General features: G+C 70.1%; 41 protein-coding genes and 1 pseudogene (2 of these 42 cut by a window edge). 33 read left to right on the forward strand and 9 right to left on the reverse strand.

Features of this window, described 5'->3' with window-relative positions:
• The 31 genes and pseudogenes from OG386_RS35045 to OG386_RS35195 form a co-directional block, all read left to right on the forward strand.
• Positions 1 to 337, forward strand: partial view of a monodechloroaminopyrrolnitrin synthase PrnB family protein gene (locus tag OG386_RS35045; protein WP_328791379.1) — the 3' end only. The gene continues 749 nt to the left of window position 1, outside the view; only the last 337 of its 1086 coding nucleotides appear in the window; the start codon falls outside the window, past its left edge; its stop codon occupies positions 335 to 337.
• Between the two features lie 34 nt (positions 338 to 371).
• A complete protein-coding gene (locus tag OG386_RS35050; protein ID WP_328791380.1) occupies positions 372 to 1658 on the forward strand; it encodes an FAD-dependent monooxygenase in 1287 nt (428 codons plus the stop codon).
• A complete protein-coding gene (locus OG386_RS35055) occupies positions 1655 to 2524 on the forward strand; it encodes a class I SAM-dependent methyltransferase (protein WP_328791381.1) in 870 nt (289 codons plus the stop codon). Before OG386_RS35050 ends, OG386_RS35055 begins: the two co-directional genes overlap by 4 nt.
• A gap of 181 nt (positions 2525 to 2705) precedes the next feature.
• The gene (locus OG386_RS35060; RefSeq protein WP_328791382.1) at positions 2706 to 4076 is read left to right on the forward strand and encodes an MFS transporter; all 1371 of its coding nucleotides are present in this window, start codon (positions 2706 to 2708) and stop codon (positions 4074 to 4076) included.
• A gap of 433 nt (positions 4077 to 4509) precedes the next feature.
• Positions 4510 to 5037, forward strand: coding sequence for a flavin reductase family protein (locus tag OG386_RS35065; RefSeq protein ID WP_328791383.1), 528 nt, complete (start codon positions 4510 to 4512; stop codon positions 5035 to 5037).
• A 566-nt stretch (positions 5038 to 5603) separates the two neighbouring features.
• The gene (locus OG386_RS35070) at positions 5604 to 6974 is read left to right on the forward strand and encodes a salicylate synthase (RefSeq protein ID WP_328791384.1); all 1371 of its coding nucleotides are present in this window, start codon (positions 5604 to 5606) and stop codon (positions 6972 to 6974) included.
• Positions 6971 to 8245: a 3-deoxy-7-phosphoheptulonate synthase gene (locus OG386_RS35075; RefSeq protein ID WP_328791385.1), complete on the forward strand. Its 1275-nt coding sequence runs from the start codon at positions 6971 to 6973 to the stop codon at positions 8243 to 8245. The genes OG386_RS35070 and OG386_RS35075 overlap by 4 nt, the downstream gene beginning before the upstream one ends.
• Before the next feature lie 492 nt (positions 8246 to 8737).
• Positions 8738 to 9256 (forward strand): flavin reductase family protein, encoded by a 519-nt coding sequence (locus tag OG386_RS35080; RefSeq protein ID WP_328791386.1) that lies wholly within the window; start codon positions 8738 to 8740, stop codon positions 9254 to 9256.
• Between the two features lie 231 nt (positions 9257 to 9487).
• A complete protein-coding gene (locus tag OG386_RS35085) occupies positions 9488 to 11104 on the forward strand; it encodes an NAD(P)/FAD-dependent oxidoreductase (protein ID WP_328791387.1) in 1617 nt (538 codons plus the stop codon).
• Between the two features lie 102 nt (positions 11105 to 11206).
• Positions 11207 to 18901: a non-ribosomal peptide synthetase gene (locus OG386_RS35090; protein ID WP_328791388.1), complete on the forward strand. Its 7695-nt coding sequence runs from the start codon at positions 11207 to 11209 to the stop codon at positions 18899 to 18901.
• Positions 18898 to 23040 (forward strand): non-ribosomal peptide synthetase, encoded by a 4143-nt coding sequence (locus tag OG386_RS35095; protein ID WP_328791389.1) that lies wholly within the window; start codon positions 18898 to 18900, stop codon positions 23038 to 23040. The genes OG386_RS35090 and OG386_RS35095 overlap by 4 nt, the downstream gene beginning before the upstream one ends.
• A complete protein-coding gene (locus tag OG386_RS35100; RefSeq protein WP_328791390.1) occupies positions 23037 to 24167 on the forward strand; it encodes a saccharopine dehydrogenase NADP-binding domain-containing protein in 1131 nt (376 codons plus the stop codon). Before OG386_RS35095 ends, OG386_RS35100 begins: the two co-directional genes overlap by 4 nt.
• The gene (locus OG386_RS35105) at positions 24164 to 24964 is read left to right on the forward strand and encodes a thioesterase II family protein (RefSeq protein ID WP_328791391.1); all 801 of its coding nucleotides are present in this window, start codon (positions 24164 to 24166) and stop codon (positions 24962 to 24964) included. The genes OG386_RS35100 and OG386_RS35105 overlap by 4 nt, the downstream gene beginning before the upstream one ends.
• Before the next feature lie 12 nt (positions 24965 to 24976).
• A complete protein-coding gene (locus tag OG386_RS35110) occupies positions 24977 to 26632 on the forward strand; it encodes a (2,3-dihydroxybenzoyl)adenylate synthase (RefSeq protein ID WP_328791392.1) in 1656 nt (551 codons plus the stop codon).
• The gene (locus OG386_RS35115) at positions 26629 to 27402 is read left to right on the forward strand and encodes an SDR family NAD(P)-dependent oxidoreductase (RefSeq protein ID WP_328791393.1); all 774 of its coding nucleotides are present in this window, start codon (positions 26629 to 26631) and stop codon (positions 27400 to 27402) included. Before OG386_RS35110 ends, OG386_RS35115 begins: the two co-directional genes overlap by 4 nt.
• A 171-nt stretch (positions 27403 to 27573) precedes the next feature.
• Positions 27574 to 29391, forward strand: coding sequence for an ABC transporter ATP-binding protein (locus OG386_RS35120; protein ID WP_328791394.1), 1818 nt, complete (start codon positions 27574 to 27576; stop codon positions 29389 to 29391).
• Positions 29388 to 31127 carry an ABC transporter ATP-binding protein gene (locus OG386_RS35125; RefSeq protein WP_328791395.1) on the forward strand — a complete coding sequence of 580 codons (1740 nt, stop codon included), beginning with the start codon at positions 29388 to 29390 and terminating at the stop codon, positions 31125 to 31127. The genes OG386_RS35120 and OG386_RS35125 overlap by 4 nt, the downstream gene beginning before the upstream one ends.
• Before the next feature lie 122 nt (positions 31128 to 31249).
• The gene (locus tag OG386_RS35130) at positions 31250 to 33421 is read left to right on the forward strand and encodes an aminotransferase class III-fold pyridoxal phosphate-dependent enzyme (RefSeq protein ID WP_328791396.1); all 2172 of its coding nucleotides are present in this window, start codon (positions 31250 to 31252) and stop codon (positions 33419 to 33421) included.
• Positions 33422 to 33454: 33 nt separating this feature from the next.
• Positions 33455 to 34066 carry a class I SAM-dependent methyltransferase gene (locus OG386_RS35135; protein ID WP_328791397.1) on the forward strand — a complete coding sequence of 204 codons (612 nt, stop codon included), beginning with the start codon at positions 33455 to 33457 and terminating at the stop codon, positions 34064 to 34066.
• A gap of 199 nt (positions 34067 to 34265) precedes the next feature.
• Positions 34266 to 34910 carry a ScbR family autoregulator-binding transcription factor gene (locus tag OG386_RS35140; RefSeq protein WP_328791398.1) on the forward strand — a complete coding sequence of 215 codons (645 nt, stop codon included), beginning with the start codon at positions 34266 to 34268 and terminating at the stop codon, positions 34908 to 34910.
• A 127-nt stretch (positions 34911 to 35037) separates the two neighbouring features.
• On the forward strand, positions 35038 to 35301 hold the full coding sequence (locus tag OG386_RS35145) for a hypothetical protein (RefSeq protein WP_328791400.1): 264 nt from the start codon (positions 35038 to 35040) through the stop codon (positions 35299 to 35301).
• Positions 35288 to 36631: a cytochrome ubiquinol oxidase subunit I gene (locus OG386_RS35150; protein WP_328791401.1), complete on the forward strand. Its 1344-nt coding sequence runs from the start codon at positions 35288 to 35290 to the stop codon at positions 36629 to 36631. Before OG386_RS35145 ends, OG386_RS35150 begins: the two co-directional genes overlap by 14 nt.
• A gap of 29 nt (positions 36632 to 36660) precedes the next feature.
• Positions 36661 to 37644 (forward strand): cytochrome d ubiquinol oxidase subunit II, encoded by a 984-nt coding sequence (locus OG386_RS35155; protein ID WP_328791402.1) that lies wholly within the window; start codon positions 36661 to 36663, stop codon positions 37642 to 37644.
• A 293-nt stretch (positions 37645 to 37937) separates the two neighbouring features.
• Positions 37938 to 38171: pseudogene (locus OG386_RS35160) on the forward strand (site-specific DNA-methyltransferase); the annotation flags it as partial.
• A gap of 223 nt (positions 38172 to 38394) precedes the next feature.
• On the forward strand, positions 38395 to 39243 hold the full coding sequence (locus OG386_RS35165; RefSeq protein ID WP_328791403.1) for a HipA family kinase: 849 nt from the start codon (positions 38395 to 38397) through the stop codon (positions 39241 to 39243).
• Complete coding sequence (locus tag OG386_RS35170; protein ID WP_327386549.1) at positions 39240 to 39623, forward strand: DUF3037 domain-containing protein; 384 nt, start codon at positions 39240 to 39242, stop codon at positions 39621 to 39623. Before OG386_RS35165 ends, OG386_RS35170 begins: the two co-directional genes overlap by 4 nt.
• Before the next feature lie 175 nt (positions 39624 to 39798).
• Positions 39799 to 40560, forward strand: coding sequence for a 3-oxoacyl-ACP reductase FabG (gene fabG / locus OG386_RS35175; protein WP_328791404.1), 762 nt, complete (start codon positions 39799 to 39801; stop codon positions 40558 to 40560).
• A gap of 27 nt (positions 40561 to 40587) precedes the next feature.
• Positions 40588 to 41349 carry an SDR family oxidoreductase gene (locus OG386_RS35180; RefSeq protein ID WP_328791405.1) on the forward strand — a complete coding sequence of 254 codons (762 nt, stop codon included), beginning with the start codon at positions 40588 to 40590 and terminating at the stop codon, positions 41347 to 41349.
• A gap of 152 nt (positions 41350 to 41501) precedes the next feature.
• Positions 41502 to 43085 carry an ABC transporter substrate-binding protein gene (locus OG386_RS35185; RefSeq protein ID WP_328791406.1) on the forward strand — a complete coding sequence of 528 codons (1584 nt, stop codon included), beginning with the start codon at positions 41502 to 41504 and terminating at the stop codon, positions 43083 to 43085.
• Between the two features lie 124 nt (positions 43086 to 43209).
• Complete coding sequence (locus OG386_RS35190) at positions 43210 to 43878, forward strand: uracil-DNA glycosylase (RefSeq protein WP_328793480.1); 669 nt, start codon at positions 43210 to 43212, stop codon at positions 43876 to 43878.
• A gap of 50 nt (positions 43879 to 43928) precedes the next feature.
• Entirely contained in the window at positions 43929 to 44558 is a 630-nt protein-coding gene (locus tag OG386_RS35195) for a hypothetical protein (RefSeq protein WP_328791407.1), read from the forward strand.
• Between the two features lie 26 nt (positions 44559 to 44584).
• Here OG386_RS35195 and OG386_RS35200 read toward each other — a convergent pair whose 3' ends face one another.
• Positions 44585 to 44956: a hypothetical protein gene (locus OG386_RS35200; RefSeq protein WP_328791408.1), complete on the reverse strand. Its 372-nt coding sequence runs from the start codon at positions 44954 to 44956 to the stop codon at positions 44585 to 44587.
• Between the two features lie 307 nt (positions 44957 to 45263).
• Positions 45264 to 45788, reverse strand: a complete 525-nt coding sequence (locus tag OG386_RS35205; protein ID WP_328791409.1) for a DinB family protein — start codon at positions 45786 to 45788, stop codon at positions 45264 to 45266.
• Positions 45789 to 45872: 84 nt separating this feature from the next.
• Here OG386_RS35205 and OG386_RS35210 point away from each other — a divergent pair, with 84 nt between their 5' ends.
• A complete protein-coding gene (locus OG386_RS35210; protein WP_328791410.1) occupies positions 45873 to 46778 on the forward strand; it encodes a Gfo/Idh/MocA family protein in 906 nt (301 codons plus the stop codon).
• Here OG386_RS35210 and lnt read toward each other — a convergent pair.
• The 3 genes from lnt to OG386_RS35225 form a co-directional block, all read right to left on the reverse strand.
• A complete protein-coding gene (lnt, locus tag OG386_RS35215) occupies positions 46702 to 48291 on the reverse strand; it encodes an apolipoprotein N-acyltransferase (protein WP_328791411.1) in 1590 nt (529 codons plus the stop codon). The genes OG386_RS35210 and lnt overlap by 77 nt on opposite strands.
• A 67-nt stretch (positions 48292 to 48358) precedes the next feature.
• On the reverse strand, positions 48359 to 48826 hold the full coding sequence (locus OG386_RS35220) for a nuclear transport factor 2 family protein (protein WP_328791412.1): 468 nt from the start codon (positions 48824 to 48826) through the stop codon (positions 48359 to 48361).
• 70 nt (positions 48827 to 48896) lie between these two features.
• The gene (locus OG386_RS35225; RefSeq protein WP_181382610.1) at positions 48897 to 49073 is read right to left on the reverse strand and encodes a hypothetical protein; all 177 of its coding nucleotides are present in this window, start codon (positions 49071 to 49073) and stop codon (positions 48897 to 48899) included.
• Positions 49074 to 49780: 707 nt separating this feature from the next.
• On the opposite strand from OG386_RS35225, the gene OG386_RS35230 reads away from it, so the two are divergent.
• Positions 49781 to 50191 (forward strand): hypothetical protein, encoded by a 411-nt coding sequence (locus tag OG386_RS35230; RefSeq protein ID WP_328791413.1) that lies wholly within the window; start codon positions 49781 to 49783, stop codon positions 50189 to 50191.
• Positions 50192 to 50288: 97 nt separating this feature from the next.
• On the opposite strand, the gene OG386_RS35235 is transcribed toward OG386_RS35230, so the two are convergent.
• From OG386_RS35235 to OG386_RS35250, 4 genes are all read right to left on the reverse strand, one after another.
• A complete protein-coding gene (locus OG386_RS35235; protein ID WP_328791414.1) occupies positions 50289 to 50768 on the reverse strand; it encodes a hypothetical protein in 480 nt (159 codons plus the stop codon).
• Between the two features lie 103 nt (positions 50769 to 50871).
• Positions 50872 to 54564 (reverse strand): hypothetical protein, encoded by a 3693-nt coding sequence (locus OG386_RS35240; protein ID WP_328791415.1) that lies wholly within the window; start codon positions 54562 to 54564, stop codon positions 50872 to 50874.
• A 44-nt stretch (positions 54565 to 54608) separates the two neighbouring features.
• Positions 54609 to 56900: a hypothetical protein gene (locus OG386_RS35245; RefSeq protein WP_328791416.1), complete on the reverse strand. Its 2292-nt coding sequence runs from the start codon at positions 56898 to 56900 to the stop codon at positions 54609 to 54611.
• A gap of 54 nt (positions 56901 to 56954) precedes the next feature.
• Positions 56955 to 57671, reverse strand: partial view of a hypothetical protein gene (locus tag OG386_RS35250; protein WP_328791417.1) — the 3' portion only. The gene runs 183 nt beyond the window's last position; 717 of the gene's 900 nt are visible here — the last part of the coding sequence; its start codon lies beyond the right edge, outside the window; its stop codon occupies positions 56955 to 56957.

The raw sequence follows: 57671 nt of genomic DNA on the forward strand, positions 1-57671 counted from the left end.
CGAACTCGTCTCGCACACGCTTCCCGGCTGGCGGGAACGGTACGCGGAATGGAGGGCGAAGCCATCCCTGGCCACTCGCTTCGCCGCCGCCCTCGATGAACCCCGCACGCCGGACGAGTCGCTGCACGTGCAGGCCGGTACGCGGGCGCTGGGGGAGGCGCTCAGGGCGTTGGTCTCGTTCCGCGGCAAGCACCTGGTGATGGCACGGCGCGGCTATCACGAGGACGTGCGGCTCTACGAACTGGGCAGCGGCGGGGGAAGCACGGAACTGCTCGACGGGATCCTCACCCTTACCCGGCGGACCCGCGCCGGCATCGGCCCGGCCGCCGCGTCGTGACGTCACGGTCGCCTCTGCGGAGGGGGAGCGAGCGATGAGGATCGTCCTGGTCGGGGCCGGCATCGGCGGACTGGCGACCGCGATGAGTCTGCATGCCGCGGGGTTCGAGGACGTCACCGTCTTCGAGGCCGCTCCCCGCCTCGGTGCGCAGGGGTTCGGTCTGAACATCCTGCCCAATGCCGTGCGCGAGCTGGCTGAGCTCGGCCTCCTGGACGAGCTACGGCAACATGGCCTCCAGGCCCGTGAGTTGCTGATGTGTACCCCGCGGGGTGACCTGGTGTGGCGGGAGGACCGAGGGCTGTCGGCGGGCTACGGATGGCCACAGATCTCGATGTCCCGCGCCCGGCTCGTGGAGGTTCTGGCGGCGGAGGTACGACGACGCCTGGGCGGCGGGGCGATAGTCACCGGCGCCCGGCTCGTCGGCCTCGACGGAGCGCGCGGTGCCTTCGTGCACGAGGACGGCGCGCGGCGGACGGTGGAGGCGGACGTGCTCGTCGGGGCGGACGGCATCCACTCGGCGGTGCGCGCGGCCTTCTACCCCGCCGAGGGCCCTCCCCGGACGAACGGCATGACCCTGCTCCGGGGGACCACCTGGGGCAGCGGGTTCCTGTCCGGAGCGTCGATGACCGTCCTGGGCGACGACAGGAGACGGTTCGTCCTGTACCCGATGGACCGCGGTGCGGGGGACAGGAGCCTGATCAACTGGGTCGCCGCCGTCCCGGAACCCACCGTCGGCGCGGGGTGTCCCCCGCCCCGGGAAAGCGTCTCGGGGATGCGGGAGTTCCTCCTGCGGGAGTTCGGCGGTTGGCGCCCGCCGGACCTGGACCTGGTCCGCGTGATCCGGGACACCGAGCGGATACACCGGTACCCGATGATCGACAGGGACCCCGTCCCGCGGTGGACGTTCGGCCGTGTGACGCTCCTGGGCGACGCCGCCCACGCGATGTACCCCGCCGGGTCCAACGGCGCCACGCAGGCGATCGTCGACGCACGGGTGCTGGCGTGGCACCTCGCCTCGCACTCCGACGCGGGCGACGCCCTGCGGGCGTACGAGGACGAGCGCCTGCCCCAGATGACCGAACTACAACGGATCAATCGGTCCATGGGGCCGGAGAGGGTGCTCACGTTGGCGCATCAGAGAGCCCCGCGGGGATTCGAGAGGATCGGGGACGTCTTCGGCGAGGAGGAACTCGCGGAGATCTCCCGCAGCTATGCGGTGACGGGGAGGTTCGACCGGGACCGGGTCAACTCGCGGCCCACGCTCTCCGTCCACCGACTTCGGCAGCACGCTGCGCTGCAGGACCACGGGAGTGCGGGATGACCGGCACGGGCCGGCTCGGCGACAGTGCCGAAGCCGTCAAGGAGACCAGCTTCATCACCGCCGTCATCAGGGCCATGGAGAACGACCGCCCCGACGCGTACTTGTCGGACCGTCACGCCGCGCTGCTGAGCACGCCGAGGTCGAGGCGGATGGCGGAGGAGGCGCTGGCCGCCGGCGGCACGATCGGCTCCGTGATCGTGCGGGGCCGGTTCGGCGACATCGCGCTCGAGCAGGCCGTCGCCGACGGCATCACGCAGGTGGTGTGCCTGGCGGCGGGCAGCGACACGCGGGCCTGGCGCCTCGGCCTTCCTGCCCGTACCCGGTTCTTCGAGATCGACCTGCCGGGTCAACTGGCCGCGAAGGAGGCGTTGCTGGCTCCGCTCGAGGACCAGCTCAGCTGCCTTCGAGTGGCGTTGGACGAGGACCTCCGCGGCGAGACGTGGCCGCGGCGGCTGAAGGAGGCGGGGTACGCGCCCGACAGACCCGCGGTGTGGATCGTCGAGGGACTCGTGCCGTACCTGGGAGTCGAGCACTTCACCCGGCTCCTCACCCGTATCGGGACGCTTTCGAGCAGCGGTTCTGTGCTGCTCGTCGACGCACCGCACACCGCCTACTTCGAGGACGCGTCCAACGAGGGGTTCCTCGCGTTCATGGAGTCCCGCGGGTCCGCGTTCCGGCCCGGACCGGACGACTTCGGTGGCCTCCTGGCCCGTCACGGCTGGTGGGCCGAGCCGTACACCTTGAGCCAGCTCACCGCCGGTGCCTGCGCGTGGCTGCCGGCTCCACCGGAGCGGCTCTGCCCGCCCCACGACCACCACTGGGTGGTCCGCGCACATCGCGCCGATCGTCGTTCTTGGCTCGATTAGTGCACTTCTCAGGCTATTTGATCGACAGTACACTGCCCAGATGTCATTTTCTGAATGTGTTCGAAAACTCCCCCCATTACGCGTGATGACCAAGGACTGATGCGCTGTGACCAATACGGATTCGTTAAAGGAAACGCCGGCCACTGATGGGGGTGGCCGGCCGGGGCTCACACTTGCCGCGGTGAGTGTCGTGCAGTTCATGGTGTCTCTCGACCTCTCGGTCGTGAACGTCGGACTCCCGCAGATCAGGGAGAGCCTCGGCTTCAGCGAGGTGGGCCTGACCTGGGTGATCCACGCCTATGCCCTCACCTTCGGCGGGCTGCTCCTCCTGGGCGGCAAGATCGCCGACCTGTTCGGCCGTAAGCGGCTCGTGCTGATCGGCCTCGCCCTGTTCGGCCTCGCCTCCCTCGCCGGTGGTTTCGCGACGGAACCGGGGCATCTGGTGGCCGCCCGCGCCGCGCAGGGCATCGGGGCCGCCGCGCTGGCCCCGGCCGCGCTGGCGCTGCTGACCGGGACCTTCCCGTCCGGCCCGGAACGCGTGAAGGCGTTCGGTGTTTGGAGCGCGGTGAACGCCGCGGGCGCGGCCTTCGGCGTCCTCATCGGCGGTCTGCTCACCGAGTACGCCGGCTGGGAGTGGGTGATGTTCATCAACGTACCGATGGTCGTCATCGCACTGGCCCTGACCTGGCGCGGCATCGTCGCCGACGGGCCCAGCGGAGACCGCGGCCGCCCGGACGTCCTGGGCGCCCTGCTCGCCACCGCCGGCATGAGCCTGCTCGTCTTCGGCGTCGTCCGCACCGACCAGTACCCGTGGACCTCGTCGACGACCCTCATGACGCTGGCCGCGGCCGTCGTCCTGCTGGCCGCCTTCCTCTACGTCGAGAAGAGCACCTCGCGCGACCCGCTGATCAGGCTGGGTCTGTTCACCCACCGCTCGGTCGTCGGCGCCAACCTCTTCATCCTCCTGCTCGGCGGCGCCATGTCGTCGGCCTTCTACTTCATCTCCCTCTACCTCCAGGGCGTGCTGGGGAGCGGCCCCGCCCTGAGCGGCGTTCAGTTCCTGCCCTTCGCGCTCGGCGTCGTCGCCGGGTCGGTTCTCGCCATCAAGCTGGGCGGCCGTCTCGCCCCCCGGATGGTGCTGGCCATCGGCGGCATGCTGACGGGCATCGGATTCGCCTGGTTCAGCCTGTTCACCGCCGACGGTTCGTTCGTCGCCGACGTCCTGGGCCCGTCGATCCTCGCCAGCATCGGCATCGGGCTCTGTCTCGGCCCCATCGCCTCCCTCGCCACCGGCGGCGTCCCGGCCCACGAGGCGGGCGCCGCCTCCGCTCTGCTCAACAGCGCACGCCAGATCGGCGCCGCACTCGGCTTGGCGGCCCTGGGTACCGCCGCCAACGCGCGCACCGGGGACTCCGGCACGCTGGAAGCCCTCACGGACGGCTACGCGCTCGGCATGACCATCGGCGCCGTGATCGTGGTGGTCGGCGTCCTCGTCGCACTCGTGGTGCTGCCCCGCACCGTCCCCGACACCGACGGAGCCGGGCAGCACTGAACGCCGCGGTCGGCCGGCGGCCCCCACGCACATCCCACGTCGTCACCGGCCGGGCCGCCGGCCGGCGACGACGGATGCCCGAGCCTCGGCGCCGCCCCGCGCGGGTTCGTCCTGCCGCAGCCCGGGGCGGCCGACCTGCGAAGTTCTGCGCGAAATAGAGCAGTCGTACGGAGAATTCCATAAGAACGCTCTTCCGAGGCATATGTAAGATACATTCAGGATATGGCTCCATTAAGCCCCGATAGAGATTCTCGGCACGATGGCAGTTCGAGCGAAGAGCCGAGACGATATCCGCCGCTGCAGCTCAGGAGATTGCCATGAATGACGTGAGTTTCCGGTGTCGAGTCACCCGCCGCAGGGGAACGGCCGACCGGATCGCGGCACCGTGGCCCGTGCCACGTACCCGTCCGACGAGCAGCGCGTGGAGATTCGCATGATCCGAGCAGCGCGTACCCGAGCGGGAAACCGGATGCGCCCGGCCGGCGCCGACGGCCTGAAGTACCTGGCGGCACGCATGCGCACGGGCGTGGCCATCGCCACCGCCTTCGACATCGAGGCCCGGCCCTGGGGCGCGAGGTGCACCTTCCTGGCGACGGTGGCCGAAGAACCGCCCACCGTCATGGTGACCCTGCTCAGCGAAAGCCCCACGGCCCACGCGGCGCTCACCGCCGGCGAGTTCGCCCTCAACGTCCTTTCCCGGGGAGCCCGGACGGCCGCCGAGCTGTTCGACTCCGAGGCGCCCGACACCTTCGACCGCATCGACTGGACCGTTCCGCGCGGAGCCACCGGGCCCCACCTGCGCGCCGACGCGCAGGTGGTGGCCAACTGCTCGATCATGGGCCACTCCTGCCACGGCGACGAGGTGACGCTCTTCGCCGACGTGAGCCACGTCTTCCTCAAGCACCTCATGTGCCGCGAGCTGTTGGCCGCCGCACTGGCGGGCGCCGGCCTGACCGTCTGATCCGTGCCCCGAGTGCCGTACCGCACGCGGGGCACGGCCGTGCGCCGGGGACGCCTCCGGTTCCACGGGACCGGAAGCGGAGATCCGCGGGCCCGGACGCGAACACCATCCCGGCAGAACTGACCCTGCTCGGCGAGATGGTGTGTATTGTCAGTCAAACCGCGCTGTTTCGTTCCGCGCGCTGATGTACGCGGTGGCCCGTCCCCCACCGCGGCCCGCGCCGAGCAGGCGCGGATGGTTTCGTGACCCGTGTCACCGGTTTCCCTCCCGGGCCACCGGTCCACACCCCGTCAACCGAGCGGCATTCACCCGACCTCCGGGCAGCCTTCGTGCTCCCCTGCTCCGGGCCGGGCGTCCCGCCCGGCCCGCTCGCCGTCCACGGCCGCGGACCGAGCCGGAAGCGGTCGCCGGCCTCGGGCACCCCGAGGAACCGCCGGTCCCGGAGTCGGGCGCACTCGCGGCTGCTCGGAATCCGGTGCCTCCCGCCCGCGGTTCCGCCAGTCGGCCTGCGGTGAACTCCCGCTTCGCATTTGCCTTCTGACCTGTCGAGGAAAAGGACGTTCGCGATGAACCAGTTCCCCAGGCACTACTTCGAGACGCGGCTGAGGCTGGTCTCGGACCCCCTGACCGCCGTCGCCCGCCTGGCCTCGTCCGGCCTGCACGCGGACTACGTGGTGTACGAGAACAGCGGTACGTGGTCCTACGCGGGCGGCTCCTTCGCCGAGATCACCCTGGACCGCACCGGCGCACGGCTGCGCCAACAGGAAGAAGTGTTGCTGCCGTGGGACGGCTGTCCGCTGAAACAGGTGCAGGACCTTCTCGATGCCGTACGGATCAAGGACTGGCGCGCCTACGGCTGGGCGGCGTTCGAGCTGTCGTACGCCAAGGACGGAGACGCGCGGCACATCGGTGACCAGCGCCTTCTCCACCTCGTCATACCCCACACCGAAATCAGGATCGAGGACGGCGAGGCCCATCTGCGCTCCGCGGACCAGGCCACGCTCACGGCCGCGCTGGACGCCCTGATGAAGGAGGGCGACGAACTGCGGACCGAACCGACCCCGGTGGACGTGCGGCGGGCCGGAGCGGACGCCTACCGCCGGTCGGTGGGTGCCGCGGTCGAGGCGATACGCGACCAGCACCTCCAGAAGGTGATCTTCTCCCGGGTGGTGCCGGTCGACTTCGAGGTCGACTTCGTCGGGACGTACCTGGCGGGCCGGCGCGGCAACAACCCCGCACGTTCCTTCCTCCTCCGCCTCGGCGGCATCGAGGCGACCGGCTTCAGCCCGGAGATCGTCGCCCAGGTCGGCCCCGACGGACGCGTCGTCAGCCAACCCCTCGCCGGAACGCGGGCGTTGACCGGCGACCCGGCCGAGAACGAGCGCCTGCGCGAGGAGCTCCTCGCTGACCCCAAGGAGATATACGAGCACGCGATATCCGTGAAGGTCGCGTACGACGAACTGCTCGACGTGTGCGCCCCCGGCAGCGTCGACGTGGAAGAGTTCATGGTCGTGAAGGAGCGCGGCACCGTGCAGCACCTGGCCTCCCGGGTGAGCGGACAGCTCGACGCCGGCCGGGGCGCCTGGGACGCCTTCAGCGCGGTCTTTCCCGCCGTCACCGCATCGGGGGTGCCCAAGCAGGCCGCGTACGACAGCATCCGCCGCAACGAGTCCGACGTGCGGGGGCTCTACAGCGGGGCCGTCCTGACCTTGGACCAGAACGGGGCCATGGACGCCGCCCTGGTGCTGCGCAGCGTCTACCGGCAGGACGGACGCACCTGGCTGCGTGCGGGCGCGGGCATCGTGGGGAACTCCCGTCCCGAGCGGGAACTGGAGGAGACCTGCGAGAAGATGGGCAGCATCGGGCGCTTCCTGGTACCGGCCGGCGAGCCCGTGGGCGCTGCCGCCGCGGCGATGGCGGGAGAGGCGCACGCATGACGGCGACGTCCTCCCGTCCGAGGAAGACGCATGCCCCGGACGGCGGCGCCCTGCTGCTGGCCGGGGACGAGGGCGCCCCCCTTTCCCCGGACGAGATACGACGCTGGCGCGCACTGCCCGCCGAACAGCAGCCCGACTGGACTGCAAGCCCCCACCTCGCTCCGGTGCGTGACACCCTCGCGACCAGGCCGGCGCTGGTCACCCGGCAGGAAGTGGACACGCTGCGCGCCCTGTTGGCCGAAGTCGCACGAGGCCGCTATCTGGTGGTGCAGGCCGGAGACTGCGCGGAAGACCCGGCGGAGTGCGCCGCCGGACCGGTCTTGCGCAAGGCGGACCTGCTCGACGAGCTCGCCGAGGCGATGCACGCGCGCTCCCGCGCGCCCGTCCTGCGCGTCGGCCGCATCGCCGGCCAGTTCGCCAAGCCCCGCTCCCGGCCCATGGAACGCGTAGACGGGCGACTGCCCGTCTACCGCGGCCACCTGGTCAACGCTCCCGAGCCCGACGTGCTCGCCCGCCGCCCGGAGCCGTCGCGCATGGTGACGTGCTACGACGCCGCGGCCATGGCCATGGCCGCACTGCGGCTCCGCGGCGGCGGGGTCGCAGGGGCGCCGGAAGCACGTACCTGGACCAGCCACGAGGCGCTCGTCCTGGACTACGAACTCCCCCTGGTGCGCCGCGGCATCGACGGCGGGCTGCTGCTCACCTCGACGCACTGGCCGTGGATCGGCGAGCGCACCCGGCAGCCCGACGGAGCGCACGTGCGGCTGCTGGCGTCCGTGGACAACCCCGTCTCCTGCAAGGTCGGTCCGTCCTGCACCGCGGACGACCTGGTGCGCCTGTGCGCCGCGCTGGACCCGGACCGGATACCCGGCAGACTGACGCTGATCGCGCGGATGGGCGCCGGGTCCGTGGCCGAACGGCTGCCGGCACTGGTGTCCGCCGTACGGGCCGCGGGACACCCGGTCAGCTGGTTGTCGGACCCGATGCACGGGAACACCGTGACCGGACCGGGAGGGCTGAAGACCCGCCGCGTCGACGAGATCGTACGTGAGGTCGTCCGCTTCCAGGACGCCGTCGTCGCGGCGAAGGGAGTCGCGGGAGGACTGCATCTGGAGGCTACGCCGCATCCCATTGCCGAGTGCGTGTCGGAGGCGTCCGGGCTGGCGGAGCTGGGGCGCCCGGACGGGACGTACACGACGCTGTGCGACCCACGACTCAATCGCCGGCAGGCACTCGACGTGGTCTCCGCGTGGCGCGGACGGCGAAGCTGACGCGTCGCCGGGCACAGGGGGAGGGGGCTCCACCGTCCGAGGCCCTCACGGCGAGGGCCTCGGCACCCTTTCCGGCCGGCACGTCGAGTGCTGACTTCCGATGAGCCGGACGCATGTGAATTCCTCACCCGCCCGTGCGTTCTTCACGGCGCTTTCTGCCTCCCTCACCAGTTGGCTCCGAGTGGTCATCGAATTGATGACAGCCCTGAGGCGGCATGGCAATGTTCGGTGCGAGCCATCCTGTGGCGGGACGGCCACAGGGCGGCAGAACGAATCTCACCGAGTGCATGTCGTCGAATTCTCCCTTCCGATTCTGGAAAGGGTGAGAGAAGCCGGCCGAGAAGGATCGGGCGGCTGGTCGACCTGCGCGAAGACCATACGACAAGGGGGCGGCTTCAGCCGGGGAATTCCGCCTCGCAGGACCAGATGGTGCGCACATCCCGTCGAGGAAGGCGTCGGACGCCCTCCCTACCCCGAGAGGCCATGTGACTGATGCAGGCGGACACTCAGAAGCTGAACCAGCCCGGACCCGTCGACACGGCGATGCTCCGCCGTGTCTGCGGTCACTTCGTGACCGGCGTCACGGTGATCACCAGTGGAAGCGGTGCGCAGGCGGCCGGGACCACGGTCAACTCCTTCACGTCGGTCTCCCTCGACCCGGCACTGGTGTTGATCTGCCTGCACAACGACTCCCGGCTGCGTCCGATCGTCGAGGGGACCGGCGCGTACGTGGTCAACTTCCTCTCGGCGCAGCAGGAAGTGCTCGCGCGGAAGTTCGCCGCCAAGGCGACGGCGTCGCTGCGGGACGTGGCGCACCACCCCTCCGCGACGGGGACACCCGTCCTCGACGACGCGCTGGGGTTCCTCTCCTGCCGCGTGGTCAGCGCGACCGAGGTCGGGGACCACACCATCTTCGTCAGTGAGGTGGTGGACATGGGACTGCCGACGCGGTTCGAGCAACCGCTGGTCTTCTTCCGCGGAGCGCTGCGCGCGCTCCAGGAAGCGCTCTGATGCCCGTCGTGTCGACCCCCTGCCGACCCGCCCGCGGGTGAAGGGCCACTGACGGGCGCGCACCGATGCCCCGGCATCCGATCGGCGTTCGCCGTCGGTCCGCACGAACCCCGCAACGTCCACCTGCCGCACGGCCGTGCCCGGCTCCCCGTGCCGCGGGACGCGTTCGGGCGGGAACTCTCCGAAGCCCCTACCAGGACACCGGCCACGTACTGCTCCGAAAGGCGAACTGTGAACACGACGGACAACGGACAGCGGGACGCGACGCGCTACGACGTCGCCATCCTCGGTGCGGGCATGGCGGGTGGGACGCTTGCCGCGGTGCTGGCGAGGCACGGTGTCAAGGTGCTGGTCATCGACGCGGGCACGCACCCGCGCTTCGCGGTGGGCGAATCGACCATCCCGTACACCTCGACCATGATCAAGGTCATCGCTGACCGCTACCAGGTGCCCGAGATCGGTTCGCTCGCCAGCTTCCGCGGCATCCAGACGAAGATCTCCCCCCTGAGCGGCCGCAAGCAGAACTTCGGTTTCGTGTACCACCAGGAGGGCAAGCCCCAGGACCCCGACCAGGTGAACCAGTTGAAGATCCCCAGCTGGCACAGCACCGAGAGCCACCTCTTCCGTCAGGACACCGACGCCTACCTGTTCAACGTCGCCGTCTCCTACGGGGCCGACGCGAGCCTGGGCACCCGTATCCAGGACATCGAGACCGGACCCGACGGAGTCGTGCTGCGATCGGACCGCGGGGAGGATTTCCACGCCGAGTACCTGGTGGACGGCAGCGGGTTCCGCTCGCCGGTGGCCGACGCGTTCGGCCTGCGCGAGGAGCCCACGCGGGCGCGCCACCACTCCCGCAGCCTGTTCACCCACATGGTGGGCGTGAAGCCGTTCGACGACTGCGAGGGAGCGAAGGGGCACGACCAGCCCAGCCCGTGGCACGCCGGCACCCTGCACCACGTCTTCGACGGCGGCTGGCTGTGGGTGATCCCCTTCGACAACCACGAGGGCGCCGTCAGCACGCTGTGCAGCGTCGGTCTGACGCTGGACGAGAGGGCCTTCCCGAAGGACCACCGCTCCCCGCAGGAGGAGTTCGACGCCTTCCTGGCGCGGTACCCGCAGATCGCCGAACAGTTCGACGGCGCCCGGGCGGTGCGCCCGTGGGTCAGCACCGGACGGTTGCAGTACTCCGCGACGCGGACGGTCGGTGAGCGGTACTGCCTGACCGCACACGCGGCGGGGTTCATCGACGCGCTCTACTCGCGAGGCCTGAACAACACCTTCGAGGTCGTCAACGCCCTGGCGTGGCGGCTGATCGAGGCGTCCCGCGACGGCGACTGGTCGACCGAGCGGTTCACCTACATCGACGCGCTTCAGCAGGGCCTGTTCGACGTCCACGACGACCTGGTCTACAGCTCCTTCGTCGGATTCCGCGACTACGCCCTGTGGAACGCGGTCTGCCAGGTGTGGAAGTCGATCAGCTTCCTGCCGTCGCTGGCCCTGGAGCGTGCCCACCGCCTGCTCCTGGAGACCAAGGACGACGGGCCCCTGAGGGATCTGGAGAAGTCCGATCCGCCGGGGCTGCCCGCACCTGTCGGCCAGGGCCTCGCCCGCCTGCTCACCTTCACGAGGGAGCTCTGCCAGCGCGTCGAGGACGGTGAGGTGACGCCCGCGGACGCCGCCGAGCAGATCCTCGCCCGAGTACGGGACACGGAAGTCATCCCGACGCCCCTCGACCTGAGCAACCCCGACAACCGCTTCTTCGACGCCACGCCCGACGTCATGGAGCAGGTCGTGGCGTGGGGCAGGGCGGAGGCGCCCGAGCACATCAGGCGCCTCTTCCGGTAGGACCGGTCCGCCGGACCGCCCCCCGCTCCGGGGCCGTCCGGCGGCCCGCAATGTTTTCGTGGCAGTTATTGGTACCCGATTTCCCACATACTGGAGAACGCCATGGCAGACGCGAGTCCTTCCGGTTTCAGCGGCGCGAATCAGCGAATTCCGGCAAGCAAGGACGAGTTGATTTCGCTCGTTGCTGACCTGCTGGAGGAGAACCCCGAAGACCTCGATGAGCATGAGAACCTGATCGAATACGGAATCGATTCGATCGGCGTCATGCGCGTGGTCAGTCTGTGGAACCGCGAAGGGCTCGACATAACCGTCGGCGAACTGTTCGCCCATCCCACGATCGCGGAGTGGTGGGACCTCCTGAGCGAGTGCACCGCCATCGGTCCCGCCCACGACACAGCGGTGGACGTCGACATCGACGCACCGTTCGAGCTGAGCCCGGTCCAGCACGCCTACTGGGTGGGGCGCACCGACGGCCAGGTGCTCGGCGGCGTGGGCTGCCACATCTATCTCGAGGTCGACGGGGCCGGCGTGGACGCGGACGGTCTGGAGCGGGCGGTGTCCGCGCTGACGGAACGCCATCCGATGCTGAGGGCACGCTTCCTTGACGACGGTACCCAACAGATCATGCCGAGGGCGGCATGGACCGGGCTGCTCCGGCACGACCTGCGCGACCTCGACGAGGCCGCGACGGAGCGCGAGCTGACGCGGATCCGCGCCCGACTGTCGCACCGCAGGCTGGCCGTGGAGCGGGGCGAAGTGTTCGACGTCCGGCTGTCGCTGCTGCCCGGCGGACGAACGCGCCTGCACATCGAGCTGGACCTGCTGGTTGCCGACGTCCTCAGCTTCAACGTCTTCCTCGACGACCTCGCCGCGTGTTACACCGGCGGCGCCGCGGCACTGAAGCCCCTGACCTACAGCTTCCCGCAGTACCGCGCGGACCTGGGGCGCTCCCGCAGCGCGGCGTACGTCCGCGACCGCGCGTACTGGCTGTCGCGCCTGCCCGACCTGCCCTCCGCGCCGCGGCTGCCGCTCGCCCAGGACCCGGCACTGATCGAGCGGCCGGTCTTCCGGCGCCTGGAGCACCGGCTGGAGCCCGAGGACTTCGAGCGCCTGGTGCAACTGGCCCGGCGCAACCAGGTCACCCCTGCCATGGTGCTGGCCACGGCGTACGCCGAGATCCTCGGGCGGTGGAGCGGTCAGTCGCGGTTGCTGCTGAACCTGCCGCTGTTCGACCGGGTCGCCCTGCACGACGATGTCGCCGGCATGATCGCCGACTTCACCAATCTGGTGCTGCTCGACGTCGATCTGACCGGTGGTTCCTTCCTCGACCGCGTCCGCGCGGTGCAGCAGCGGTTCCAGACCGACATCTCCCACAGCGCCTACTCCGCCGTCGAGGTTCTCCGCGACATCTCGCGCCACACGGACCTGGAGGTACAGACCGCCCCGGTCGTGTTCGCCAGCAACGCCGGCGGCGGAGAGCTGCTCAGCGGGCGCTTCCGCCAGTCCTTCGGTGAACTCGGGTACTCGATCACGCAGACCCCGCAGGTGTGGCTCGACCACCAGCTCATGGACATGGCGAGCGGTGTCTATCTGAACTGGGATTTCGTGGACGGGCTGTTCCCCGAGGGCGTGGTGGAGGGAATGTTCGAGGCGTACTGCGGGGTGTTGGACTGGCTGGTCGAGGGTGACTGGTCCGGTCCGGCTCCGGTGGGTCTGCCGGTGGGGCAGCGGGCGGTGCGTGCTCGGGTGGGGGAGACGGGTGCACCGGAGAGCGGTCGCCTGCTGCACGAGGGGTTCTTCGAGCGGGCTGGTGCGGAGCCCGGTCGGGCTGCTCTGGTGTGGGGTGAGGACGGCGAGCTGTCGTACGGGGAGCTTGCCGGTCGGGCGTTGCGGGTGGCCGGTGGTTTGGTCGCCGGTGGGGTGTTACCGGGTGATGCCGTCGCGGTGACGGTGGGGAAGGGCCCGGAGCAGGTCGCCGCGATCTTGGGCGTGTTGGCGGCCGGTGGTGTGTACGTGCCGGTGGGCGTGGACCAGCCCGCGGTGCGTCGCGCGTTGATGCTCGAGGCCGCGGGCGTTCGTCACGCGGTGGTGGACGGGGCGGCGGGGGAGTGGCCGTCGGGCGTGAGGGTGTGGGAGTACGGGGAGTTGGTGCGGTCTGCCGGACTGTCGGCGCCGGTGACCCGCCAGGTGTCGGAGGCGGCGTATGTGATCTTCACGTCGGGTTCGACGGGCCGGCCCAAGGGCGTGGAGGTGTCGCACCGCGCGGCGGTGAACACGGTCGAGGACATCAACGAGCGTTTCGACGTGGGTGCCGAGGACCGGGTTCTGGCGGTGTCGGCGGCTGACTTCGATCTGTCGGTGTACGACATGTTCGGGTTGCTGGCGGTGGGCGGTGCGCTGGTGCTGATCGAGGAGGGCGATCGGCGTGAGGCGCAGCGCTGGGTGGAGTCGTGCCGTCGTCACGGGGTGACGGTGTGGAACAGCGTGCCGGCGTTGTTCGACATGTACGTGTCGGTGGCGGAGGCGCGGGGGCTGGACGACCGGTTGCGGTTGGTCCTGGTCTCGGGTGACTGGGTCGGTCTGGATCTGCCGGGTCGTTTCCGGGCGCGATGTCCCGAGGGCCGGTTCGTCGCGATGGGCGGTGCGACGGAGGCGGCCATCTGGTCGAACGCGCTCGAGGTCGAGCGGGTGCCGCAGGAGTGGCGTTCGATTCCGTACGGGTTCGCGCTGCGCAATCAGCGGTACCGGGTGGTGGACCCGGTGGGTCGGGACTGCCCGGACTGGGTGCCCGGTGAGTTGTGGATCGGTGGGGTGGGTGTCGCCGAGGGGTATCGCGGTGATGCGGCGAAGACGGCGGAGAAGTTCCTGGTCCGGGACGGTGAGCGGTGGTACCGGACGGGTGACCTGGGGCGGTTCTGGTCGGACGGCACGCTGGAGTTCCTGGGACGGGCCGATCACCAGGTGAAGGTCCGGGGCTTCCGGATCGAGCTCGGTGAGATCGAGGCGGTGCTGGAGGCCCATCCGCACATCGGCCGTGCCGTCGTCGCCGCTGTCGGTACGGGTACGCAGCAGAAGATCGTCGCTGCCGTCGTCACCCACCCCGAGGGCGAGGCGGTGGACGTCGAGGCGGTGCGCGAATGGACCGGTGACAGGTTGCCCGGTCACATGGTGCCGGAGCGGCTGGTCGTCACCGCGGACCTCCCGTTGACCGCGAACGGCAAGGTGGACCGCGCGAGGGTCGTTGCCGAACTCGCCGCACTGGCCGAGCAGGGGGTCGCCGCGGTCGCCGCGGAACCTCCCCGTGGACCGATGGAGGAAACGGTCGCCCGGCTCTGGACCGAGCTGCTGTCCCTGGAACAGGTGCACCGTACGGACGACTTCTTCCACTGTGGCGGTGACAGCCTCATCGGAACCCGGATGATCGCCGGCCTGATGTCCGAGGGCATCGCCGGCGCGGAACTGCGACTGCTGTTCACCCACCCCGTGCTCGCCGACTTCGCCGCACTTCTCCGGTCCGAGGAATCCGGCGCGGCCGTCGTGCGGTTCGACGCCGACGAGGCGGCCAGGTACGAGCCCTTCCCGGCCACCGACGTCCAGCGCGCGTACTGGTTCGGCCGCCGCCCGGAATTCACCCTGGGCGGCGTCGGATGCCACTTCTACACCGAGTTCGACGGCACCGACGTCGACCTCGACCGGCTGGAGCGCGCCTGGAACACCCTCATCGAACGGCACGAGATCCTCCGAGCCGTCTTCGACGACCAGGGCATGCAGCGGATCCAGCCGTCCGTGCCCCGGTTCACCATTGCCGTCCAGGACGCGGCGACCGATGGTGACGAGGAGCTCGACCAGCTGCGCAGCACCATGTCGCACCGCGTCTTCGACCCCACCGTCTGGCCCCTGTTCGACGTGCGCGCGGTGCGGTACGGGCAGCGGACCCGCTTGGGCGTGGGTCTGGACAACCTGATCCTCGACGCGCTGAGCGTGCTGATCCTCATGACGGAGCTGGAACAGCTCTACCAAGACCCGCAGGCGACGCTGCGTCCGGTCGGGGTGTCGTTCCGCGACTACCAGCTGAACGCGCAATTCCCCGAGGCCGAGGTCGACGCGGCCCGGGAGTACTGGCTGTCCCGTCTGGACGACCTGCCGCCCGCCCCGCAGCTGCCGCTGGCCACCGACCCGATGCACATCGAGCGGCCCCGGTTCGCGCGCAACGACAAGTGGCTGGAATCCGAACGGTGGGCACGCATCACCGAGCGGGCCCGGCAGTACGGGCTGACCCCGTCAGCGCTGCTGTTGACCTGCTACGCGGAGGTCCTCGGTGCCTGGAGCACCCGCCCCGACATGACGTTCGTGCTGACCACCTTCCAGCGCCGCGAGGTCCACCCCGACATCAACAACATCCTCGGCGACTTCACCTCGCTGCTTCTGGTCTCCTACCGCCCCGAGCCCGGCTCCGGACTGCTTGACAGGGCCCGCGCGCTGCAGGAGCAGATGTGGCAGGACCTCGACCACCAGGCCGTCCCGGCCACCTGGGTGCTACGGGAAATGGCCCGTCGGGCCGGTACGGCGGAGGTGAGCATGCCGCTGGTCTTCACCAGCGCGCTGGGCATCGTCGAGGGGCTGCCCGACCTGGGTCCCGACAAGCACGCGGAGGTCTGCTGGGGCATCTCCCAGACCCCGCAGGTGTGGCTCGACCACCAGGTCCGTGAACACCCCGACGGTGTCTATCTGAACTGGGACTTCGTGGAAGGGCTGTTCCCCGAGGCCGTGGTGGAGGGGATGTTCGAGGCGTATTGCGGAGTGCTGGAGTGGTTGGTCGAGGGCGACTGGTCGCAGGCCGCTCCGGTGGGGCTGCCGGCCGGACAGCGATCCGTGCGTGCGCGGGTGGGTGAGACCGGGGCTCCGGAGAGCGGCCGTCTGCTGCACCAGGGGTTCTTCGAGCGTGCGTCCACGGAGCCCGGCCGGGCCGCTCTGGTGTGGGGCGAGGACGGCGAACTGTCGTACGGCGAGCTCGCCGAACGGGCGCTGCGGATCGCAGGCGGCCTGACGGCGCACGGTGTCGAGCCCGGTGACGCGGTCGCGGTGACGGTACCGAAGGGACCGGGCCAGGTCGCCGCGATCTTGGGTGTGCTGGCCGCGGGCGGCGTGTACGTGCCGGTCGGCGTGGACCAGCCGGCGGCCCGCCGGTCGCTGATGCTCGAGGCCGCCGACGCGCGGTTCGCGGTCGTCGACGGGGCCGGCGGCTCCTGGCCGTCCGGTGTGCAGGTCCTGGAACTGGGGGAGTTGAGCTCCACGTCGAACGGCCTGTCGGCGCCGGTGGCCCGCCGGGCGTCGGACACGGCATATGTGATCTTCACGTCGGGTTCGACGGGCCGGCCCAAGGGCGTCGAGGTTTCGCACCGGGCGGCGGTCAACACCGTCGAGGACATCAACGAGCGCTTCGACGTCGGAGCCGACGACCGGGTACTGGCCGTGTCCGCCGCCGATTTCGACCTGTCGGTCTACGACATGTTCGGACTCCTGGCCGTGGGCGGCGCGCTGGTACTCATCGAGGAAGGCGACCGGCGTGAGGCCCAGCGCTGGGTCGAGCTGTGCCGTCGCCATGAGGTGACGATCTGGAACAGCGTCCCGGCCCTCTTCGACATGTACGTCTCCGTCGCCGAGGCACGCGCGCTCGACGACCGGCTGAGGCTGGTCCTGGTCTCCGGCGACTGGGTCGGGCTCGACCTGCCCGGCCGCTTCAAGGAACGCCGTCCCGACGGCCGGTTCATCGCCATGGGCGGTGCCACGGAAGCAGCGATCTGGTCCAACGCGATCGAGGTCGATCGCGTCCCCGAGGACTGGCGATCGATCCCCTACGGATTCGCCTTGCGGAACCAGCGCTACCGCGTCGTCGACCAGGCCGGCCGGGACTGCCCCGACTGGGTCCCCGGCGAGCTGTGGATCGGCGGTGCGGGCGTCGCCGAGGGATACCGCGGCGATCCGGCCAAGACCGCGGAGAAGTTCGTCCAGCGGGACGGAGAACGCTGGTACCGCACCGGCGACCTCGGCCGGTTCTGGTCCGACGGCACCCTGGAGTTCCTCGGCCGCGCCGACCACCAGGTCAAGGTCCGCGGCTTCCGGATCGAGCTGGGTGAGATCGAGTCGGTGCTTGAGGCCCATCCGCACATCGGCCGCGCCGTCGTCATGACCACCGGCACCGGCAACCAGCAGAAACTCGTCGCCGCCGTCGTGCCCGACGCCACCGGGGCAACCGGCACGCCCGACGTCCTGACCGCCGCGACACCCACGGTGGAGATCACCACGGGAACCGCCGCCGATTCCGCGGAAGTGGAGGCGGCCCTGATCGAGTCCTGGATGGCGGGCGTGATCAGCGCGGGAATCAGCCACAGCCCGGCGGCCCTCGGCGAGGTGGCCCGCACCCTCGGCACCGCCGACGACATGCGGGGCGCACTGCGGCTCTGGCTGGACTGGCTCGTCATGCGGGAGGTACTGACGGGCGAGCGCGACGCGTACGCAGCCGGTGAGCGCTGGCAGACCGCCCTCGATCCGCGGACGTGGCAGGCCAACCTGGAACGGGCCACCGGCGCCGCGCGCACCATCGCCGACCGCCTCGCCGACATGACCGGGACGCTCACCGGCATCCTGCGCGGCGAACGCGATCCACTGGTCCTGGTCGAGGACCCGGTGATGTCACCGGAGGCGACGGTCACCCACCGGCCGGACACCGAGAGCGCGCTGCGCGGTGCGGCGGACGCCATCGGCGCCCTCGCGGCCGAACTCGGCCGCCCCGTACGGGTCGCCGAACTGGGTGCCCGCTCGGGCGCCGCCGCCCGGCGACTGCTGGAGACGGTCGCAACCGGAGCCATCGAGCTGACCCTGTTCGACGCGGCACCGCGGCTGCTGGAGTCGGCCGCGGAACGTCTCGCGGACCTGCCGCACCACACGGCCTTCCGCGCGGTGCGCGACGGCGTCCTGCCGTCCGAGGCGCGGCACGCCTTCGACCTCGTACTGGCGAACAACTCGCTGCACCGGTACGCCGACCCGGTCGCGGGCGCGGCCGAGGCACGCCAGCTGCTCGTTCCCGGCGGCATCCTGATCGGCCTGGAACACGCGGAGCTGGCGCCCATCGGTCTGTTGACCGCCGGTCTCATCGAGCACGGGTTCTCGCCCGGCCCGGGAGAACGCGTTCGCGCCGCAGGACGGGCGGGCTCCACCGGGCCGCTGCTCGACAAGTCGGATTGGGCGGACGTCCTCCACGAGGGCGGGCTCCGCGACGTCACCATCACCGAGCGGGACGACACCTCGCTCATGCTGCTGGTGGCGCGCACCGCCGCGGACCTGCCGGTCGTCAGGGAACCCGAGGTCCTGGCGCTCGTCCGGGAGCAACTGCCGGCGCACATGGTGCCCGAACGGCTGTTGATGCTCCCGGCGCTGCCGCTCAGCGCCAACGGCAAGATCGACCGCACGCGCCTCGGGGCGCTGTTCGCCGAACAGCCCGATCAGGGCGACGGGGGTGAGGCGCCGCGGACCCCGATGGAGGAGACGGTGGCGCAGATGTGGTCGGAGCTGTTGCACGTGCCCGAGATCGGCAGGGCGCACAACTTCTTCGCCCTCGGCGGTGACAGCCTCACCGCCACGGGCTTCGCCGAGGCCATTCGTGCCCGGTTCGGCGTGGAACTGATGCTCCGGCAGATGTTCCAGGACCCGACCGTGGCAGCAGTCGCCGCGTCGATCGACGCGAGCCTGGAGACGGTCGGAGCGGCCGACGGTTCGATGGAGGACGGTGTCCTGTGAGTACTCAAGACCTGATCGCCGAGTTGTCCGCCGCGGGGGTGCAACTGTGGGAGGACGCCGGCCAGTTGCGCTACCGGGCGCCGAAGGGTGCTCTGACGCCCGACCGCATCGAGCGGATGCGTGCCGCGAAGGAGGAACTGCTCGACCAGCTGCGCGGCGACCGATTGCCCACCATCGTCCCGGATCCCGAGAACCGCTACGAGCCGTTCCCGCTGACCGACGTGCAGGCGGCGTACCTGGTCGGTCGCCAGCAGGGATACGCGTACGGCGGTGTCGCCTGCCACCTCTACATGGAGGTCGAGCACCCCTCCCTGGACTCCGCCCGGGTGGAGCAGGGCTGGAACCGCCTGATCGAGCACCACGACATGCTGCGGCTGGTGGTCCACCAGGAGGGCTACCAGCAGGTGCTGCCCACGGTGCCGTACTACCGGATCCCCGTCGCAGACCTGCGCGGCGAGAGCGTCGACGCAGTCGAGGCGCGGCTGCGCGAGGAGCGCCACGAACTCGGCCACAAGATGCATTCGACCGGTGAATGGCCGCTGTTCGAGGTGCGCGTCACCCAGACGCCCGACCGGGCGATCCTGCACCTGTCACTCGACTTCCTGATGGCGGACTGGACGAGCATCCAGCGCCTCTTGCGCCAGCTGGACCGGCTGCAGGCTGACCCCCAGTACGCGTTGCCGCCGTGCGACATCACGTACCGGGACTACGTGCTCGCCGAGCGGGCGCTGCTCGAATCCCCGCGCTACCAGCGGGACCGCGACTACTGGCTGGAGCGCATCGACGACCTTCCGCCCGCACCGGAACTGCCCACCACGACCGGGCTCGACGCCGCGCCGACCTTCCACCGGCACGTCGGCAGCCTGGACGCCGCGAACTGGGCCGCGTTCAGGGAGCGCGCCGGTGCCGCCGGGCTGACCGCGTCGGGCGCCGTCATGGCCGCGTTCGCGGACGTCGTCGGACGGTTCAGCAGACGTCCCGAGTGCACCTTGAACCTGACCCTGCACAACCGTCTGCCGCTGCACCCTCAGGTGGAGGAGCTCTTCGGCGACTTCACCGCAGTCACCCTGTTGGCCGTCCGGCCCGGGGACGGCGAGTCGTTCGCGGTGCGCGCACGGCGTCTCGGGCAGCAGCTGTTCGACGACATGGACCACCGGCTCTACTCGGGCATCGAGACCATCCGTGAGCTGGTCCGGCGGCGCAGCCGGGACGAGGCCGTCATGCCGGTCGTGTTCACCAGCGCGATCGGCGGTTCCGAGCACGAACAGCAGGCCGCCGGCGAGGTCGGCTTCAGCATCACCCAGACGCCCCAGGTCTGGATCGATTGCCAGGTCATGGAGCGCAACGGCGCGCTGCTGCTGAACTGGAACGTCCGCGACGAGGTCTTCCCGGCCGGCCTGGTGGAGGCGATGTTCGAAGCCTTCACGGGGTTGCTCGAGCGGTTGGCCACCGGGCCGGCGGCCTGGGCCGACACCGAGCCCGTCCCGCTGCCCGCGGCACAGGCCGCACGGCGAGCCGAAGTGAACGCGACGGCCGGCGAGCTGCCCTCGGTCCTGCTGCACGAGCCGGTGTTCGCCACCGCGCGGCAGCACCCGGACAGGACGGCCGTCATCGACGCAGAGGGCGCGCACACCTACCGCGCCCTCTGCGGCCGCGCGACCGCCGTCGAGGCGGCGTTGCGCACGGCGGGCGCCGCGCCGGGCGACATCGTGGCCGTCGCCCTGGACAAGGGACTCGACCAGATCGCGGCGGTGCTCGGCATCCTCGCGGCCGGCGGTGCGTACCTGCCGATCGACATGGGGCAGCCCATCGCGCGGCGCGACGTCATCCTCCGGGACTCCCGGGCACGGTTCCTCGTCGGTGCCCGCGCCGACGACACCGTGCCGGAACAGGTGCGGGGCATCGCGCTCGACACCTTGCCCGCCGACGCCGGTCTCCCGGACACCACCGAGCGCCGGGTCGGGCCCGGCGACGTGGCCTACGTCATCTACACGTCGGGTTCGACGGGCGTGCCCAAGGGCGTGGTGATCACCCACCAGGCCGCGGCGAACACGGTCGCGGACATGAACGAGCGCTTCGGGATCGCGCCCGCCGACCGTGTGCTCGGGCTGGCGAACCTGAGCTTCGACCTGTCGGTGTACGACATCTTCGGACCGCTCGGCATCGGTGGGGTACTGGTGCTGCCCGCACCGGACCGCCGCGGCGATCCCGGGCACTGGGCCGAGCTGGTCGAACGCCACGAAGTGACCGTGTGGAACTCGGTTCCCGCACAACTGCAGATGCTCGGGCACTACCTGGACGCGCAACCCGGTCCCGGAACCGGCACGCTGCGCCTGGCCCTGCTGTCCGGCGACTGGATCCCGGTGAACCTCCCCGACGAGATCCGGGCCCGGATCCCGGGCCTGCGCTTGATCTCACTGGGCGGCGCCACCGAGGCGTCGATCTGGTCGATCCACTACCCGATCGGTGACGTCGACCCCGACGCGCCGAGCATCCCGTACGGCTACCCGCTGCGCAATCAGACGTTCCACGTCCTCGACCAAGGGCTCAGGGACTGCCCCGACTGGGTGGCGGGCGAGCTGTACATCGGCGGGGACGGGCTGGCCCTGGGCTATCTCAACGATCCGGGGCGCACCGCCGAACGCTTCCTCACCCACCCGGCGACCGGCCGCAGGCTGTACCGGACCGGTGACCTCGGCCGCTATCTGCCCACCGGAGCGATCGAGTTCCTCGGCCGCGAGGACCACCAGGTCAAGATCCGGGGACACCGGGTGGAGCTCGCCGAAGTGGAAGCGGCTCTGCTCGGCCATCCGGCGGTGCGTGCCGCGGTGGTCCTCGTGGACGGCGACGAGGCGCTGCGGCGCCGACTCGTCGCGTTCGTCGAGTACGACACCACGGCCCCGGCCACCGGTGAACCGCGGATCGAGGAGCACCTTCGCGAGCTGCTGCCGGAGTACATGTGCCCGGCGGTGATCCGCACACTGCCCGGCCTGCCGGTCACCGAGAACGGCAAGATCGACCGGCGTGCGCTGACCGCCGAACTGGCCGAGATCCCCGGTAGTGCGCCGGCCGCCGGAAGCGAAGCGCCCCGCGAAGGGCTGGAGACCGTCCTCGCCGAACTGTGGGCCGAGATCCTCCAGGTCGAGCGTGTGGGGCGCGACGACGACTTCTACGTGCTCGGCGGCAACTCGCTGCTGTCGACGCAGCTCGTCGCGCAGCTGCGGGCGCGCGTGCCGCAGGCGGCGGGCATGTTCTTCGACACCCTGGTGCGCCAGCTGTTGCCCGCGCCGACCGTGGCCGCGATGGCCGAGTTCCTCGAATCCCAGGTCGAGGCACCGCCGGAGACGGGGGCCGACAGGACCGTTTCCCCGCTCCGACGGATGGGCACCGGCGAAACCGAGCCCGCCGTGCTGCTGGTGCACGACGCCACCGGCGAGCTCGACCGGTACGGCGAGCTGTCCGGCCTGCTCGATCCCGGGCGCAAGGTCTACGGGCTGTCCGCGGGTCACTCCGACGGCTATGCGCGGACCTCTGACGAGGTGCTGATCCGGCGCAGGGCCACCGGATACGCGCGGCTGGTGCGCGCGGAGAGCCCCGCCGCCGTCACGGTGGTCGGAGCCGGTGCCGCGGCGGTCCTCGCGCTGGAGGTCGCCCGGACCCTGCGCGACCTGGGGACCGAGGTCGACGAGGTGGTGCTGGTCGACGGCTACCGGGTCGACGAGCAGGTGACGGACGAGGTGTGGCTCGAAAGCCTGCTCGCTGTCGAACTCGGTCTCGGAACGGCGGAGTTCGGTCACACCCCGGGCGAACCGGTGCCGGACGACCACCCGCTGCGGTCGCGCCGGCCGTCCGAGCGGCTGGAGGCGATGGGCCTCGCGGCCGGGCTGCGTACGCGGACCCCCATCGGCACACGGCTCGAACTGTTCCGCAAGACGGTGCGGGCGCTGCACGGGCACGCTCCGCTGCCGTACTCGGGACCGGTCCGGCTGATCGACACCGGCGCCGTGCCGCATCCGCTGGGCAAGGCACTGGCTGCGGAGCTGACCGATGCCGGCTGCGTCGATCTCCGGACGGTACAGCAGCAGCCGCGGTCGCCGATGGCGGCCCTGGCCGCCCTGCTGGAAGGGCGGGACCGGTGAGCCGGGCGCCCAGGATCGGGCTGCTCGGCGGAGCCGGTGCCGTCGGCCGGGAGGTCGCGGCGAGACTCCGGGAACGCGGCGCCGGCGAGGTGCTCATCGGAGGCCGCGACGTGGCGGCGGCCGAGGCCGTGGTCGCAGGAGTGCTGCGGGGTGAAGGACGTGCCGTCGAGGCCGATGCCCACGACCCGGTGTCGCTGCGCGACTTCTGCGCCGCTTCCGATGTGGTGGTCAACTGCGCCGGCCCGTCCCGTTTGCTCATGGACCGCGTCGCGGTGGCGGCGATCCGGGCCGGCGCGCGGTACGTCGACGTCGGTGGCGACGACCCCGTGTACGCGCGGATGACCCGCTCGTCCGTGGTGGGCACCGGCAGCGTGCTGCTCTCCGCGGGAATGATCCCCGGTCTGACCGGCCTGCTCCCGCGCTACCTCGCGGGTCACGGGTTCACGCAGGTGGACCGCCTCACCGTGTACCACGCCGTGCGGGACCGGATCGGCCGGGCCGGCGCCTACGACTTCGCCGCGGGCATCGCCGCGGGCGGTGACGAGTCGTTCGCGGCCTGGCGTTCCGGGGCACCGCGCTCGGGGGCGCTACGGCGCGCGGCCGACCGCGCCCTGCCCGGATTCACCGAACCGGTGACGGTCCACCCCTACCTGTCGCCGGAGGCACGCCGGACCGCGCTGCGGCTCGGCCTCCGAGACGGCGACTGGTACAGCGTGCTGTTCGACGGGCAGACCTCGGCCGTGCTCGGCGGGCTGCCCGGACTCACCGGGGACGGCCTCGCGGCGGCGGCGGAACGGCTCTGCCGCGCGGCGGAGTTCGACCTGCTGGGCCGTACCCCGCGGGTCGTCCTGCTCTGCCAGCTCGACGGGCGCGGAAACGGCGGGGCGATGACCCGCTCGCTGGTGCTGCGGGCCGGCGGAGCCGCGGAACTCGTCGCGGCCGCGGCGGCGGTGGCCGTGGACGAAGTGGTACGCGGCCACGTCCCGGCGGGCGTCCACTTCGCCGCCGACGTGCTGGACGCGTCGCGCGCCGGCGAGGCTCTGGCCGGAGATCCGGGCGTCGTCCAACTGAGCGTCCACGACGTGCCGCTCGAACAACTGGTTCCGCAGGACGAGGGAGCGATATGAACAGCACGGATCTGACGACACGGCAGGGCGCGGCGGTTCGCTACGAGGACTGCTACCGCGTCTACCGTCCGCGACCGGCGGCGCGGCTGCGGCTGGTGTGCTTCCCGCACGCCGGAGGCGGCGCAAGCTTCTACCAGCGGTGGCTGCGGCACTTCCCGGACTGGGTCGAACTCGTCATCGCCCGGTACCCGGACCGGGAGGACCGCCTCGGCGAGGCCCTGCCGGACACCCTCGAACTGCTGGCGGACCAGTTCGCCACGGCACTGACGCCGGCCGTCGACCGTCCCACGGCCGTCTTCGGGCACAGCATGGGCGCCGCGGTCGCCTACGAGGTCACCCGGCGGCTGGAGCGGCGCGGCAAGAACCCCACCCGGCTGATCCTGTCCGCGCATCCCGCCCCCCACCGGCAACGGCCCAACGCGGTGCACCGGATGGACGACGAGGGACTGATCGCGGACGTGGTCGGCCTGAACGCAGCCTCGGCCGCCCGCTTCGAGGACCCGGCCATCCGCCAGCTGGTGCTGCCCACCATCCGGGCCGACTACCGGCTCATCGAGAGGTACCGCCCGGCTTCGCCCGGCCGGATCCGCACCCCCATCGCGGCGGTGATCAACCTCGACGACCACGAGGTGGACGCGGACGAGGCCCGTGGCTGGAGCGAATGCACGACGGGGGACTTCGAGCTGCGGCAGATGCCCGGCGGTCACTTCTACCTGGTCGAGCAGGACCTCGAGTTCGTGCGGTGGCTGGTGACGGCGCTGCGCGTCGACCCGCCCAGCTGGCCCTCCACCCCCTGAAGAGGATCGACGATGAACGCACTGGTGAGTGAAGCCCCGCGGCAGCGCGAGTTCACGCCGTGGCCCGAGGACCTGGCCGCGCGGTACCGCGCCGAGGGGCTGTGGAGCGGCATCTCCCTCGGCCGCGTGCTGCGCGACTCCGCGGCCCGCCACGGCGCCCGTACGGCGCTGGTCGACGGCCCGAACAGCTGGACCTACGCCGAGCTGGACGCCGAGGTCGACCGCCTTGCGGCGGGCCTGTACGAGGAGGGGGTGGCCGCCTCGGGCGAGCGCGTGCTCGTCCAACTCCCCAACACCGCCGCGTTCGTGCTCGTGTGTTTCGCTCTGTTCAGGATCGGCGCGGTGCCGGTCCTGGCCCAGCCGGCACACCGCGAGCACGAGATCACGCAGCTGTGCCGGCAGAGCGGGGCCGTGGCGATGGTCATCGCGGACCAGCGGTCGGGGTTCGACTACCGGGTGATGGCCGAGCGGGTCCGGGTGGAGTGTCCGACGCTGCGCACGATCGTCGTCGACGGCGATCCGGGGCGCCACCGCGCGCTGTCCGGTCTGTTCGCCGATCCGGTGCCCCTGCCGGAACCCGATCCGGGGTCCCCCGCGGTGCTGCAGCTGTCGGGCGGTACGACCGCGGTCCCGAAGCTGATCCCGCGTACCCACGACGACTACCTGTACAACGCGCGCGCGAGCGTCATGGCCTGCCCGCTCGACGAGACCGACGTCTATCTGTGCGCACTGCCCGCCGCGCACAACTTCCCGCTCTGCGCGCCGGGCGTCCTGGGCGCGCTGGACAGCGGGGCGACCGTGGTCCTGGCGCCGGGCCCGAGCGACGGCGATGTCTTCCCCCTCATCGAGCGGTACGGGGTGACCGTCACCGCGGTGGTCCCGCCGATCGCGCTGCTGTGGCTCGACGCCGCCGAGGACACCCGGTACGACCTGTCCAGCCTGCGGGTCCTCCAGGTCGGCGGCGCCCGGCTCGGACCGTCCGCCGCGGCAAGGATCCGGCCGGTCCTCGGGTGCCGGCTCCAGCAGGTGTTCGGCATGGCGGAAGGCCTGATCTGCTACACGCGGCTGGACGACCCGGACGAGCTCGTGGAGACGACGCAGGGCGTCCCCATGTCGGCGGCCGACGAGATCGCGGTGGTGGACGACGAGGACCGCCCCGTACCGGAAGGCGAGCCGGGACACCTGCTCACCCGGGGGCCGTACACGATCCGCGGCTACTTCCGCGCGGACGAGCACAACGCGCGTGCCTTCACCGCCGACGGCTTCTACCGTACGGGCGACATCGTGCGCCGTCTGCCGTCCGGCCACCTCGTCGTGGTCGACCGGGCCAAGGACCTCGTCAACCGCGGCGGCGACAAGGTCGCGGCCGACGAGATCGAGGAGCTCGTGGCGAGCCACCCGGGGGTGCATGACGTGGCCGTCGTCGCCGAGCCCGACGACGCGCTGGGCGAACGGATCTGCGCCTTCGTCGTCGCGTACGAGAACGGCCTGAAGGGCCCCGTGATCAAACGGCACCTCCGCGACCGCGGTCTGGCGGCCTACAAGATCCCGGACCGGTTCGCATTCATCGACGCCATGCCGCTCACCTCCGTCGGAAAGATCGACAAGAAGGAGCTGCGCAAGCGTGCCGCGGAGCTGGCGGCCAAGGAAGGACGCACATCATCATGACGTACGAGGATCCGTCCGGGCTGTTCTCGGTCCGAGGGAAGTCCGCCCTGGTCACCGGGGCGGCGAAGGGCGTCGGCGCGCTGATCGCCCAGGCCCTGGTCGAAGCGGGCGCGACGGTCTACCTGACCTCCCGTGACATGGCGGCCGCCGAGAAGACGGCCGCCCGGCTCTCGCTGTTGGGCGACTGCGTTCCGCTCGCCGGCGCTCTCGCGACGGAGGACGACTGCCGCGCGCTCGCCGACCGGCTCGGCGAACACGTCGACCAGCTGCACCTGTTGGTGAACAACGCGGCCGTCCTGCACACGGCGCCGCTGGACGACTTCGACGACGCGGCCTGGGACTCGGCGCTCCAAGTCAACCTGAAGGCCGTGTTCCATCTCGTCAAGTTCCTCCGGCCCCTGCTGGAGTCGGCCGCGGTCGCGGGCGACCCGGCCCGTGTCGTCAACATCGGCTCCGTCGACGGGCTGCACGTGCCGTCGGCCGAGATCTACTCCTACGCGGCGAGCAAGGCCGCCATGCACCACATGACCAGGCACCTGGCCGGCCGGCTCGCTCCGCGCATCGCGGTCAACGCCATCGCGCTGGGTCCCTTCGAGTCGGACATGTTGCAGGAGTCGCTGGCCGCCGAGATCGGTCTGAGCTCACCCATGCGCAGGCCCGGCGGGCTGGACGACCTCGCGGGCATCATCCAGTTCCTGGGTTCGCGGAGCTCGGCGTTCCTGACCGGCACGGTGATCCCCTTCGACGGCGGCCTGTCGATCACCCGGTAGGCGGGGGACGGGACTTGGGAAAAAGTAAACGGGTTAAACAGCCTGTTTCTTGGTAGGTTGGTGGACGCGGACGTGTGCCAGACAGCAGGGCCATGTCCGCGCGCGCTCCGACTGTTCTGGCGGACGGCCGGAGCGGAGGGGTCGAAGCCGACGGAAGGTGACAGGGACGCGATGAAATCGGAGCAGGCGCAACCGTTGGAAGCAGTGGGTCTCGGAGAGTTATTGCGCCCCGTCAAGTCGAGGCTGGGCGCGGCGATCGGGCTGCAGGCCGTCGCTGCGGTGGTCGCCGTGGTGCCGTTCGCCGCGGTGGCGGAACTGGCGAGGGTGCTCCTGGTGGACGGCCCGGTCGACAAGGGCGCGGCATGGACGGTCGCCGCAGTCGCGGGCGGCGCTCTGATGCTGTGGCTGGTGCTGAACACCGCGGCGGGAGCGATCGCCCATGCCGCGGACCTGGATTTCCAGCTCTCGGTGCGACGCAGGTTGGTCGACCGGCTCGGCCGGGTGCCCCTGGGATGGTTCACCGATCGCGGAGCGGGCGGAATCGGGAAGGCGGTCCAGCACGACGTGGACACCATGCACCACCTGGTGGCCCACTCCTTGCTGAACCTCACTGCGAGCGTGGTCACCCCGCTCGCGACCCTGGTCTACCTCTTCGTGGTGGACTGGCGGATGGCATCGATCCTGATGATCCCGCTGGTGATCGGAATCGGGCTGTTCATCAAGATGATGGTGAGCCTGGACGCCCAGACCGCCGCCTACGAGCAGGCCCAGGAGCGCATCGTCTCCAGGGTCATCGAGTTCGTCGAGGGCATTGCCGTCGTCAAGATGTTCGGCCAGGCCCGGCGGGCGCACCGTCAGTACGCGCAGGCAGCCGACGACTTCACGACGTTCTTCATCGCCTGGATCTCCAAGGGCTACCGGGCCACCGCGGCGTCGGCACTGATCCTCGGACCGGTCACGATCCTGCTCACCGTGCTGATCGGCGGCACGGCACTCGTCTCGTCCGGTTCGCTCGACCCGCTCGACCTGCTGCCGTTCGCCATCCTGGGCCTGAGCGTGGCCGCGCCCCTGCAGGCGCTCGACTTCCACGGTCACGACATGGAGATGGCCGGGGCGGCCGCCAAGCGCGTGGGCGCGCTGCTCGCCGCGCCGGAACTCGCGGTCCCCGACGCGCCACAGCGGCCGGAGACCGATGGCGGCGTCCGCGTGGAGCTGTCCGGTGTCGAGTTCGCCTACGACACGGACCGGCCGGTCCTCAGCGGCATCGACCTGGCCCTCGAACCCGGCAGCGTGACCGCCCTCGTGGGGAGCTCGGGTTCGGGCAAGACGACCCTCGCGAAGCTGCTGCCCCGGTTCTTCGACCCGACCGCGGGCACCGTCACCATCGGCGGCGTGGACCTGTGCGACATCGACCCGGACCAGCTGTACCGGCTGGTGTCGTTCGTCCTGCAGGACGTACAGCTGCTCGACGCCACCGTGCGGGACAACATCCGGCTCGCCCGTCCCGACGCGGACGACGAAACGGTGCGCCGCGCGGCTCGCGCGGCCGCCATCGATCAGCGCATCGAGGAACTACCGGGTGGCTACGACTCGATGGTGGGCAAGGACGTCCGCTTCTCCGGCGGCGAGGCACAGCGGATCTCCATCGCCCGGGCGATCCTCGCGGACACCCCGATCGTGGTGCTCGACGAGGCGACCGCCCATGCCGATCCGGAATCGGAGGCGCAGATCCAGGACGCGCTGTCGGAGCTGGCCGTGGGGCGCACCGTGCTCGTCGTCGCGCACCGGCTGGCCTCGGTCGTCGGCGTCGACCGCATCGTGGTCCTCGAACAGGGCCGGATGGTCGAGCAGGGCACGCACGAGGAGCTGCTCGCCGCCGGCGGGCGGTACCGGCGGATGTGGAACCTGCAGGAGCAGGCCGGCGCCGAGCAGACCGACGGCCACGACGCCTACGCCGGCGCCGGCATCGCGAAGGAGGAAGGGCGATGATCCGTCGACTGTTCACCGCACTGGGCCCGAAGCACGACCGCGCACTGCGCAGGCTGCTGGCCTGGTTCACCGTCGCCGCCGTACTCCAAGGCGTCGCGTTCGTCATGCTCGTCCCCGCCCTGCGCGAACTGCTCGGCGACGAGCCGGAACGGGCCTGGCCGTGGGTGATCACCCTCGCGGTGCTGTGGCTCGGCTACGCGGCGGTGAGCTACCCGGCGACACTGGCCGGTTACGGCACGGGGGCGGCCATGAGCCGCGACCTGCACCACCGGATCGGGGACAAGGTCGCCCAGCTCCCGCTGGCGTGGTTCACCCCCGACCGCGTCGGCGGACTCGGGCGGCTGGCCTCGCAGCGCGTGGTCGACATCATGGGCGTGCCCGCCCACCTGCTGCACCAGTTGGTCGACACCTTCGTCACGCCCGCCGTCGTGGTGCTGGCGATGTTCCTGTTCGACTGGCGACTGGCCCTGTCGATGACCGTCGCCGCGCTCGCCGTGGCGCTGGTGTACCGGGTGGCGGGCCGCGGAATGGCGGCGGCCGACAAGGAGGCGGACCGCATCCACGCCGACGCCGCCGTACGGATCGTGGAATTCGCCCGCGCCCAGCCGGTGCTCCGGGCCTTCGGCCGTACGGCGCAGGGGCACGCCGCGCTCGACGACTCGCTGGTCGCGCAGCACGCGGCCGGTCGACGCATGCTGCGCGCGAGCATGCCCGGTCTGGTCTGGCTCGCCTTCATCGCACAGGCGTCGTTCATCGTGCTGCTGGCGCTCGGAACCCGCCTGGCGCTCGGCGGATCCCTGGAGGCGCCCGAGTTCATCGCGCTGCTCGTGCTGTCCGCCCGGTTCGTCGAGCCGATCATGCTCACCTCCGAACTGGGCGGCGCGATCCGGGTGGCCGAGAACGCGCTGACCGAGATCAATGAACTGATCGACACGGAGACGCTGCCCGAACCGCAGACGTCGCGCCGGGCGGACGGCGCCGACATCGAACTCGACGACGTGCGCTTCGGCTACAACGGCTCCATGGTCCTGGACGGACTGTCGATGCGGGTGCCGCAGGGCCGGATGACCGCGTTGGTGGGTCCGTCCGGCGCCGGCAAGACGACCGTGATCAGGCTGATCGCGCGGTTCTTCGACCCGGACGCCGGGGCGGTGCGCGTCGGCGGCGTGGACGTGCGCGAGATGCGGACCGAGGACCTCACGTCCCTCATCTCGGCCGTGTTCCAGGACGTCTACCTCTTCGACGGAACGATCCTGGAGAACGTACGCCTCGGCAGGCCCGACGCGACCGACGAGGAGGTCTACGCCGCGGCCCGCACGGCGCGCGTCAACCAGATCGCCGACCGGCTGCCGGGCGGCTGGGAAGCACCCGTCGGAGAGGGCGGGAGCCGGCTCTCCGGTGGTGAGCGCCAGCGCATCTCGATGGCGCGCGCACTGCTCAAGGACACCCCGATCGTGCTGTTCGACGAGGCGACCGCGGCCCTGGACGCCGAGAACGAGCACGCCCTGCAAGAGGCGATGGCGGCACTCGCGCGGGACCGCACCGTACTGGTCATCGCCCACCGGCTGCACACCTTGCGCGAGGCGGACCACATCATCGTGCTCGGCGACGGCCGGGTCGTGGAGGAGGGCGTCCACGACGACCTCGTCGCACGCGACGGCCGGTACGCGCACTTCTGGCGGGAACGCCGCCGTGCGCAGGGCTGGCACCTGGCGAAGTCCGCGGCGGTCCGCTGACCCGCGGCTCCCCGACCGGACACGGGCGGCGCAGGCGCCGGCGCCGCCCGTGTCCCCTCCCCCCCCCCGCACGTTCCCCACCCCACCTTCCCGTTGTGATCAGCTGAATCCGAGGAGCATCCGTGGAGCGACAGTCGACCGAGGGCTCGGTGTTCAGACCTGCGACCGCCGGCCTGCTGGACCGAATAGAGCGCCGCATCGCCGATCAGAAGTGCACCTTCCTGACGTCCAGCAACTACATGAACGAGGCGAGCACCAAGCTGGCCTACCTCATCGGCTCGTCGCTCACCGCGCGCGGTGGCGCACCCCTCTATCGAAGCTTCCTCATCAACTCGACGGTCGAGGCGCTCTCCGGCGCGATGAAGCTGGCCCGGCAGACCTCCGTGCGCAACAAGCGGCACGACGGCGGCTGGATCCTGATGATCGACGCGAAGGGCGTCTTCGCACCCTTCGTCGACCCCACCTCCAAGGGGGTCGAGAGGGCGATGACACCGCACGTCGTGGTGGTGACCAGTGCCGTGCAGGCGACGGAGGCGCTACCGGAGCACTCCTGGTCGGCTGTCGTGGTCGTACGCGACGGATCGGCCGACACCTCGACGGCCGAACTGGAACCGCTGCTCAGGACCGTCCGCTCCCAGGGCGGCATGGTGGTGCTCTGCGACAGCGAACTCGAACTCGGTGACGTCAGCCTCTTCACCGGACCGCTGGGCGCCGACGTGATCGTCTACGGGGAGAGCCTCGGCGGAAACCAGGTGCCGTTCGGCTGCTTCACCATGACCGAGCAGGCGTACGAGATCTGGAACAACGACGTCGACTGCTACGCCCAGACCTCCACCTTCGGCGGCAACACCTTCTGCGCCGAGGTCGTGCTGGCGACACTCGACGAGCACGGACTGATCAGCCCCGAACAGCGCAGGACACTGGCGGAGATCGACGCCGACCGGGACACGATGCGCGCGTACTGGGCGCGGTACGTCAACCCCTCCATGGCCAAGATGGAAATGATCGTCGGCATGCACCTGGAGGTCGAGCGCGCGAGCGGCGCCCGGCTGCACCTCGACGACGGACGCGAGATCCTGGACTGCTGCGGCGGCTTCGGCAGCAACTTCCGCGGGCACAACCCGCCGGACGTCCCCGCCGAGGTGCTGGCGGTCCACGACCCGGAGCACGACTACTACGCGGACCTCGAAGAGTTCCTCACCGGGTTGACCGGTTTCGACAAGGCCTTCCCCGCGGTCAGCGGGGCGACCGCGGTCGACCAGGCCGCCGCCCTCGCGATGCTGGCCAACCCGACGCGTACCAAGGTGGTCACCTTCACCGGCAACTTCGCCGGCAAGTCCTTGTTCGCCATCAACCTGAGCAAAGAGGGCCCGCAGGTCACCGAATCCGACGAGGACGCCTTCCGTCCCTACTACCACGACCTGGTCTACATCGACCCGTTCGGTGACGACGCGGTCCACAGGCTGCGGGAGGTGCTCTCCTCCGGAGAGGTCGCGCTGGTGTGGTTCGAGGCCATCCGCGGCGGCATGTGCCAGCTCCTGCCGGAGCGCATCCTGCGTACGGTCGAGCAGCTGCGCGGGACGGGCGGCTACCTGATCGGTGTCGACGAGGTGCTGTCCGGCGGATGGCGCACGGGGAACGACTACCTCGCCCATCAGCAGATGCTGCGCCACGTCGACCTGGTGGCGATCGGCAAGGCCATGACGGACATGCTCTTCCCGGTCTCGTCGGTGCTGTGCACGCAGGAGGTCTTCGACCGGGCCATGGCGACGGACGCCGGCCAGGTCTCCATGCGCAGCAGGTACTTCCGCAACGGATTGGGCGCGCACATCGCGCACCACGCCCTGCGGCACATGAGCGACCCGGCCGCGCGCGAGCGGGCGGTTGCGGCCCAGCGCATCCTCGAGGCCGGGATCCGGCGCCTCGCCGAGGAATCGCCGCTCTTCGGGAAGGTCGAGGGCCGGGGAGCGATGCTGCGGCTCCGGCTCAACGACACGTACTTCCCCTTCGGCAGGTCCAAGTTCGGCGTACTGCTCGAAATGGCGGCGGCGCAGCTGGTCTTCGAACGCAGCGGAATCTTCGTGTTCATGCTGCGCTTCCTGCACCGGACCATGACGACCGAGGAAGACGCCCGCGAGGTGGTGCGCCGACTGGAAGCGGGCATGCGTGGCGTCCGCGCACGACACCTGTACCGCTTCATGGCGAGCAGGATGCTCTACGCGATGTCGGCGCGGAAGCTCTCCGGCGTGGTGGCCGGACGGCTCGCCCGGCCCCGCTACGTCACCGGCAAGTGAGAACGCAGATACCGAGAGAGGGCGGAGCCGATTGTGAGCAAGCAGGAGAAGTGGCGTGCGTACTGGGACAAGATGGCGGCCGGCTATGACAAGGACATGAAGTTCTGGGACCGGCTGCTCTACGAGGGCCAGCGGGAATGGGTGTGCAGCCGGGCGGACGGAGAGGTCCTGGAGGTCGCGATCGGGACCGGTCTCAACCTGCCCTTCTACCCGTCCGGCATCAGGCTGACCGGCATCGACATCAGCGACAGGATGCTGGAAGCCGCGCGAGCGCGCGCCGACGAATTGGGGCGCGAGGTCGAGCTGCGCAAGGGTGACGCGCATCAACTCCCCTTCGGGGAAGCTACGTTCGACACGGTCGTCTGCACGCTGAGCATGTGCGCCATTCCCGACGTGGACCGGGCGATGCGGGAGATCCACCGGGTGTTGCGCCCCGGCGGCCGTTTCGTCTGCATCGACCACGTGGTGAGTCCCAACTGGCTGCTCCGAGGCATCCAGGGGGTCATCGAACGGTTCAGCGTGCCGTCGGCGGGTGAGCATCTGCGCCGCCGTCCGATCGAGAACGTCCGCTCGACGGGCTTCGACATCAAGGAGACGGACCGTCTCAAGGGCGGGCACGTGGAGCGTCTGGTCGCCGTCAAGTAGCCGTGCCCGGCGCATGGCGCGGCCGGCGGGCGGCGGCCGCGGAAGGCATGCGAACGGGGCGAGGTACGGTTCGGGCACGCGTGCCCGTCGGCACGGGCCGGCAGTACGTGTGACGTACCCATGTCGTGGGCCGATGACAGCGGTCCGGATAGGTTTGAGCGATGTCAACAGCATTTGCCCCGTTGGGAGGGTCCAACGGATGAGAGAAGTTCAGCAGGAACGGGCGTTCGCGACCCGGCAGCACATCATCGAGAGCGCCGCGGCCGTGTTCGACACGGCGGGGTTCGCCGGCGCGAGCCTCGGTCGGATCATCGAGCGGGCCGGGACGACCAGAGGTGCGCTGCACTTCCACTTCCCGGCCAAGGAAGCTCTCGCCAGAGCGGTCCTCAACGAGCACAACAGCCGGATGAGCGCCGTCGTGGAGGAGATCACCCGAAGCGACGGGTGCGCGCTGGAACAGATCGTGGCGATCTCCAAGACGACCGCGCGGATGATCGACAAGGACGTCATCGTCCGGGCCGGGACCCGGCTGCTGATGGAGCTCACCTACACCGGCGAACTGCCCGTCGCGTACCGGATGTGGATCGACGCGTGCGAGAACATGGTCCGCAAGGCCATCGAGGACGGTGACATCGTGCCGACGATCTCACCGGACGCCGTGGCATATCTCGTGATCTCCGGGCTGGCCGGGATCCAGATGGTCTCCTCGGTGCTCACCGGCCGCAGCGACCTGGACCAGCGCGTCGACGAGATGTGGGAGGTCCTGCTCCTCGGCCTCGTTCCGGCCGACCGTCGCTGGAAGGTGGCCGACCTGATGAACTCCGCTGCCGGCGAGCGGTCTTGACGCCGTCTTCTGCTTCCCGCTCGCCAACTTGTTGTCCTGCAAGTCAATTTGACCCTACGAGAGATTGCCGGCGCTCAATGAGCCGATTCGCGCGGTGAACTGAGCTGGAGAACGGTGTGGTGATTCCATGGAGTTATGTCAGTCGGAGCGCCTCGCGGCCGAGGTCGAGGAGGCGGGCTCCCCCCAATCCGTCGCACGAATACGGGTCACCCGGCCCTGGGTGAACTTACGGACCAGGCGACTCGAACGGGGAGCGGGGCGGGAGCCGCTCAGCCGGTCGGACGCCCGCACGACGCTCGCCGAGCGCCCCCTCCCGACCGGCGCGGGGTCCGCCCCGACCGTCCGGCAGGCCGTCCACCTGAGCGAGGGACGCTGCCGTGAACACAGCTGAACTCGCGCGCCTTCAGTTCGCCGTCACGGCCGGGCTGCACTTCCTCTTCGTCGCCCTGACCCTGGGCCTCGTCACCGTAGTGGCCGTGACGCAGACCCGCGCCACCCGGGCCCGCGACCGCCAGGCGCGAGCCACGGGCATGCGGCGGGTGCGCTTCTGGGGCGGCCTGTACGTCATCAACTATGCGCTGGGCATCATCAGCGGCATCGTGCAGGAGTTCCAGTTCGGGCTGAACTGGTCCGGCCTCTCCGACGCGATGGGCAACGTCATCGGTACCCCGGTGGCCATCGAGACCATCGCCGCGTTCTTCCTGGAGTCCACCTTCCTCGGCATGTGGGCCTTCGGCTTCGGGCGCCTGCCCGCACGCGCCCACCTGGTGCTGATCTGGCTGGTCGCGCTCACCGCGTACGCCTCCACGTTCTGGATCATGGTGGTCAACGGCTTCATGCAGAAGCCCGTCGGCCACGAGACGAGCGGCGGCGTCACCCGCGTCACGGACTGGGGCGCGATCCTCACCAACGAGGCGACCTGGTACGCGCTGGCGCACATCGCAGGCGCCGTGGCGCTGCTCGCCGGGCTGTTCATCGCCGCTGTCAGCGCCTCCCACCTGCGCCGTGATCACGAGGTCGACTTCTTCCGGCCCACACTGGCGCAGGGCGGCCTCCTCGCGGGTGCCGGCGCGCTCGTCACCGTCGTGGCGGGCCTCGTCCACCTGGAGGCGCTGGCGGGCTACCAGCCCGCCAAGTACGCCGTGGTGACCGGCGAGGGCCCCTCGCCGGAAGAGGTGAACGCCGCCGAGGTGGCACGGCACGGGCCAGGCGACTGGCTGCCACCGGACTGGGTGGGCATCCCCACCCTGCTCATGATCGTCATCGGGGTGATCCTGGTGCTCGTCGCGTGGATTCCGGCGACCGCCGCCCGCCGGACGGACGTGCCGCCGTCCCGGAGGCGTTTCCGGATGCGGTTCGCCGTGATGTTGCTGCCCTTCGGATTCATCGCCCTGATCTGCGGATGGCTCACCCGCGAGGTGGGCCGCCAGCCGTGGGCGGTGACCGGCGAGCTCACCGTGGAGGAGGCCGTCTCGGACGTCTCCTTCGGTGCCATGCTGACCACGGTCCTCGTCCTGACGACCGTGCTCGCGCTCCTCGCCGTCGTCGACTGGGCACTGCTCACCCACTACGCGCGGCTGGGCCCCGACGGGGCGTTCATCGGCGGGGCCGACCTGATGCCCGAGCCGGATGACCCGACGGCCCCCGCCGACCCCGCTGGGCGAAACGGTGCAGCGGCCGGCCGTGACCCCGGCAGCGCCGATGCCCACTTCTCCTACTGACCGACCTACACATGTGACGGGACGCCGCTGTGGATGTCTTCTGGTACGCCCTGACGGGCCTGCTCCTCGCCGGATACCTGGCTCTGGAGAGCGTCGACTTTGGCATGGGCATGCTGTTCTGGTTCGCGCGGACGGAGCGGGACCGCGAGCGGGCCCGCCGTGCCGTCGTCCCCCTGTTCCTCGCCAACGAGGTGTGGCTGGTCGCCTTCGTCGGCCTGCTGCTCGGCGCGCTGCCGCTGCTGGAGGGTGAGTTGCTGACCGCCCTGCGGGTCCCCGTGGTGATGGTGCTGGGTGCCTGGGTACTGCGCGACGCCGCACTGTGGTTCCGCACGGCGCTCCCGTCCGGCGGCTGGCGGCGCCTCTGGGACGTCGTCCTGCCCGTTGCGAGCCTGGTGCTGGCCCTCGTATGGGGGACGCTGCTGGCGGCCCTGATCCGGGGGCTGTCGACGGACGGCAACGGGCGTGCTGTGGCCGTGCTTTCCGATCTGGTGGACCCCTTCTCACTCGCCTGCGCGGCCGTGGTCGTCGTCGGCAGCCTCCGCCAGGGAGTGCTCTTCGCCGCTCGTCGGCTGCCCGAGGCCGATCCCGACCAGATACGGCTGGCGGGGCTCGCCGGCCGGCTCCACTGGCCCCTGGTGGGACTCGCCCTCCTTGCCGCGGTGGCCGCGGCCGGAGTGACCGGCGCCCCGGTGGCGGTGATCCTGGTCGGCGTGGCCGCCGCGGTCGGCACGTACGCATCGGAACGGCTCCGTACGGCGGGCCGCCCCGGTGCGGCGCTGCTGCTGGGCACCGCCCCGCTGGTTGCCCTGCCCGCCGCGATCGGCGTGGTCAACGGTACGACGGTGCTGGCCACCCGCTCCGGGGAGGGCGCGCTCACCCTGTCCGAGGCGATCGCGGACTCCGCCTCCCTCGGGCTACTGGCAGTGGGGGTCCTGCCGGTGCTGGCCGCCGTCGCGTTCGGCCAGGTGTGGATGTGGCGCGTGTTCGCCCCCCGGGGCGCCCGCGCCCGCTGACGGCCGTACGGGTTCGTGCCGTACGGGCCGGAGGGCGGACCCGCGCGAAGGCGGGCCCGCCCTCAGCCACGCCCCGTGTGCGCCGGACAACTCACAAGCAGTTGGCCCCGAATCGACGTTCGACCAAGGATTCGGCGTGAGGTGCGGAATCCGACCCCTCGCCACGGCGCTTCTTGGACGTCGGCGAATTCGCTCCTACAGTTTGGGAACCCTCCTCGCCCTTCCCGATCGGCGGCCCCTGGCTTCTGCGTGCCCAATTCCGGCCCGCGGGGATTGATGCGCGATACGGGTACGGTCTGACCACGAAGGAACGCACCGACCGCTCGGCGAAGCGGAAGGACACCTCCACCGCCAAGAACACCCTCGCTGACCTCACGGGCGACAACGTGGACCGGCGGTCGTACGGCTCCTGGCTGACGCAGATCACGACCGGAGCCCACCGGTTGAGGAAGACCGGCGGGACCGCACTGCTGTTCACCGACGGGCGCCAGCTCCCCGTCCCGACGGAGGCGGTCCGAGCGGCCGGCTGACCGTGGCGCGGCGTGCTGGGGAGTCCGTTGCGACGGTCGAGCAGTGGCTCGGGCACTCCTTTCCAGCCGTCACCCTCGGTTACTCCGGTCGCAGGGAAACCAGCAGGCCAGCCGAAATTCCCCGGATTCCCGCCGGGGCTGATCGGGCGCGATTCCGCAGGCTCTTCGGCGCCCCCCGGTCCGTGGATTTCCAGCGGGTCGGGCCGTATAGCCTGGCGAAATGCTTACAGAAGTGACAGCGACCCGCTACGTCACCCCCTTGCGTGAAGGCGGCTCGCTCCCGGGGATCGTCGAGGCCGATGATCTCGGGACCTACGTCATGAAGTTCACCGGAGCCGGTCAGGGTCGCAAGACCCTGGTCGCCGAGGTCATCTGCGGGCGCCTGGCCCAGCGGCTGGGGCTGAGGGTCCCGCTGCTGGTGCAGATGCAGCTCGACCCCGTGATCGGGCTCGGCGAGCCCGACCAGGAGGTCCAGGAGCTGCTCAAGGCCAGCGGCGGCCTCAACCTCGGCATGGACTACCTGCCCGGGTCGATCGGCTTCGACCCGCTCGCGTACCGGGTCGACCCGGTCGAGGCGGGGCGCGTGGTCTGGTTCGACGCCCTCATCAACAACGTCGACCGCTCCTGGCGCAACCCGAACATGCTGGTCTGGCACGGGGACCTCTGGCTCATCGACCACGGCGCCACCATGATCTGGCACCACAACTGGCCCACCGCCGAGGCCGCGGCCGCCAAGCCCTACGACGCCTCCGACCACGTACTGGCCCCCGTGGGCCCGGACATCGCCGCCGCGGCCGCCGCGCTCGCGCCGCTGGTGACCGAGGAACTGCTCACGGAGGTCGCGGCCGACGTCCCCGACGAGTGGCTGGTCGACGAGCCGGGCTTCGACTCCACCGACGCGCTGCGCCGCGCCTATGTGGAGGCGTTGCTGCCGCGCGCGGCCACGATCCACGAGAGGATCTCGCTGGAGGCCGAGGTGAAGACGCCTGCCGGGCCTCCCGGCTGGCTCACCGACCACCTGCCGGAATGGCCCCACAAGACCCACAAGAAGAAGAGCGACAGCGAGTGACCAAGCGGGACGTGTTCGAGTACGCGCTGGTGCGCGTGGTGCCCCGGATGGAACGGGGCGAGTGCTTCAACGCCGGCGTGATCGTCTACTGCCGGGCGCACACGTACGTCGCCGCGCGCACCCACCTCGACGAGGCGAAGCTCCTCGCGCTGGACCCCGGGGCCGATGTGGCCGGGGTACGGGCGGCCCTGCGCGGGGTCGAGGGCGTGTGCGGCGGCGGGGCCGAGGCGGGGCAGGCGGCGGGCGACGACGCCGGGCGGCGGTTCCGCTGGCTCATCGCCCCGCGCAGCACCGTGGTGCAGCCGGGGCCGGTGCACACCGGCCTGACGGCCGATCCGGCGGCGGAGGTGGAGCGGCTGCTGGACCTGCTGGTCCGCTGACGGTCGGGGCGGCGCTCCGGGGCCCTGCCCCGAAGCGCCGGGCCCCGACCGCCGACGGGGCCGGGCCGGGTGGCGTTGACACCGGGTGCCAGGGCTCCTAGCGTCTCCTCAGCTGAAGCTACTAAGCGGTTGCTCACCTCTGGGCGACCGTCTCTCAAGGGCGAGGAGATCCAGCATGTCCACCACCGAGCAGCGCGTCGCGATCGTGACCGGGGCGGCCCGGGGCATCGGCGGGGCCACCGCCGTGCGCCTGGCCGCCGAGGGCCGGGCCGTTGCCGTACTCGACCTCGACGAGGCGGCCTGCAAGGACACCGTGGAGGCCATCACGGCGGCCGGCGGCAAGGCCCTCGCGGTCGGCTGCGACGTTTCCGACGGTGCGCAGGTGGAGGCGGCCGTCGCGCGCGTCGCGAGCGAGCTCGGCGCCCCGACCATCCTGGTCAACAACGCGGGTGTGCTGCGCGACAACCTGCTGTTCAAGATGACCGAGACCGACTGGGACACGGTCATGAACGTGCACCTGCGCGGTGCCTTCCTGATGTCCAAGGCCTGTCAGAAGTACATGGTGGAGGCCAAGTTCGGCCGCATCGTGAACCTCTCCAGCAGCTCGGCGCTTGGCAACCGCGGCCAGGTCAACTACTCCGCCGCCAAGGCCGGCCTGCAGGGCTTCACCAAGACCCTGGCCATCGAGCTCGGCAAGTTCGGCGTCACCGCCAACGCCGTGGCCCCCGGCTTCATCGCGACCGAGATGACCGCCCAGACCGCCGCCCGCGTCGGCATGGGCTTCGAGGACTTCAAGGCCGCGGCCGCCACCCAGATCCCCGTCCAGCGCGTCGGCACGCCGGACGACATCGCCAACGCGATCGCCTTCTTCACGGGCGAGGCCGCGGGCTTCGTCTCCGGCCAGGTCATGTACGTGGCCGGCGGTCCGCTCAGCTGACGGTTCCACGAGAGACAGGGCGCAGACATGACGTACAGCGGTATCGACAGCGGCAAGGTCGCGCTGATCACCGGGGCGAGCCGGGGCATCGGCTACGGCATCGCCGAGGCGCTGGTCGCCCGCGGCGACCGGCTCTGCATCACCGGCCGCAACGAGGAGTCCCTCAAGGAGGCCGTCGAGCGGCTCGGTGCGGACCGGGTGATCGGCGTCGCGGGCAAGGCCCACGACGAGGCCCACCAGGCCGTCGCCGTCGAGCGCACGATGGAGGCCTTCGGCCGCGTCGACTTCCTGGTGAACAACGCGGGCACCAACCCCGTCTTCGGGCCGATCGCGGACCTGGACCTCGGGGTCGCGCGGAAGGTCTTCGAGACCAACGTGATCTCGGCGCTCGGCTTCGCCCAGCGGACCTGGCGCGCCTGGCAGAAGGACAACGGCGGCGCGATCGTGAACATCGCGTCCATCGCCGGGGTCTCCGCCTCGCCCTTCATCGGTTCGTACGGGATGAGCAAGGCCGCCATGATCAACCTCACGCTCCAGCTCGCGCACGAGATGGCGCCCGGGGTCCGGGTCAACGCGATCGCCCCCGCGGTGGTCAAGACGAAGTTCGCCCAGGCGCTCTACGAGGGCCGGGAGCAGGAGGCCGCAGCGGCCTACCCGCTCGGCCGCCTCGGGCTCCCGGAGGACATCGGCGGGGCAGCGGCGTTCCTCACATCTGCACAAGCGGAATGGATCACCGGGCAAACTCTCGTCGTCGATGGTGGGATGTTCCTCAATGCCGGGGTTCACTGACCGATAACCGGACGCATTTACCTCAGAAAGGGAGGTAAATGTGTATCGAATATGCACGGAACCGGTCAAGTGCCTCACGAAACCAACCCATTGGATTCGTGGGGCACTGCGGTAGGGTCTGCCGCACCCCTGGCTGATCGAGGAGCGTGCACGTGTTCAACCGGACCAGATGCCTGCAGATCACTGCGGCCCTTGCGTCCATATCCCTGCTCGCCGGATGCGGCCTGCTGTCGGAGGACGACGGCGACGAGATGAAGAGGATCGTCGTCGGTACCACGAGCACCCCGAGCACCCTCGATCCCGCGGCCGCGTGGGACGGCTCCTGGGAGCTGTACCGGAACGTCTACCAGACCCTGCTGGCGTTCCCGACGGGCTCCAGCAAGCCCCAGCCCGACGCGGCCCAGAGCTGCGAGTTCACGGACGCGGCGAGCCAGGCCTACCGGTGCACCCTGCGCAAGGGCCTGAAGTTCTCCAACGGCGAGCCGCTCGACGCCAACGCGGTCAAGTACTCCCTCGACCGGATCAAGACCATCGGCTCCAACGTCGGCCCCAAGGGTCTCTTCGGCACCCTCGACAAGATCGAGACGCCGGACCCGCTGACGGTCGTCTTCCACCTGAACACCTCGGACGCCACCTTCCCGTACGTCCTCGGTTCGCCCGCCGCCTCGCTCGTCGCGCCCAAGGACTACCCGGCCGACAAGGTCCGCGAGGGCGACAAGATCACCGGCTCCGGTCCGTACGTGCTCGACTCGTACAAGGACGGCGCCGAGGCGGTGCTCACCGGCAACACGAGTTACACCGGCTTCGCCAACCGCAAGAACAAGGCGGTGACCATCCGCTACTTCGCGGACTCGCCGAAGATGATCGCGGCGCTGAAGGCGAAGGAGATCGACGCCACCTACCGAGGCCTGTCGGCCCCGGAGATCACCGACCTCCAGAACCCCGCGTCGCACGCCCTGGGCGTCCAGGTCGTCGAGAACGTCGGCGCCGAGATCCGCTACCTGGTCTTCAACCCCAAGGACCCCCAGGTCGCCAAGCTCCCGGTCCGCCAGGCCATCGCCCAGATCGTCGACCGCGGTGCGCTCGTCTCCAAGGTCTACCAAGGCACCGCAGAGCCGCTGTACTCGATGGTTCCGAAGGGGGTCGTCGGCCACAAGACGCCCTTCTACGACAAGTACGGCGGCGCGGACGTCGCCAAGGCCAGGAAGATCCTCAGGGACGCCGGGATCACCACGCCGGTCGATCTGACCTTCTGGTACACCACCGACCGCTACGGTTCCTCGACCGCCGACGAGTTCACCGAGCTCAAGCGGCAGCTGGACGAGAGCCAGCTGTTCCGGATCACCCTGCGCAGCCAGCCCTGGAAGACCTTCCAGACCGGCTACAAGAGCGGTGAGTACCCGATCTTCGGCCGCGGCTGGTTCCCCGACTTCCCGGACCCGGACAACTTCATCGCGCCGTTCGTCGGCAAGGAGAACGCGGTCGGCACCCCGTACGAGCCCGCCGAGATCGTGAACGACCTGCTGCCCAAGTCCCGCCGCGAGGGTGACCGGTCGGCCGGCGTCCAGGAGTTCGAGCAGGCCCAGAAGATCTTCGCCGAGGACGTCCGGCTGCTGCCCCTGTGGCAGGGCAAGCTGTACGTCGCGGCGCGCGAGGACATCGCGGGCGCCGAGCGGGCGCTGGACCCGCAGACCGTCATGCAGATGTGGGAGTTCTACCGCAAGACCAGCTGGTAGCACCGGCAGCAATGCGTCGGCCGCCCCGGGCGGCCGACGCGTTGTCAGTGGGCCCCGGTAGGTTCTGGAGCAGTTGCACGAGCAGTTGCACGAACTTGTACCGGAGGTTGTCGCCGTGACCCAGATGCTGCCCGAGTCCTGGCTCCCCGTCCTCGGCGGAGAGCTGGACCAGCCCTACTTCAAAGAGCTCACCGAGTTCGTCGAGAAGGAACGGGCGAACGGGCCGGTCTACCCGCCCCGCGAGCATGTCTTCGCGGCCCTGGAGGCCACTCCCTTCGACCGGGTGAAGGTCCTCGTCCTCGGCCAGGACCCGTACCACGGCGCCGGCCAGGGCCACGGCCTGTGCTTCTCCGTGCAGCCTGGGGTCAAGACCCCGCCCTCGCTGCGCAACATCTACAAGGAGATGAAGGAGGAGCTCGACCTGCCGATCCCGGACAACGGGTACCTGATGCCGTGGGCCGAGCAGGGCGTCCTGCTGCTCAACGCGGTGCTCACGGTCCGGGAGGCCGAGCCCAATTCGCACAAGGGCAAGGGCTGGGAGAAGTTCACCGACGCCGTGATCCGCGCGGTGTCCGAGCGGCCCGACCCGGCCGTCTTCGTCCTGTGGGGCGCCTACGCCCAGAAGAAGCTCCCGCTGATCGACGAGGAGCGGCACGTGGTCGTCAAGGGCGCCCACCCCTCCCCGCTGTCCGCCAAGAAGTTCTTCGGGTCCCGGCCCTTCACGCAGATCAACGAGGCCATCGCCGCCCAGGGGCATGAGCCGATCGACTGGCGGATCCCGGACCTCGGCTGACGTCCCCCCGCGCCTCGGCGCCATTGCCGGTACCTCCGGCTAGCTTCGAGATGATCAGACCGGAGCAGGTCTGGCAGAGCGAGCCGGAGGCCGCCGTGGCGGAGCAGCAGGAGGCGTCGCAGGATGCCGTCATGACCAGGATCGGCCAGGCGGTCATCCTGCTGCACGCCGGGGACCGCGAGGAGGCCCGCAACCGGCTCGGGGAGATCTGGTCCGAGATCGGCGAGGAGGGGGACTCCCTCCACCGGTGCACCCTGGCCCACTACATGGCCGACGCCCAGGACGATCCGGCCGACGAGCTGGCCTGGGACCTGCGGGCCCTGACCGCCGCAGCCGACCTGCCGGACGAGCTTCCGGGCGATCAGCCGGGCGATCGGCCCGGGACCAGGCCGCCCCGGGACGGGCGGCCCGCGCGCCGGGAGCCGCATCCGGAGTTGCGCGTGTTCTACCCGTCCCTGCACCTGAACCTGGCCGCCGACTACGTGAAACTGCAGCGGCCCGAGGCGGCCCGGGTCCACCTGGCCCGGGCCCGCGCGGCCACCGGAGCGCTGTCCGACGACGGGTACGGCAACGGCGTACGGGCCGCCATCGCCCGGCTGGAGCGGCGCCTGGCCGCGGAACCGGAAGCCGGGCCCGGATCCGGACCCGGCCCCCGGCCGTTCCCCGAGCAGTCCCCGTAGGCCGCGGGCCGTAGGTCCGCGGGCGGTCAGTCCCCGTGGACGCCCGAGCAGATACGGGCCTCCGGGCTGTCGGAATGCCACTGGCCGTGCCTGCGGCCCAGCGCGCACACGTCGGCCGGCCGCACCGGCAGCTTCCGGATCAGTTCGCGCTTTGCCTCGGCGTCGGGCCGGGGATGCCGGGGACGGCCGCCCGGGTGCCCGGAGACGGGCTCGGCGGCCCGCGGGGGCTCCGGGATGTCCGGGACCGGTGGAGCCTCCTGTACGGGCCCGCCGGAGCCGCCCGGTACGGGGCGCTGTGCGGACCGCTGGGCGGGCGCGGGGCCCGCCGGGGCAGCGGGCCGCTCCGGGGCCGTCTCCAAGGCCTCCAGCGCCTCCAGGGCGGGCGCCCGGACGGTCACCGGGGCGGTCCCGGGCCCGCTGCGGGGCTGATGGCGGGGCGGTGCCCCGGCGGCAGGGGCCGCCGCGGGTTGCAGGGGACCGGGGCTCACATGCACACAGCCGGAGACCGCCGAGACGGCGCAGGCGACTCCGAGCAGCAGCGTTGTCGTGGTTCGGGTTGGATGCACTCGCGCAACTCTGCTGTGCGAGGACCCCGTTGCGAAAACCCGGAGCCGATATTCACCCCGCACGGGTGACGGACACACCCGCCGGACAGGGCCCCCACGGCTGCCCCACGGCTGCCCCGGGACTGCCCCGGAAGACGGCCTAGTCGCCGGTGGCGCCGTCTATCTGCTCGCGCAGCAGGTCCGCGTGGCCGTTGTGGCGCGCGTACTCCTCGATCATGTGGGTGTAGACCCAGCGCAGGCTGAACACCTCGCCGCGGTGGTGGCTCTCGGCCCGTGAGACCGCGTCCAGCGAACGGCCCGCGGCGGCCTGGCGCGCCAGCTCGACCTCCGTCCGCCACACCCGCTCGGTCTCGGCCCAGTTGGCCGCCTCGGTGAAGTGGAAGTCGCCGTCCGGGTTCTCGCTCGTGGAGTACAGCTCGGGGAGGTCCTCACCCAGCATGATCTTCCGGAACCAGTACCGCTCCACCTCCGCCAGGTGCCGTACGAGGCCCAGGAGGCTCAGCGCGGAGGGCGCGAGCGGGGTGCGGCGCAGCTGTTCGTCCTGGAGCCCCTCGCACTTCCAGACGAGGGTGGCACGGTGGTAGTCGAGCCATCCGTCCAGCATGTCCCGCTCGTCGGCGGTGGTGGCGGGTTCGTTGCGATCTGATCCTGAACTGGTGGTCATGGAGCTCATCCTCGGCGAACCGGCCCCCCGTCACCAGGGATTAAGCTGCGGGAATCCCACGAGGAACCAACCTGGAGGCCCCCGGTGAAGGTCGGCTGCATCGGACTCGGCGACATCGCGCAGAAGGCGTACCTGCCCGTCCTCACCACCCGCCCGGGCATCGAGCTGCACCTGCAGACGCGTAACCCCGACACCCTGGAGCGGATCGGCGACACCCACCACGTCCCGGCCGCGCGCCGGCACACCGATCTCGACGCGCTGCTCGCCGAGGGACTCGACGCGGCCTTCGTGCACGCCGCCACCGTGGCCCACCCCGAGATCGTCGCGCGGCTGCTGGAAGCCGGCGTGCCCACGTACGTGGACAAGCCGCTCGCCTACGAACTCGCGCACTCGCGACAGCTCGTGGAACGGGCCGAGCGGCTCGGGGTCTCCCTCGCCGTCGGCTTCAACCGCCGATTCGCGCCCGCCTACGCGCAGTGCGCCGACCACGCCCGCGAGCTGATCATCATGCAGAAGAACCGCGTCGGGCTGCCCGAGGACCCGCGCACGCTGGTGCTGGACGACTTCATCCACGTCGTCGACACCCTGCGGTTCCTGCTGCCCGGCGAGGCCGACCACTTCGACGTCCGGGCGGTGGTGCGGGAGGGGCTGATGCACCAGGTGGTGCTCCAGCTGTCCGGCGCCGGCTTCACCGCCCTCGGCATCATGAACAGGCTGTCCGGCTCCACCGAAGAGATCCTGGAGGTGTCCGGCCGCGACACCAAGCGGCAGGTCGTCAACCTCGCCGAGGTCATCGACCACAAGGGCCAGCCGACCGTGCGGCGCCGCGGGGACTGGGTCCCCGTCGCCCGCCAGCGCGGCATCGAGCAGGTCGTCGACCACTTCCTGGAGGCGGTCGCGGCGGGCACCACGCTCAGCGCCCGCGACGCCCTGCGAACCCACGAGCTGTGCGAGCGGGTGGTGAGCTCGGCTCTGGAGCAGGCCTCCTGAGCGAACGGCTGCCCGCCACCGCGCAGTACACCGCCAGGGCGGCCAGGGCGGCGGCCACCGGCCAGTCCCCGAAGCGGACGTAGAGGGTCGTGCCGCGGGCGAGCGGGACCTCGTACACGGCCGCCGTGCTCGCGGAGGTGGGCAGGGCGGCGCCGACCCGCGCGCCGGAGGGGCCGTTCACGACGCTGATGCCCGTGAGGGTGGCGTGGACCATCGGGCGGCCGTTCTCGGCCGCCCGCAGCGCGGCCAGCGAGGCGTGCTGGGCCGGTGCCCAGCTCTCCTGGAACGAGGAGGTCGCCGACTGGGCGACGAGCAGGGAGGCCCCGTCCAGGGTGAGGTGCCGGCTCATGTCGGGGAAGGCCGACTCGAAGCACACCAGCGGGCCGATCCGGACGCTGCCGGGCCCGTCCGGCCGCCCGGGCAGGTCCATGACCACCGGGGCGTCGCCGCGCACCCGGTCCTCGCCCGCCGCCTTGCCGACCGAGGTCGCCCAGCCGAACAGCGCACGGGCCGGTACGTACTCCCCGAACGGGACGAGCCGCATCTTGTCGTACCGGTCGCCGGTGGGGCCCTGGGGGCCCACGAGGACCGCGCTCTTGTAGATGCCGGGGTGGCCCGCCCGCCGCGCGTCCACGTTCACCAGCAGCGGAGCCCCTACCTGTGCCGACAGCGCGGCCAGCCGCCGGGCCAGGTCCGGGCGGGCCGTCAGGTCCGCGCCGACGCTGCTCTCGCCCCACACCACCAGATCGACCCGCTGCCCCGCCAGCGGCCGCGTCAGCCGCTCACCGACGTCGAACCGCCGCTCCGCGCTGTCCGGGGCGTCCGCCACCGGGCCGGGCTGTACGACGGCCACGCGCAGCCGGCCCGACTCCTCGGGCCGCGCCGCCCACACCCACACCGCTCCCGTCAGCACCGCGCACCCGGTCATCCCGGCCACCGCGGGAATCCGCGCCCCCGGCACCGCGATCAGCAGCACCAGCGCGCAGTTCACCGCCACCACCAGCAGGCTGACCAGCCACACCCCGCCCACCGAGGCCAGTCGCAGCGCGGGCGCCACCTGCCACTGACTCGCGCCCAGCAGCCCCCACGGCCCGCCGAGCCCCTGCCAGGACCGGACCAGCTCCGACAGCAACCACCCCGCCGGTACGAGGACGAGCGCACAGCAGGCCCGGCCCGCCGCCGGGGTCCCGCCGAGGAGCTCCCGCACCAGGAGCGCCCAGGGGATCCAGAGCAGCCCGAGCAGCGCGGCCACCGGGACCAGGAACACGTGCAGGCTGGGCAGCAGCCAGTGGTGGACGGCCAGGATGAACCCCGCGCCGCCGAGCCAGCCCTCCAGCGCAGCGCGCCGCCCGGTGGGGGCCGACCGCAGCAGCAGCATCCAGGGCACGAGGGCGGCGTAGGCGAACCACCAGAGCGCGGGGGCCGGGAAGGCGAGGGCGGGCAGCGCCCCGGCGGCCACGGCGCCGGGCGCACGCCATCGAGGGGACCACCACCGCGTGCGCATCGTGATCATGGCGTGCCTCCGTTTCCAGTGTGGCAGTGCCCGGCGTCCCGGCCGAGTCGAGCGGCGCCGGCGCGGTTCAGGCGGTCATGTGCCGCCATTTCTCGTGCACGGTGACGCGCGTGAGCCGCCAGCCGTCACGGGTGCGGGCCAGCTCGAAGCCGTAGCGCCCGGCGGCGACGAAGTTGGGCGAGGTGACCGCGGCGTCGGAGTCCGGCTCCGCCAGCCGCATCGGATTGAGGAAGTCCGCCCGGACCTCGGCGCTGTCCCCCGGGGAGCCGCCCAGGTCCTCCAGCCGGATCAGCCGGTTCACGATCAGGTGCTGGCGGACGGGGAAGAGCGTCATCGTCTCCGCCAGCCAGTCCGCGACCTCCGCCACCGGGCCCGCGATCCCGCCGGCCGAGCTGTAGTCGACCCTTCCGGAGGCGGTGAACAGGGCCCGGTACGCGTCCCAGTCACCGTCGTCGACGGCCACCGCGTAGCCCGTGACCACTTCGTCGATCGCCAGCCGGTCCATCACCGTCGCGAGATCCACACGCTGAGTCATCGGGTCAGTGTGGGGCTGCGCGGGCGCGAGGCCAAGGGCCGTGCGCCCACCGGCCCCCTCCCGAGGGCGGTCAGTGACCGGAACGGGACTCCCGCTGCCGGACCACGACGAGGAACGCGTCGCTGTCCAGGTCCATGACCACCTCCGCCGGCACGCCCTCGCGCATCCGCTGCGCCGCGTACTCCTCGGCGGGCCAGCTTCCCCGCGGACTTCCGGCGGGAAACCGCTCCAGCACCACTCGACCCATGGCACACCCCCTGCTGTTCGCCTTCCGTTCTCTTCGGGAACAACGACGCGCAGGCCGCCCGGGAACGTTCCCGAGCGGCCTGCGATTCACGCGAACAGGTGGCCGGCGACCTCGTGGCCCATGCGGGTCTCCACGGCGATGCGACTGTGTCGATCTTCGTCGAGCCACTCCTTGCCGCCGTGGCGAAGCAGGTACAGCCGCTTCTCGGCGTACGCGGTCTCAGGGACCTCTGGAAGGGGGCGACGGCAGATGACCAGCGGGGCTGGTCCGGGCGAATCCTCGCGAGCTCCTCGGAGGCTGGTCGCCCGCGCGAGATCGGCCGCCAGTAGGAGTAGCCGAAGTTTGTGTCGGCCAGCAGCCCGCCGCCGATCGGCACACCACGAGGAACAGCTGCAGGGAGCGTACGCAGAGCTGGGTGAACTCGGCGACCTTGGCAGTCCAAGAAGCAGACGCCCCGCCCGTGCAGCGTCTGCAGTGGCGCATCCGGGACGGCGGACACGCGCTCAATCAGGCCGAGTTCGCGCCAGCACTGACTGAGCATCGGCTCGACAACCTCCTATAAGGCACCTGACAGACGGTCGCGATCCGCCAAAGTCACCTATCCATAGGTTATTTTGACTGGCCTTGTGTCTCAAGCCGACTTGAATGACGAACGAAGGGGAAACGCCATGAGGATCACCAGCACTGCACGTAGGACGCGGGCCAAGATGACCGTGTCCATCGCGGCCCTGGCCGCGAGCTCACTCATACTCACCGCCTGCGGCGGAAGCAGCGACGGCGCCAGCAAGCTCGACGGTACCTACTACATCAAGGACGTCAACGGCACGTCCAAACTCGGCCAGCTGGTCGTCAAGGGCAACAGTGTCTCGCATCATGAGTACAACTGCGATGGTGTCTACAAGGAGCCGGACGTGACCAGCACCGGCGAGTTCAACAAGGATCAGTCCCAGATCATCTGGACGGTCGCCGGAGACGACACCCGCAACAAGCGGACCGGCAGCGAGTCCATCTCAACCAGCGAAACCTCGATCAGCATCAGCGGTAGCGCGTACGTGCGTGACAACTCCGATGCTGGCAAGGCTCTGCTGGACGGCTACAAGACCAAGTGCAAGAAGTAGCGTCGACGTCCCGCTCGGCCGGCCAAGCAGCACAGAACCCCGTGGGCATCGCGCCCACGGGGTTCTGTCCTTCCCCGGCTGTTCAAGCCTCTGACGTCTACTCCTGAAGGTGCAGCGCCCGGTATTCCTCGATCGTCTCCGGCGGCTGGCCGTACTTCGGGGCATGCCGCTCGACGAAATCGAGCTCGGCCCATGCCGCTGGCCTCCGAATCCTCGACTGGGCCACCACGACGAACACCACGGCGCTGACGCCGATGTTGGACAGACACCACCCAGACAGCAGCACCATCAGCACCACAGGCAGATCATCCTCGATCTCCATGGTGACCAAAACGGCAAAGCCTGCGCCGTTGACCAGAAGGCCCGACACGTACCCCTCGAACGAGCCGACCAGACGCGCCAGGATCCTCGGCTCGTCGCGATGCCGCACGGCGCGCACCATCTCGCCGACGAACACCACGGTAGCCACAGCCGCCGCAGTACTCAGTGCCAGCTCACGGATCCCGGTGACCCACCATCGCGCCGAGCTCCACCAGCCACGCGGGAACTCGCCGCGAAGCCTCGATCCGAGCCTCATGCCCCCTCCTTCTCCTCACGCTGCTCAAAGGGCGACGCACCCGGTGAGGATGATCGTTCTCACCGGGTGCGTCAGGCCTCCACGCTCGCCCTCGATCGGACGATCAGTCCCCCTCGCCCCGCTGCCGCTGCCGCTGCCGCGGCTTCGGGGTCTCCACGTTCGGGGTCGGATCGGCACCCCGAGGCGGAACCGGAGCCTGCGGCGGCGCAGGATCCGGCGCAGGAGCTGACGGCCGCGGAGCAGGAGCTGGCGGCCGCGGAGCAGGAGCCGACGGGGCGGGCGTCTGGTGCGGCGGCGACGCCTGGGTCGAACGCGGCTGACGCGGTGCCTGCGTCCCAGCCGGAGTCTGACCCACAGCCGGAGCGCCGGCCCTTGGCTGACCCACAGCCGGGGCACTGGCCCCTTGCTGCTTCGGAGCCGAGGTACTGGCCCCTGGCTGCTTCGGAGCCGGGGCGCCGTCGCGGCGGGCGTTGATGACGGACCGCGGCCGGTCACGGTTCGCCTGCGCCTCGGCTTGCTTCTGCCGTGCCGGCGGCCGGCCGGGGGTCCCGGCCCGAGCCGGGGCAGGGGTGGCGCCCGGAGCGGCGCCCTTCGGACGCGTGCTCGGCGCACCCGGCTGCGTCGGAGCAGGATCCGGGGCAGGCACGGCGTCGCCGCTGAAGCGCTGCGGTACAGCCTGCTGGTTGCTGCCCTGTTGGCTGTGCGCACCCTGGGAACCCGCGCCGAACTGCGTGGGTTCCGTCTGACCGGCGACAGCCTCACGACCTCCGCTGGTCGGGACAGAACCCGTGCCGAACTGCGTCGGTTCCGTCTGACCGGCGACAGCCTCACGACCTCCGCTGGTCGGGACAGAACCCGTGCCGAACTGCGTCGGTCCCGTCTGACCGGCGGCAGCCTTACCGTTTCCGCTGGTCGGGACAGAACCCGTGCCGAACTGCGTCGGTTCCGTCTGACCGGCGACAGCCTCACGACCTCCGCTGGTCGGGACAGAACCCGTGCCGCCGGCGCCGCTCTGGCCCTGAGCATCACCACGAGAACTCGACGGCTCCGTCGACGAGGAAAGTACCTCACCGCGGATGACCTTGTCGCCGTACCCGAGATTCGACAGGCCACCCTGGTTGCTCAGACTCTGCGCCGTCTGCTTGTCCGAGCGCGGGCTGCCCGCTCCGCCACGCGGCAGCTGCAGCGGACCACCGTTGTCGGCGTGTGCGTCGCGACCGTCCGCGCCCAGAGCACCGGCGGGACCGGTGCCGCCCGGCAGAGCCTTGACGCCGTCACTGCCACCGCCGTAGCCACCACCAGGACCACCATCCAGCGCCGGACTGTCCGGGCCATCCGGTCCGTCCTGCCCGCCACCCTCGAGGGTCAGCTGCTGCTTACCGGACGTCAACTCCATGGCGTCACCGTTCGTGCCGCCGGCGTTCGTCGGCGCCGTCTTGCCCGTGGGCTTGCCTGTGGGCTTGCCCGTGTTCGGGGACGCCGGACCGCTGGTCTTGCTGTTGAACCCGTCGGCGAGCTTGTTGCCCATGGCCATGCCCGCGCCAGCCCCCGCACCCGAGGCCAGAGCGGGCATCAGCCCGCCCTTGTCCGGCTTCGGCGTGTTGTTCGTCTCGAGGAACTTGTCCACGAGCTTGGTGACCACCTCGTCCAGCGCCTGCAGCACGGTCTTGCGCACCCGTAGCAGGGCGAAGGTGATGCCCATGATCACCAGCGAGGAGATCAGGGTCAGGACCACCACGATGATCCCGCCGAGCGCAGCGTTGCCCCACAGGCCGCCCGGGCTCATGAAGCTCGACACGGGGCCAGCCATGATGTCCGGGACCGAGATCAGGAACTCCGAGACGAACTGGTAGATGAACAGCGTGACGAGGACTTCCAGGATCATCGCCGTGGAGTAGACGATCACTTTGGCGATCGCCTGCATGGCGCCCAGCGTCGCGAACGGTACGGCGGCCACCAGGCTGAAGGTCCGCTTGATCGCCCCGGCCAGCATGCCGATGGCGTACCAGAAGCCGAGCAGGACGATGGAGCCCAGGACCGTGGCCGAGTTGCTCCAGTACATGAACTTCGCCGGCCCCGTGCCCACCTGGCTGACGGCCATGTGGTTCTCGCGGGTGAACCCGCTGGTGGCGTTGTTCGACGAGTACATGGCCAGTGAGCCGGGGTTGAACCCGGTGTTGAGGTAGTTGTACGCCGCCAGGGGAGACAGGTTGCATGAGGAGGGCGTCTTGCCCACCGTAAAGCCACAGCCACCCTTCGTCCCCGTCGTCGTGAAGACCGTCGAGTCCTTACCGGGACGAGAGGAGGTCAAGCCCGTGCCGTCGGCCGAGATCACGGGGTGATCGACGGGCTTCGGCCCGTCTTCCTCACCGAACTTCTTCACGTCGCCATAGCTCTCCTTGACGACGAACCAGAGCTTCTTGGTATCCGCGCTCTCGTCCAGTTGCGTGATCGAGGTCTTGATCCCCGACTCGAAGTCGGAGGCCGCGATCTCGTTGCTCGCGATGTACTTGCCGATGATCCCGAAGGTCGAGAACACCGCTTTGAAGTCGTCCGAGGCACTTCCGGTGACGGAGACGGTGCCGTCCTTCCAAGCCGACTCGGCGTCCTTGGCCTTCGTCCCGATGTTGATGTCGTTGAACGTCGCCCCGTGGGACTGCTTGTTGATCGCCAGCGCACTCGTGCGCACGGCCATCATCGCGTCCGGGCTGGCCTGGTCCTCGTCCCAGGAAACAGTGGCCTGGTCCGGGATCCCCAGGCGGTCGTTCATCATCCACGCCTCGAAGTCGACGTAGGTGCTCAGCACGACGCGCGTCGGGCCGGCGTGTTGACCAAGAACGGAGTCGTCGAACTTTCCGAGCACGCTGGAGTACATCGACCCGACGAGCGGCAGGCCGACGCCGATGAAGACGACGCGCACGATGAGCTTCTTGATCGCCGAGCCCCGGTCCATCTTCTTGAACATGACCAGGCCGATGAGCAGGAAGCCGATGAAGATCGGCACGAGCGCCTGCCACGAGATCTCGACGAGCAATTTGTACCAGCCGCTGATCCAGTGCTGCAGACCCGAGAGCGCGCCGCCTCCGGTATCGCCTCCGGTCATACCCTCGGCAAGGGTCGGATTCACCGCCGCCACCGCGTTGTAGAACCACACGAAGGGGTTGATGAGCTTCAGGAACTGGATGATGACGTAGAACAGCGTGCCGACCGCCAGCGCTAGGGCGTAGAGGACCCAGATGATCGACCCCCCGATCACGCTCACGATCTGGCCGCCGATGCCCGAGGACATCGTGTCCAGGCCGAGGTCGTTGTTGGCCGCCCCGAAGTGCGCGTAGTCGAGCATGCCCGAGTACTTGGCGTTGCCCTTGCCGTCTTTCGCGGCCAGGGTCTCGTAGGTGACGGTCTGCGAGGACCCCGACACCTCGGCGAAGAACCAGCCCACGATGTTGCCCAGGCTGAACTCCGGGTCGGCGTAGCCGAGAATGGAACCGCCCGAGGCCGGGCTGGACGTGACCGGCTTCCAGTTCTCGTGCATGCCCTTGTCGTTCTGCGGCGAGTTCTTCTCGCTGAAGTACGAGCTCGCGTTCGAGGCCAGCTGGTAGAGGCTGTAGTTGTCGCGCTCCTTCTTGTCGTCCGCAGACGCCGGCGAAGACGTCGCCATCATGAAGACCGGCACGAGCAGCGCCGCCAGGAGCATGAGGGCGAGCCCGTGCGCGAGCCTGCCCGGGCGGGCTGCCCCCACGCTGTGGCCGGCCCAGGCACGCAGCCTCGCCACTGCCGTGATCGTCCCGTTCATGGTCTCTCCTCTACTCCTCGTCCTCGTATCAGTGCTGACCTCGCTCATGTCTTTTCCAGCTTCTTGGGCCTGGGCCTTGCCGCTGGTCGCCTCGCGTTGTTCTCGGGCTGCCGCAGGCTCTTGCCGTCGTTGCGCTTGATCGCGTCAGCCTGGCCCGCGTCAGCCTCACCGCCGTCGCCCTCGCTGTGCTTCCGGATGCTGGTGAGGTTCGCGCCCGGTGCCGGCTTGTCGTGCATGATCGAGTCCATCCGCGCCGCCTCTTCGGCCCTGGCCGCCTCCCGTCGGACCTGCCTGCGTTGGGCCTCGCGGTAGGGGTTGATCCCCAGTGCCAAATCCAGGTGAAAGACCACGTTGGAGACGCCCCGGCGCAGGTACGTGAGGTTCTCGTCCTTGGTCGTGATGAGCTGGGCGAGATCCGGCGGGATCCGCTGGTGCAACTGCTTCTGGTACTCCGCCACTGTTTTGTCGCGCATCGGGCCGAAGAGCGTGTAGTCCGCAGCGTCGAACTTGTTGAAGTCGCTGTCGGCCAGCATCTTGTCGACGTCGTTGTAGCTGTAGACCACCCGGCCGCCGCGCTCGTGCATGTGGTCGAACTGGTCCTTGAGGTATTTCTTCACCCGGTCGTCGATGTGCTCGGTGCCGTGGATGATCACCGTGTCGCCGAGCCCCAGCTTGCCGACGGCGAAGCCGACGATGTTCACCAGCTGCGCCATCGCCACGCCCTTGCCGCGGCGCATGAGCCGCGAGAAGTCGTAGACCACGCGCCGCGAATCCCGGACCCCGTCCACGGCCGAAGCCGTGTGGTTGTTGAACAGGTCGCCATTGGTGCTCAGCATCGCGTTGGCGATGCCTCTGAGCACGTTGTAGGCGCGCAGCTGGTCCGGGTCGGTCTTGCTGGAGTTCAACAGCGCCTTGTGGGCGGTCGCCAGGTAGGAGACGAACATCTGAAGACGCGGCACCTGGGTGTGCGGGATGTTCACCACGCGCAGGCGGTTGCGCTGCTCCTTGGCGTTGTGCCGCCACATGCCCTGCTCGATGTAGAAGTCCGTGGCCGTGTCTTCGAGGGCACTGCGGATGATCGAGCCGACGGCACCATCGGTGCTCTCGTAGAGCTGCTCGAACATCAGCTTGAGCTTTTCCATCTGCGCGGAGAAGACCGTCAACTCGTCCTCCTCCTCGCCGAACATTTCGAACATGTTCACGTCGCCCTGGTTCAGGTCCACGCGCGAGGTGAGCCGCTCGAAGCTCGGGCCGAGTTTGTCGAGGTTCGCCCCGTCAAGGACGAGGTGGACGACCTGGCGGTTGTTCAGCAGCGTCGCCTGCGAGATCTTCGAACACCACATGTTGGCCACCCGCTGGCGGTCGAGGTACTCGCTGAGGGTGGCGTCGGCGACGATCACGTGGTGGTCGTAGGCGTTGACGTCCATGAGCACGGCGCTGTTGTTGACGTCGCCGACCATGTAGCCGACGTACTCGCCGCCCTTGTCGTTGAGGCCGTTGGTCACCAGCGAGTACGAGCCGGCCAGCTCGGTCGAGGTGAAGTGGAAGCCCTTGCCCTTCTTCTTCTCGTTGTTCTTCCACAGGCCCGAGAGCTCCTGGCGCTGCTCGCCGGCGTAGGGCGCAGCCTTCAGCGTGCCGAAGCGGTCGATGTACAGGCGCGTGACCCGGTCGATCGTGTCGTCCAGGGTCGTCAGGTCCGGGGCCTTGAGGAAGAGCCGGTTGTGCACCGAGAGGTAGCTCGCGCCGTCTTGGAGCTCTCCGATCGTGACCCCGAGGTCACCGGAGATCTTCGCGGCCTTGCGCTTGGAAGAGGTCGTACCCGTCTCCTCCTGCTCGTTGGCATCGAGCCGTTCCAGCTTCTCGGACTGTTTCGTATAGGAGTCGATCCACTTGTCGTCCATCCGCTTGACCTGCTCAAGCACGACCGCGGTGACCCGCTCGTCCAGGCCGTCCGGGATCCGATCGATGCCCCAGAAGGCGGCGAAGTTGTCGTGCGCGGCGTCGTCATGGAAGTACGCCAGGATGCAGGCGACCGAGCCGTCGACCTCGAAGTAGTCGGAGCGGAAGAGGTACTTCTCCTTCGGCTTCAGCGCGAGCAGATGCGGATAGGCGTCGAATGTGCCCTGGAGGTGCTTCACCTCCCGGCGACGCTGCCACCAGTTCTTCTTCGGCTCGGCGGCTTCGTCGGCCACGCCGTGAGCTGCCGCGGTGTTCCGCACGCCCTCAGCCTGAGCAGCGTCGTCCGCGGGCAGATCACCGACCAGGAGCTCCGCGCTCTCATTCGTCTCGTCAGGCTTCTTTCCCGGGATGCCGAGCTGTGCCCGGACTTTCGTCATCAGCGCCATGGTGTCCTTCGTTCGTTCCTCGTCGTGTGGGTCGGCCTGGCGCTGTCAGTTCAGCGACGCCTTGAGATCGAGCAGTTCGTCGTCGATGCCCTGGTAGAAGACCCGCAGCATCGGCTCGGCCTCCTCGCGGTCGAGCATCGTGATTTCCTTGATCATGAGGGTGGAGCCGCCGACCTCGGCCTGGAGGACTTGGTGCCCCTTGCGCAGTGCGTCGGTGTTCCTACCCTTGAGCAGCAGGTACTGGTGGATCGAGGGGAACTTCCCGCCCACGTGCTGCGTGAGGATGTCGTACTGCTCGTTCTGCAGCTCGATCAGATCGGGGTCACGGATCTCAAGGGCCTGGTTGCGCTGCTCCAGGTTCGCCACCTGGTGGTAGATCCGCTGCGGCTCCTTCGTCGTGATGAAGCTGTGCTCGCAGGCCGTCTCAACCTTGCGCCAGAAGGAGTCGACCCGGTCGAGGATCCCGACCCGGTCCTCGTCGAAGAGCAGATAGCTCGCTGAGCCGACGACCAGGTAGACCCGGCCTTCGCCGCCGTCGGAGAAACGGATCAGCCCGTCCTCGTCGATCCCGTCGATGCCGACGATCGAGTAGAAGTCCGTGGGGTTCGAGCTGCGACGGGTGAGGACGTGGCGGGCCGTGCGGGGCAGATACGCGAGGAAGGCTGGCACCCGCATGATGCGCAGCTCCTTCGTCTTCATCAGCCCGCCGAAGTAGGCGATCGCCGCCAGTCCCCAGAGGACGAAGAACGCGATGGCGACTGG

It is taken from the genome of Streptomyces sp. NBC_00273, from assembly GCF_036178145.1.
In the GTDB taxonomy this organism is placed as follows: Bacteria; Actinomycetota; Actinomycetes; order Streptomycetales; family Streptomycetaceae; genus Streptomyces.

Excerpts from the sequence above, each read along its gene's own strand:
- OG386_RS35050 (WP_328791380.1), top strand. The coding sequence starts at position 372 with ATGAGGATCGTCCTGGTCGGGGCCGGCATCGGCGGACTGGCGACCGCG.
- OG386_RS35055 (WP_328791381.1), top strand. The coding sequence starts at position 1,655 with ATGACCGGCACGGGCCGGCTCGGCGACAGTGCCGAAGCCGTCAAGGAG.
- OG386_RS35065 (WP_328791383.1), top strand. The coding sequence starts at position 4,510 with ATGATCCGAGCAGCGCGTACCCGAGCGGGAAACCGGATGCGCCCGGCC.
- OG386_RS35070 (WP_328791384.1), top strand. The coding sequence starts at position 5,604 with ATGAACCAGTTCCCCAGGCACTACTTCGAGACGCGGCTGAGGCTGGTC.
- OG386_RS35075 (WP_328791385.1), top strand. The coding sequence starts at position 6,971 with ATGACGGCGACGTCCTCCCGTCCGAGGAAGACGCATGCCCCGGACGGC.
- OG386_RS35080 (WP_328791386.1), top strand. The coding sequence starts at position 8,738 with ATGCAGGCGGACACTCAGAAGCTGAACCAGCCCGGACCCGTCGACACG.
- OG386_RS35090 (WP_328791388.1), top strand. The coding sequence starts at position 11,207 with ATGGCAGACGCGAGTCCTTCCGGTTTCAGCGGCGCGAATCAGCGAATT.
- OG386_RS35105 (WP_328791391.1), top strand. The coding sequence starts at position 24,164 with ATGAACAGCACGGATCTGACGACACGGCAGGGCGCGGCGGTTCGCTAC.
- OG386_RS35110 (WP_328791392.1), top strand. The coding sequence starts at position 24,977 with ATGAACGCACTGGTGAGTGAAGCCCCGCGGCAGCGCGAGTTCACGCCG.
- OG386_RS35115 (WP_328791393.1), top strand. The coding sequence starts at position 26,629 with ATGACGTACGAGGATCCGTCCGGGCTGTTCTCGGTCCGAGGGAAGTCC.
- OG386_RS35120 (WP_328791394.1), top strand. The coding sequence starts at position 27,574 with ATGAAATCGGAGCAGGCGCAACCGTTGGAAGCAGTGGGTCTCGGAGAG.
- OG386_RS35125 (WP_328791395.1), top strand. The coding sequence starts at position 29,388 with ATGATCCGTCGACTGTTCACCGCACTGGGCCCGAAGCACGACCGCGCA.
- OG386_RS35140 (WP_328791398.1), top strand. The coding sequence starts at position 34,266 with ATGAGAGAAGTTCAGCAGGAACGGGCGTTCGCGACCCGGCAGCACATC.
- OG386_RS35145 (WP_328791400.1), top strand. The coding sequence starts at position 35,038 with ATGGAGTTATGTCAGTCGGAGCGCCTCGCGGCCGAGGTCGAGGAGGCG.
- OG386_RS35165 (WP_328791403.1), top strand. The coding sequence starts at position 38,395 with ATGCTTACAGAAGTGACAGCGACCCGCTACGTCACCCCCTTGCGTGAA.
- fabG (WP_328791404.1), top strand. The coding sequence starts at position 39,799 with ATGTCCACCACCGAGCAGCGCGTCGCGATCGTGACCGGGGCGGCCCGG.
- OG386_RS35180 (WP_328791405.1), top strand. The coding sequence starts at position 40,588 with ATGACGTACAGCGGTATCGACAGCGGCAAGGTCGCGCTGATCACCGGG.
- OG386_RS35190 (WP_328793480.1), top strand. The coding sequence starts at position 43,210 with ATGCTGCCCGAGTCCTGGCTCCCCGTCCTCGGCGGAGAGCTGGACCAG.
- OG386_RS35195 (WP_328791407.1), top strand. The coding sequence starts at position 43,929 with ATGATCAGACCGGAGCAGGTCTGGCAGAGCGAGCCGGAGGCCGCCGTG.
- OG386_RS35205 (WP_328791409.1), bottom strand. The coding sequence starts at position 45,788 with ATGACCACCAGTTCAGGATCAGATCGCAACGAACCCGCCACCACCGCC.
- lnt (WP_328791411.1), bottom strand. The coding sequence starts at position 48,291 with ATGATCACGATGCGCACGCGGTGGTGGTCCCCTCGATGGCGTGCGCCC.
- OG386_RS35220 (WP_328791412.1), bottom strand. The coding sequence starts at position 48,826 with ATGACTCAGCGTGTGGATCTCGCGACGGTGATGGACCGGCTGGCGATC.
- OG386_RS35225 (WP_181382610.1), bottom strand. The coding sequence starts at position 49,073 with ATGGGTCGAGTGGTGCTGGAGCGGTTTCCCGCCGGAAGTCCGCGGGGA.
- OG386_RS35230 (WP_328791413.1), top strand. The coding sequence starts at position 49,781 with ATGACCGTGTCCATCGCGGCCCTGGCCGCGAGCTCACTCATACTCACC.
- OG386_RS35235 (WP_328791414.1), bottom strand. The coding sequence starts at position 50,768 with ATGAGGCTCGGATCGAGGCTTCGCGGCGAGTTCCCGCGTGGCTGGTGG.
- OG386_RS35240 (WP_328791415.1), bottom strand. The coding sequence starts at position 54,564 with ATGAACGGGACGATCACGGCAGTGGCGAGGCTGCGTGCCTGGGCCGGC.
- OG386_RS35245 (WP_328791416.1), bottom strand. The coding sequence starts at position 56,900 with ATGACGAAAGTCCGGGCACAGCTCGGCATCCCGGGAAAGAAGCCTGAC.